Genomic DNA, 47,267 nt, shown 5'->3' with positions numbered 1-47,267 from the left:
GTGCCGGGGAACTCGCCGCCGAAGAGGAGGAACGAGGTCCAGGTGCCGATCAGGGGCAGTCCCTTGATCATGCCGTCGATGATGCGCAGACCGTTGCCGGAGAGCAGGTCGTCGGGGAGCGAGTAGCCGGTGAAGCCCTCCGCCATCGCCAGGATGAACAGCGCGAAGCCGATCACCCAGTTGAGCTCGCGCGGCTTGCGGAACGCGCCGGTGAAGAACACCCGCAGCATGTGCAGGCCGATCCCGGCGACGAACACCAGCGCCGCCCAGTGGTGCATCTGCCGCACGAGCAGCCCACCGCGGATGTCGAACGAGATCCGCAGGGCCGAGTCGAACGCGGCCGTCATCTCCATGCCGCGCATCGGGGCGTACGCACCGGTGTAGTGCGTGGGGACCATCGACGCCTGGAAGAAGAACGTGAGGAACGTGCCCGTGATGAACACCACGACGAACGCCCACAGGGCGATCTCGCCCAGCATGAACGACCAGTGGTCGGGGAACACCTTGCGCCCCAGCTCCTTCATCAGTCCAGAGATGCTGGTGCGCTCGTCGAGGTAGTTGGCGGCGGAACCGACGAAACGGCCTCCGAGGGGTCGTCGGGAGGTGTCGTGGTCTGCCTGGTCGCGAGTGCGCGTCGTGGCCATGGGGTCCTCTTCGGGTGGTCAGGTGAGCGGGAGCCGGGGAAGGAGAAGGGGGCGGGCGGGCGTCAGTGGTCGGCCCGGAGCTGGGCGGCCCGGCGGCGCAGGCCGCTCATGCGCCGCTCCAGGGCGCGCAGGCGTAGCCACGCGTCCACGTCGCGCGTCTCGAGCGCCGCGAGATCGCCCTCCGTCAGGGCATGCAGCCGGTCGACCGTCAGATCGTCGTAGCGCACCCCGTGGCGGTATCCGCGTGCGAACGCCCGCGAGATCCCGAGGATGACGAGGAGGATGATCACGCCGATGATGGATCCGAAGAGCGCGTCCACGGAGTCTCCCTTCGCTGTGTGCCGGAGGCACGTCGGCGGGAGAGCGCGTCGCCAAGAGGGTCGCGGTGTGCGGCGAAGCGGAGGCGGGGACGGTTCCACCGGCAAGAAGCGACACGAGACGACCTTCATGGTCAGTCTTGTCGCTTTGCGGGTACTGCGCCCTCGTCCGCAGGTCCGGAACTCGGACCTGCGGCCACCGTAGCAGAGGTCGTGGAGGCCCGGCCAACCCGGGTCGCGCGTGCACAGGTGCTGTTGCGGTTCCGCCGCTACCCTGGGAGTGTCCCCGGTCACCGGGGCGGCGGACGAGGGAGCAGTACCCGCACACGACGACTGACTCATGAGGGAGTCGTCATGTCCAGGGAGAGGCCGACCGGCGAGGAGCCGACCATGAGCCGACCGTCGATCAGGCAGCTGGTCACCCCCGTCGATGTGGTCCGCGTGGTGCTCGGCTGGGGTGCGTTCGGTGCGCTGCTGATCGCCCACCCGTTGCTCGCGCCGCCCGTGCCCGGTCCGCTGCTGGTGGTCGCGCTCGTCGGCATCGTCGCGGTGATCCTGGTGTGCGCGTTCGGCGTGGTGAAGCAGGCGGAGGCCCTCGCGCACCGGCTGGGCGACCCCTACGGCTCGCTCGTGCTCACCCTGTCGATCGTGCTGATCGAGGTGATCCTGATCTCCGCGGTCATGCTCGGTCCCGGCGAGCACGCCACGATCGCCCGCGACTCGGTGATGGCCGTGTCGATGATCATCTTGAACCTCGTGATCGGGCTCGCGCTGCTGCTGGGCGGGCTGCGTCACCGCGGGATGGCGCACAACCGCACCGGCACGTCGGCGTACCTGGCGATGCTGGTGGTGCTCGTGGCGCTCGGGATCGCCCTGCCCGGGCTCATCGGCGACGACGGCGCGTACACGGTGGGGCAGGAGATCCCGATCATCGTGCTGACGCTCGCGCTGTACGCGTTCTTCCTGTTCCGGCAGATGGGCGCGCAGGCGGAGGACTTCACGGAGGTCGACGAGCGACTGCGGACCGCGGCTCGTACGGAGGAGCCGCGCCCCGGCATCCGGGAGGTGCTCGCCGCGCATCGCACCGAGGTCGTGACGCGGCTGCTCCTGCTCGTGGTCACGGTGGTGCCGATCGTGCTGCTGTCGCACGACATGGCCGCGCTGCTCGACGACGGTCTCGCCAGGGTCGGGGCGCCCGTGGCCCTCGCGGGGCTCCTCATCGCGGGCATCGTGTTCCTGCCCGAGTCGATCACGGCCGTGCGGGCCGCCCTGAACGGTGAGGCGCAGCGCGTCACGAACCTCTGCCACGGCGCGCTCGTGTCGACCGTGGGGCTCACGATCCCCGCGGTGCTGGTGATCGGCATGCTCACGGGGCAGACGGTGGTGCTGGCCGAGTCGCCCGCGAACCTGCTGATGCTCGGCGTCACGCTGCTGCTGTCGGTCACGACCTTCTCCGCGAAGCGCGTGACGGCGATGCACGGCGCCGCACACCTCGCGACCTTCGCCGTGTACGTCCTCATCCTGTTCAGCTGACGGGGGGGTCGCGGCCGGAAAGAAGTGTGTAAGGAACTCCCCGGAGCGGCAAGGCGCGGTCGGCGGTCGACGGGGACGGCGGCGACACCCGAGATTGGAGGGACACACCCCTTCCTCCACACCCGGACGGTCCGCATGAAGACGAAGCTCCTTGTCACCCTCGCCGCGACGGCGCTGCTCGTGGGGGGATCGCTCGCCCCCGCCCACGCCGACGAGAGTCTCCACCAGGATGTCGTCTACGCGCTCGAGCACGTCCCCGGGGGCGTCGCCGTGGACGCGTACACCGCGGAGTGGCCCGATCTCGGCATGCAACTCACCGTCCCGTCGCCATACCAGCGGGCCGTGGGCAGCTGTGCGACCGGACAGTACTGCGCCTACTCGGAGCCGAACCGCGGCGGAACGCGGTTGAGCTTCAGCGTCTGCTCGATCGTCAGCACCGCCGGCCTCAGCACCGTGCGCTCGATCGCCAACGCCCGCTCCTCCGGGACCGTCCAGGCCCGCAATGCCGCGAGCACGGTGCTGGCGTCGGCGGGCGCGGGGGTCACGGCGAACGTCGTCGGGGCGGTCACGAACCTCCGTTGCCTGTTCTGATCGTGCCGCTACCCTGTTCACACCGGATCGCGGCGTGAGGGAGGGGCGCATGTTCCACTTCACGTTCACGCACCCGCTCGCGCTGGCGACCGCGGCGCCCGGTTCCGGCGATGCCGCCGGCTTCCTGCGCGTGGCACCCGGACGCGTTCGGCCCACGTCGCGCGCGGCAGAGCACGACGGCGCCGGCGCGAAGGCGGTGGTGTACCGACAGCTGTTCGACCAGTACTGGCCCCGCATCCACCGCCACCTGGAGTGCTTCATCGACGACGCGGAGGAGGTCGAAGAGCTCACCGCCGAGGTGTTCCTGATCGCCTGGCGCAAACTCGACCCCGCGAGCCCCATGGGGTTGCGGTGGTTCCTGCGCACCGCCGACAACAAGCTCCGTGATCGCAGTCGGCGTGCGCGCTCCCGCGCCAGTGCGATCGACGCGCTCACGCGCGGGCTCAGCAACCCGGCCGAGCCGCTCGACCCGATGGAGGCACTGGCGCTGCGGCGCGCCCTCCGCTCGCTGAGCGCCAGGGAACGGCAGGTCGTGGTGCTCACGTACTGGGATGAACTCAGCGCCGGCGAGGTGGCCGAGGCGCTGCACACCAGCCCCGGAGCCGTGTGGACGACCCTGACGCGGGCACGCACCAAGCTGCGCGTCCAGCTCGAGACGGGACCAGCGCGATGAACATCTCCGATACCGAGCTCGACCGCCTGTTCCGTGCGGCGAGCCCGGCCCCGCGAACGACGGGCGACGTCGGCCTCACCGCGGCCGAGATCGCGATCCGCGAGGGCATCATCCGCGGCGACTACCGCCCGCAGAGGCGCCGCCGCCGCCCGGCCCTGGTGTGGGCCGGAGTGGTCACGGCGACAGCGGCCGTCGCGGCTGCCACGGTCGTCGCGGTGTCGGTGCTGGTGCCCACGCAACCCGCGGTGGCGCTCACCCCGCCCGCCCTGCACTACACGGCAGCCGGTACCGCGGCGGAGGTGTTCGCCGACGCGGAGCGCACCCTGATGGTCGACGCCGCGGTCGCGCAGGCCCCGGTCGTGCACTCGGTGTCGTGGAACTGGAGCGTCGACCTGGCGGACGAGCACGTCGAGGTCGTGCCCCAGGAGATCACCCTGGAGTGGGGTCCCGGTCAGCCGACCGTCTCGACCATCGTCGCGGGGGAGCCGTACTGGCCCGACGGCGAGCGTCCGGATGGCATCGCCGCGAGCCCGTACGCGCCCGGCGAGCTCATCGACACCGTGGCCCTGTCACCGGAGGAGTTCGCTCTGCCGACCGCGGTCGCCGGACTCTCCGGAAGCTCGCGCGCCGAGCTCGACGCGGCCCTCGGTGCATTCGGGGCCACGTCGGCGTCGTCGTCCGGGGAGCTGCTGGCCGCGATCACCGGCTTGCTGCAGTACTGGACGCTGACGGACGCCCAGCACGCGGCGCTGCTGGAGCTGCTCGACGAGGCAGGGGGCGTGACCGTGCGGGGCGAGACGACCGACCGCCTGGGGCGCGACGTGATCGGCGTGCAGGTGTCCTCGGTGGTGCCCGAGCGGGTGGAGACCGCGTTCATCTCCGTCGAGTCGGGCCGGATCGTCGGTGTGGAGAGCGAGCTCGTGGCGCCGCTGGAGGGTCTGCCGGCCGGCGTGGTGTCGTACACGATGTGGGATGCCGCGCGCTGAGAGGCGGCCGTCGCGACCCTCCGGAGAAGCCGTGTAAGGAACACGGCACTCGTGCAAAAGGGCTTCCCGTGCACGCCCCGATCCGCGCGCACACTGAAAGCTCGCGGTAAGGACATCGGCGTCAGGGCGACGGCAACATCGAGAACAACTCGGGCCTCGTGTACGGCGTCACGTGGGATCCCGCGTCGGCGAAGTTCATCTGACCCCTCACCCCTGGAGCGTTCACCCGTGTCGAAACACCTTCGTCTCGGCGGCGCGATGCTGGTGGCGGCTGCGACTCTCGCAGCCGCCACCGGCTGCGTCTCCGACACCCCCGCCGCCGAACAGACGCCGACGGGCAGCGTGGAGAAGAACATCTCCGCGTGGACGCTGCCGCTGGACCCCTACGTCCTGACCGACAAGATGCTCAAGAAGGCCGCCTACGCGGGTGCGCTCGTGATCGCCGAATGCCTGGAGGAGAAGGGCACGCCGCTGCCGGTGCCGTACGTCGACTTCGACAGCGCCTACGAGGGCCGCGAGACCACGCGTTCCGCGCTGACCGAGGAGGTCGCGAGCACGTACGGATACCACCTCCCGCAGGAGGCGCTGCCCCTCGAGGTGCTGCCGTGGGAGGCGTATCGCACCGCCGACCTCGATGCGGCGACCGCCGCGGTGAGCGACGAGTGCTCGGCCGAGCTGCAGGGGCGGATCCCCGGGTACTCCTCCGACATGATGAACTTCTCCTCCATGTTCGTCGGGTCGGCGTTCGAGGGCGCCCTGGCCGACCCGGCCGTGAGGGAAGCGGCCGATCGGTGGAACGAGTGCATGGTGCCCCTCGGTGTGGAGGATCTTCCCGCCCTTCCGATCGACATGCCGTCCGACTCGGTGCGGCAACGGTTCACCACGAGCCCCCTCAGCGGAGACGACCCGAGCACGGGCGACATCACGCGTGAGGAGGTGCGGCTCGCGCTGGAGGATGTGGATTGCCGGGAGTCGTCGGGCTTCCAGCAGGCGTTCTACGACGCGCTGTGGGAGCGGGAGGCCGCGTCGTACGAGCAGAACGCGGAGGCCTTCGAGTCGCTGCGGGCGAAGGTCGCCACGGTGTCGGCGGAGATCGACGCGACGATCGCCGAGCTCGCGACGGCGGAGTGACGGCCGGATGGTGAAGGAGGCCGCCGTCCCCCGCCGGTCACGTCGCGTCGTCCTGATCACGGCGTCCGTGCTGGTTGCCGGTGCCCTGTTCGCCGGCGGATGGGCGGCGGCGCTCGTCTTCCGGTCTCCCGCGCAGATCGACGCGGCCGCTCAGCCCCCCGATCCCTCCCTCATCACCGCGACGGTGGTCCGCGGTCAGCTCGCCGATGTGATCAACGCCCAGGGCACCGTCGCCAACGTCGATGAGATCTCCACCGCGGTGCCGACGCCGGACGGCGGCGGGAGCGTGACGCTGTCTCCCGTCACACCGGGGCAGCAGGCCTCGGCGGGGACGCTGCTGCTGGAGGTGAACAACCAACCCCTGTTCGCGATGCCCGGGTCGTTCCCCTTCTTCCGCGACATGAAGACGGGCGACACGGGGCGCGACGTCCTCCAGCTGCAGAACGGCCTGATCGCGGCGGGCTATGCGCTCACGGCGGACGGTGCGTTCGGACGCGCGACCGCGGAGGCGGTGGCCGGACTGTTCCGGGCGAACGGCTACGCGGTGCCCCTGGTCGACCCGGCGGCGGATGCCACGGACGGCGATGCCGCTCCGGTGGTCCCGGCGACGCCGGCTCCTCCGTCCACGAAGGTGGTGTCGGCGCCCGCTGCCGCGTTTCTGGTGGTGCCGCAGCTTCCAGCCGCGGTGCTGGCGATCCCGGCGACCGGCGCGCTGCCCGAGAAGGCGGCCGTGGTGACGTCGTCCGGAGAGACCGTGGTCAAGGCGACGGTCGTCCCGGCGGTCGCCGCTCAACTCGAGGAGGGGATGTCGGCCACGATGCTCGCGGGCTCGACCACGGTCGCGCTCACGCTGCTGCGCATCGTCGAGGTCGAGAACGAGGACGGCGAGAGCTCGTTCGACGTGCTGTTCGCGTACACCGACGCGAGCCAGCGCCCGCAGCAGGCCGGAGCAGAGGGGCTCGTCAGCATCACGCGGGAGATCGTGGCGGAGGAGTCGCTGCTCGTGCCGTCCCGCGCCGTCCTGTCGCGCGGGGAGAGCCGCTACGTGCTCGTCGCGAGGGAGGGCGGGTTCGTCGAGGTCGCGGTCTCTGAGCGGGGGGCTCTGGGCGGCACGAGTGCGGTGACGGCGGTCGACGACGGCGAGCTCGACGCGGGCGACGAAGTGCGGGTGCAGTAGTGCCGACGCTGTCGCTCGACCGCGTCTCGCGGGTGTTCCCGACGACGCCGCCGGTCGTGGCGCTCGACGGGGTGGACGTCGTCTTCGCGCAGGGCGAGTACGTGGCCGTGGAGGGCGAGTCCGGCGGGGGGAAGTCGACGCTGCTGGGAATCGTCGGACTCCTGGACCGTCCGTCGTCCGGCCGCTACCTGATCGACGGGGACGATGTGGCGGGGCTCTCCGATCGTGCTGCTGCCGCGGCCCGATCGGACCTGCTCGGCTACATCTTCCAGAGCTTCCATCTGCTCGACCGGCGCACCGTGGTCGAGAACGTCGAGCTGCCGCTGCACTATCGGGCCGTGGACCGCGACGAGCGGCGTGGGCTCGCGCTGCGCGCGCTGCAGGATGTCGGGCTCGGGGAGTTCGCGCAGAGCCGTCCCGGCGTGCTGTCGGGCGGGCAGCGGCAGCGGGTGGCGATCGCGCGGGCGATGGCGGCGCGGACACCGATCCTCCTGGCGGACGAGCCGACGGGAAACCTGGACTCGGAGAACAGTGCCGCGATGCTCGAGCTGTTCGACGAGGTGCGGCGGTCGGGCACGACCCTGATCGTGGTGACGCATTCCGCTGTGGTCGCCGAGCGGGCGGACCGGCGGGTGCGGGTGGCGGACGGGCGGGTGGTGTCCGATGGGTCGCGGCGTGCACCCGTGGGGGAGGACGGCGCACGCCGCCACCCGCCCGTCAGCGGACCGCATCCCCCGGGCCGCGCCTCGACCGTGCGGTTCGGCGACCTCGTTCGCGACGCCTGGCGCAACGTGACGAGTCGCCCTGGTCGCACCCTGGCCCTGGTCGCCGCCCTCGCGGTCCCCCTGGCACTCGCACTGACGACACTGGGGCTGGCGTCGTCCGCGAGCGTGCAGGTGTCGAGCGATTTCGACACCGTCGCCGCACGGGAGGTCGCGGTGCAGGCGCCGGGCGACGGGGTGTCGCCCACGCTGACGACGTCGCTCGACGCTGCGGCGACCGAGCTCACGGAGTTGAACGGGGTCACCTCGGCCGCTGTCGTGGAAGACTCCGGCACCCACGCGGTGCGGGTGGGTGCGCCGCGGCCTGAGGTCGAGACGGGGGTGTTCGCGGCGGCCGGTGATCCGGTCGCCGCGCTGCGGCTCGAGGTCGACTGGGCGGAGGGGGCGGACGCCCTTGGTCCCGGCGAGGTGCTGGTGGGCACGCACCTCGCGGCGAACCTGGGCCTCGGCCCGGTCGAGCGGGCGCCCACCGTGAGCATCGACGGGGAGACGTTCGTGGTGGCCGGGGTCGTGTCGTCGTCGCCACGGCGCACGGATCTGCTGGGCAAGGCGATGATCCTCGCGGCGGCCGACGCGGCACCCCCCGTCGGCTCGGTGTCGGGCTACCTCGTGACGCGCGCGGGTGCTGCCGGCCAGGTCGCGGCGGAGGCCCCGGTGGCGTTGGATGCGTTCCGGCCGGAGCGCTTCGACGTGTCGCAGCCGCCGGCGCCGAGTGCGACCCGCGAGAAGGTGGAGGCCAGCGTCGGCATGAGTCTGGCGGTGCTCACGGCCGTGGCACTGGTCGGCGGCGTGCTGTCGATCGTGCTGGCGACGGTGAGCTCGGTCGCGGAGCGGCGCGCGGAGATCGGACTGCGGCGAGCGCTGGGGGCCAGACGGCTGCACGTGAGTGCGATGCTGGTGGCGGAGTCGATGCTGCTCGGCGTGCTCGACGGGCTGGTGGGGGTGGTCCTGGGGATGTCGGCGATCCTGGCCGTCACGCTGGCGCGGCAGTGGACGCCGGTGTTCGATGTGCGACTCGCGCTCCTCGCCCTGGGCGGCGGTGTCGCGATCGCCTGTCTGGGCGCGATCGCCGGGGCCGTGCGAGCCGGGGCGGTCCTTCCGAACGCGGCCCTGCGCTCGTGAGCGTGTGCCCGAGTCCGCGACGCTCTCAGTGTTGCGTTCGCGGGTGCGTCGCCCGCTGCATCACCCGCGCGCGCATCGAAGGCGGCGATCACCGCGATCATGTCCTGTCCGCCCAGCCCCGCCCGATTGGCCTCGTCGAACAGGTCGCGGCTCGCGTGGATGAGGGGGTGCGCGGTCCCGGCGGCGATGACGCCCACGGTGCGTGTGTCCATCCCCGCCTCCTCTCAGGTCAGCCGGTCGGCGCAGTGGACCATTCGTTGCGTTCCGCATGAAGAGTTCGCGCCGGCTAACGGCCCTTCACATAGTGGCCGAGCCGCCCTTCACGAACCAGGAAGAAGCCGAACGCCGTTCCCGTCAGCGTGCCCACGGAGAAGGAAAGCGCGATCTCCGCGGATCGGAGCGCCAGGCTGGGCAGCTCAGTGGGCGCGGTGATCGTCGCCGTAAGGAATCCCGCCATCCATGCCGCCGCGACAGCGGGCAGCGACCAGGCCACGCTCTCGATGAGGTGCTGAAGGTAGAGAGTTCCACGGCTCGCGCCAGCGTGCAGATTGGATGCGATCTCTACGCGACGGAACCAGACGGCCATGCCCGACAGCACGAAGCCGACCAGCGCCGCGAGATAGGGCGCGTACTGGGTGATTCGCGACTCGTACTCAGTGGACCCAGCGAACGTGAGACCGTACTTCGTGTTCAGCTGAGAGACGATGGGTTGCTCGCTGGCCGCGGCGCCAGCTGCCGCAGGCGTGACGGAGGTGAGAAGCAGCTGTCGGAGGTCAGACCGTTGCGGCCAGGACAGCACCCAGCACTCGTCGAATGCCCCATCGCTTGCGCTGGTCGGCGACAGCACCGCCCAGCCGAAGCCCGCGCGGCGACCGTCCGGCGGGTACGGGTAGGTGCCGCGGACAGGCGTGGGAGCGCCCGCCGTCAGAGGCAGAGCAGTCGACCCGAGATTCGAGGCGACATCCGTGCTGACATAGACTCCAGAGCCGCCGTCCTCCGCTCCAAGTACCCGTGCGAACGCAGGGGTCGTCGTATACAGGTCGAGCGGCTCGCCAGGTAGGGTTCCGGCTGTCACCTTGCCTTCCGGGCGCATCGCGCCGGCGGCGAGAACGTTCGGGGTGTCGGCGAGCGCATCGCAGGATGCTCCGTTGATACGTCCGGGGAGCGCCAGAGTCATCACGGCCGCGCCGGAGCCGCGATACTCGATCGCGTCGTCCACCGTCCGCGAGATGGTGAGGACGTCGGAGAGAACGGCGACGGTCAGGGCCAGAGTTGAGATAAAGAACAGCGCCCCGAGGCGGGACGTGCCTGAGGTGAGGTTGCGGATGATCTCCCGAAGCAGCGCGTGTGCTCTCATTCGGCGAAGGCCCTCGGCGAGTACTGGGCGAGGTCAAGGTTGATGTCGCAGGCATCCCGCGTCTCCTCATCGTGTGTTGCGACGATGACGATGGTGCGGGAGGACGCGACGTTCGAGAGGACAGCGTTTACGACATGGGCGGTTGCGCGATCCAGCTGCGCGGTCGGTTCATCGACGAGGAGAAGGTCCGGTGATGAGGCGGCCGCCCGCGCCAGCATCAGTCGTTGCGCCTCGCCACCCGAGAGGTGGCGAAACTGTCTGTCGCGGACATCGTGCAAGTTGAATCGCCCGAGGAGCTCGAGGGCGCTCTCATCCGCCTCATCGGCGCGCATGCCGGAAGCGATGAACGGGAACGCGACGTGGTCGATCGCGGTTCGTTTCGCCACGCCGTAGGGGTTCTGGAAGACCCAACTGGTCGAGTCCACGCCGTCCATGCTCACGTGGCCGGCCGCTGGCGCGGTCCACCCCGCGAGGATCGCCATCAGCGTGCTCTTCCCCGACCCGGATGCACCGGTCAGCGCGTAGATGTGCCCCGGCGTGAACGTGTACGACAGCCCCCGGAACAGCCACGCATCACGCGAGTACGCGTGTCCCAGGTCCGACACCTCTACCCGCATGTCGGCCGTTTGCCGGGTTGCGCATCGACCGAGGCGGGCGATTCGTCTGCCGAGAAGACGACGAAGGAGTTGCCGAATTCCGACCCGACCACCGTGACGACCAACGGATCGTTGTCGACGAACACGCAGGAGGAGCCCGTGGAATCCGTCATGACAGCAGTTGCGGGGATGGCCGCGACCTGAACAGGTGTCTGCAGAACCACCGTGCCTTTGAGGGTCAGCGACGTTGCCTCCGGGGATGCGCTTGCCGCTTCCCGGAAAGCATCGGTGTTGCGGACGGCGTCGCTGGTCACCTCGGGCGGCAGTTCGCCCGCATCGCCCAGCGCTACCGGCTCCGGGAGGAGATCCAGATACCGTGCGCCGGGAAGCCGGCCTTCGGGGAGCGACACCGCAGAGATGACGACCCCGGAGTCGACCGTGGCGAGTGAGCCGCCCGGCGCCACGGAGCCACTCAACTGCGCGTCGCATTTCTCCACCGTCACGGCGGGAGAGGGGAGCCAGACGACGAGGTCTCGTGTCAGAGCCCCGTCGAGCTCGACGCCGACGGTCTTCGCGAGCGTGGTCAGCGTTCTCATCTCGTCGCGCGAGAGTGCGGAGTCGACGTTGGCAGGTTGCCCCAGACGAACGAGTTCCTCTTCGAGCGCCCGCACGTCCTGTCCTTTGTCTCCGGGAACGAGATCCCGCCACAGGGGTACAGAGGTCGAGAGGCTGAGCAGGTTGACGCCATCGACCGCCACAGACGACGTTGCCGAGCTCAAGGTCGTCCCCCGGGTACACGCCCACGACGTCACGGTTCCGGGGCGGTTCACCGCGATACTCATCGGCGGCAAGATCTCCGCCGTGAGTTCGACGCTTCGCGGATCATCGAACTCCTGCATCGTCACGGCGATGGTGGAGAGTTCGTCCTCACCCTTCAATGTGCCCGGGGTGTTCGCGGTCAGAAGCGAATAGGCCAGGCCGATGCCGAGCGCCGCGCCCACGACGAGCGTGCACCCGACGATCGTCAAGCTCGAGGAGACGGAACCTCTCATTTGTTGAAGGAGAAGTCCGCGTTGCACGCTTCGAAGATCGCGAAGCCGTGTTCATCGGTGAAGGGGAACGCCAGGTTCGGGGCGTCCTCGAGGTACTGCTCCTCCGTGTAGGACGCGGGAACAGCCTTGTTGCGGATCAGGCACTCGGTGAGCAGCTGGGTCGCGGGAACGTTCTCCGGGTTGGACGTCTGGGAACGATAGAGGTACCCGACCCAGGCCTCGCCGCTTTCCTCTTCACACCCGCCCATTCTCTGATTGGCGATCTCGCCATCCATCCCACCAGCGTTCACCTCGTAGCTCCCGTTGGCCTTGTACTCCGTCAGGGAGATGCCGTTGTCGTCGAGGCACGTCTCAAGCGTTTTCAGTACCTGCGACCATTCCTGGTCCGTGATCTGCTCATCCTCGAGGATCGCCTTTACGTCGTCTGTCTTGCTCTTCTTCCACGCCTCTTGGTACTCGGCGGCGAAGTTTCCTTGAAAAGCCGGCACCCCTGCGGTGCTTTCCGCCTCGGTTGAACTCGATGAGTCGGGTGCCTCTCCCGCACTGCACCCTGTCATGAGCGCCATCAGCACGCTCGCCGTCATCACGAGCCGAAGCGAGCGGGACTTCATTCTCATCACATACCTCTTTACTGGGCGCCGGTCGTGGTTTCGGCTATGCGGTGGCCGCCGAACGGCCCCCGCAATACATCGCAGTCGCGAGGAGTCTCACACGACTACCTGACTGTTCGGATCGGACCGACGTGGATGTCGTCGGTCCGATCCTTGTGAGTTCAGCGAACACGACACGGTCGTGGCGGTGGGCTGAGAGACCGTGGCGGGCTGCGTCAGCTCAGTACGTGAACCAGTAGGCCTCGTTGCCGAACGCGGTTCCGGGCTGCCATGCGCGGGCCCAGATTCCGCCGTTCTGGTCTGAAGACCGAACGATGGAACCCGTGCTGTTCTTCACGCTCGACCGATGCTTCTTGGAGGCGTGGTAGTAGCTGCTGTCGTTGCCACGGTTCGACCCGTTCAGGTTCTCGTGCACGCCGTACCAGTGCTTGCCTCCGCCAGCAGCCGCTCCTTCCACCTTGGAGCTTGCGGCCCAGCCGTAGCCCAGGTCGTGGGCGCTCGCGGACACGGTTCCTCCGGCCACGATGCCGACTGCCAGCAGACCCGCCAGCAAGGATGCAGTGCGCTTCTTCATCGAAATAACCAATCTGTCATCACACACGGATGGCGATTTACCCCCCGGTCAGAGAACGGTCCCGCATGGCCACGCCGAAGTCTCGCGTAGCTCAGCTTCTCGCCTCGTGTGACGACTCTCCCAGGATTGGTGTCTTCCGCGGTCGGCACCGCTGGCCCCTTTTTGGGTGCTGCGACGAGTTCCTTACGAACCTTGTTGCACACCGGATCCATGTCGGTGGCGCCCGACAAGGCACGGTGAGCTCGCATAAACGTCGAAAGAGCCGGTCAAGAACAATGCCTGACCGGCTCTTTCACTCGCTGTGCGCGAGGGGGGACTTGAACTCTTGCCCCCGCGCTGACAGGCGCCCACGCTGTGAGGCAGGAACCCGCATGAAATCAACGTCTTCCGGGGTAGTGACAGCATGTGCCTACCCCTCGATACACGCAGGAACGTACTCGGTGCCCCATCGTTTGCCCCATGAGCACCACCCCCGCGTGGCGACGGTCCTCGTCGTCAGCAGGTATCACCCTTCAGAAACGCTTCAGTCTGAGAACGCGTCAGAGAAGTAGCCCAAGTTCGGGTTATCCAGAGTGCCGATCACGAGACCTCGATCGAGGAATCGATTGAACTCCTCACAGCTGGTCTCGGGGAGGAGCCCACAGGCGTGACACGCCGCAAGGTTGCAGGAGTCCGGCCCCTGCCCCTTCTCGCCTGCATCCATACACACCGGATCAGTCGAGCACCAGTGAGCGTCCGCCAGTGCAGAGGCAAAAACTTGCCGCACGTTGTCCGGGCGTGCCATGCGAACAAGTCCGCCCATCGTCCCTTCTGAGTCGCCCGCCGCTGTGTAGATCAGTACGCCGGCCATGTTCCGATCGGCCGAGTCAGAGACGTAGAGACGCTCCCGGAGCGAAGCCGAGCTGTAGCCGCAGGCGAAGATGAACTCGTTGATCAAAAGATGCGACAGCGTATGCAGCAGCACGAACCTTGGGCTAATCGTCCGCCCCTGCAACCCGCGCTGGCTTGCCACTGATCCGTAGTGATCGGTGATCCGTTGGGCGCGTGCCTGGACCTCCGCACGCCCCTCCCAGGCTGCAAGGCGTGCCCCGTCGAGCTCGAAGTAGATTCCTTCACCCTTGACCACATAGGCCGGCAGCCAATCCTGCGCCGGGGTCAAGCTGGCACGCCTGAGCATCGCCTTCCCCTCCGTCAGCTTCAGCTCGCCGTCGCGAACCCGCGTAAACCCCCGCAACGCGCGCGTCTCCCGAAGCACATCGATCGACCTCACGCGAGAGAGGTGGCTTGCTAGATCAGCGTGAAGACCCGGGTCGGATGCCGCGAGGAAGTCATCTTTCGGTGTCTCGCGAATCTTCACGTATTCCGGATGCCGCCAGATGTCGTCGCTCGTCAGGCTCTCCGCGTCGACCGGAGTCTCGGCTGGCTCCTCCCCGCTGCTCTCGCCGATGCCGAACTGATCTTGGTATGCCGCCAGTAACTCGTCGTCCGAAATGGGAGCGAAGAGTTCGGGCGGGACGTTTCGCTCCAGCAGCTTCCGTAGCTGCCCGCCCGACACCTCATCAAGACCCAACTGAAACACGTTGTTGAAGGTCGTGCTGACAGCAGGGTGTCGGAGCAGCTGATGGACCTCCTCGCTGACGGCTCCCTCGCGTCGAGGGAGATAGATCGAGGACTCCACCTTGGGGAAGTAGACGTTTCCAGCAGCGCGCAGGGCGCCTCGAATCGGTTGATCGCAAACACCGTCAAGCTGCGCTAACCAGGGCCGAGCCCCACCGCAGAGATAGGGCTGTTCTGGCGAAACGAGCTGATCGCTGAGATTGGTGTGCTCCTCGCCGTTCTTGTCGAATCGGGCCTCGGTGACCCCTCGAAGCGAGCGCTCCTGCTTGCAGGTATCGCAGGTTACGACCTGCCCTTCGAGCCCGCCGCCTCCGCGTGATACGAGGCGCAGCGTACCCGTACAAGATGGGTTGGCCGATCGATGCACCCACTTGTCAAAGGGAAAGTCATCCAGGTGCCCTCGGGCGCAGATCGCCACGAACGGAACCTGCGACATCTTCGGCTTGTACTTCTTGTCGGCATGCTCCTTGTCCTGGCACTCCACGAGCGTCTTCATCGTGAGCTTGCTGAGTTCCAGACGCTTGCAATAGATGCAGAACGACCATCGGGGGAAGCGCAACACGGGTACGGTAAGTCGGATGTTTCGCAAGTCGCTGCCCTGGCCTGACGGCCTATAGTCCGGTGGCAGTCGGAACTCGGAGACTTTGAGGCGAGACTCAAGCCGCCAGTCGTGTTCCTGGTACTCCTCCATCGCGAGAGCACTCTGATCGACTTCATACCAGTGGTCAAGACCCGCGGTGATGACGGAGGTCCCGTTTACGAGCACGCTCATGGCACCGACGCCGAACGGTGTCACCAGTTGCGCTCGGCGCATTGCTCCAGTGCTCATGCTGGCTCCTCCGCGGCCGTGTCCTCGAACAGGTACGCCTGACTGATCTCCAGGCGGCACTCGGCATCGACGTTCCGCATGCTTGTCGGCACATCCCAGATCGTCGCGCGACGGTCAAGATCAGGGAGTGTTCCTGCGAACCGCATGAGTCCTTGCAGCGGGTCACCGAAGGGAGCAGGGTTCGCATCCCACTCGGTTCGCTCCCACCCTCCCCACTGCCGGGCGCGATCGCGCGCAAAGCGATCGAGGACCGGAACCTCGTCCGGTTCCGCGATTTCTGCTCGCTCACGCAGCAGGCGAATGGCCTCGTCGTAGGCAGTCGAAGGGAACGGGTCAGGCCCAAGCGTCTCCGGCGAGGTCTGCCGGACATAGGCGACCGCCGCCGCGTGGAGTGCCCTGCGAAGAACGGGCATGGCGAATGGGGTGACGGAAGTCGGCTCCACCTGCGCGTAAAGCTGTTGATGGTAGGTGCGGAAACGCTCGTAGTGGCTGCGGTCACGCGGCTTCGCGGCCCCGTAGATGGTGATGACCAGTCCAGGGCTGACTTCCGGCTTTCGGCCGACCCGACCGCTCACCTGGATGTACTGCGCCGTGGTCTTCGGTTGCCCGACGATCGTCATCAGCGCGAGCCGATCGATGTCCACACCTACCTCGATGATGTTCGAGGCGAGACAGATATCGATAGCCTCTTGTCGCTCCTTCCCAGGGGCGTACCTCACCTGGAGCTGTTCGATCGCCTTTGGAATCTCGTCTGACCGCCGCCTCGAAGTGAGTTCCATCTGCCGGTGAGGCCACCGTGGCACGATCCCGTCCCGTCGGCGGAGCCCGGTGAGATAGTCGGGAATGTCAGCCTGGAGGAGCGAGACGGTATTCCCGAGTTCCCGGAGCGAGTTGAGGAAGTTGAGGTTGGTCCAGTAGCCGTCCCGGTCCTCTTCCGGGATGTCCACCGCGGCCTGGAGGGTTGCTGCGGCGACACGGACCTGGACCGTCTGTGTCGAGCCGAGCGACGCGCTCATCACACCGATGTAGCGCCGCCCTGGTTCCGGGGTTCCGTCGGCCGAAGTCGCGGGTTCAGCAAAGAAGGATCGCCCCTCCTCAAGACCGTGCGGCGGAAAGAGCGCGACGGTCTCCCTGCCGAAAAGCCCCTTGATCTGGTCCTCATATCGCCTGACCGTCGCCGTGGAGGCAATGATCTTGGGGAGCACAGGACTCGCGCCGCGGCGATCGGTACACAGTTCGTCGATCACGGGCTCGTAGATTCCGACCATTGAGCCGAGCGGGCCGGAGATCAAGTGCAGCTCGTCCTGAATGATCAAGCTGGGCGGAGACACCTTTCGCGCGCCACTCGCGTCAAGCCCGAAGAGATTCCTCGCCCTGGGGCGCCACGCCATCATCGCGAACTTGTCGACAGTCCCGATGACAATCGAGGGCCGAGCTTCATAGATATCGTCATCGACAACATGGACCGGCAGACCAGCACGGCGTGAATACTTGCACTCGCCGTCAATGCAGCGGAGCACGACCCTGCCCGCTGCTTCCTCGTACCCGATCGGTTCCTGTCCGCCGCCCTTCTTAGGCTGCGGGCCCATCTGTGCACCGCACCAGGGACACCTCAGCAGAAGGAAAAGGTTCTGCTCGTGAGGTCGTCTACGCAGAGCCCGCAAGTTGTCAAGTGCTTGCTTCCACGTATTCGGCGTTGAGCTGCCACCCAGCCAAATCCCGATTCCAAAGGGAGCAGCACCGAGGGTGTCAGAGTTCTGCTCCCGAATGTCTTCGAGCACGCAGACCAGCGATGCAGCACGGAGGAACTGCTGCGCCGTGAGGAGACGCAGGGTGTATCGCATGAGCGTGTCTGTTCCGGCGTCATCGGGGTTACGGAGCCGCCGGGAGAGCAAACTGACGGCGGCCGCGCCAAGGTACGCCTCTGTCTTGCCACCGCCAGTGGGGAAGAAGATCAGATCGACGTCGCTGCGAGTCTGGCGTTCTGGCTCTACGAGTTCGGGCAGTACTGCAAGTAGGAACGCAATCTGGAATGGACGCCAGTATCCCCGGCCAGTCGGCACGGTGAGCGCGGGGTGCGCTCCCTCGATTCTCCAGCGACCATCGCCGCTCTGCTTGGCCTCGCGCAGCTCGAATCCGGATCGGACCTGCTGGAGCAGCATCGCCTCGTTTGCCCAGCGAAACGCTCGCGCAGCTCGATCGTTCGCTGCCACGAGGCTCCAGCCTGTTCGCATCCGCGTCAGCGCCGCTCGTGCTCGACGCATGTGCTCACTCGCGGCGTCCTGATAGCGCGGAAGCAACTCGGGGATCTCGGCCTCCCGCCGATCGATCCACTTCTCATACTGACTGAGGACAAGCTCCACTTGGGCGGCGCCGTCCTCGCTACCACTTGCCAGGGCCGCCATACTGACAGCCACCGGCTGCCGCTTGCCATCGGCATCGAAGGCAGGATTCCCGTCGTCGTCAGACAGGTACACGTTCGGTGAGAGGCTGACGACCTCATATGCAGGCAGAGCTGCGGCCTGCACGAACGGCACAACTCCATCGGCGTTGACTGCCCCCCACTCGGCTGCACAGCCATGCCCGATCGCATAGGTGCGCTGGTTCCGGTAGAGGAGGTCAAGCGATCGCTCCTCCTCGTCCCGGTTGGGCAGCTCAACCTCCGGATAGGGGATGATTTCAGCGTTGCCGACAGTCGACACCTTGAAGCCAACCTGAAAGACTGCCGCAGACGGGCCGGAACCAGGAGCATCGTTGACGACTGCGACGGTCACGATCCTGAGAGCCGGGTCGTCAGCCCCGGGGACCGGACGACTGAACACTCGCACCGCAAGAGGGACAACGCCTTCGCCGCTCAGGAGCACGACGTCAACGACTTTGAGCCGATTCGTCTCCCGCAGAACCGTGCCACCCGAGATCGTGCCGACCGCCTCGAAGGGGCGCCTGACCCACCAATCGACTGGTTTGGCGACACCTGCGATGTGGACCGTCAGCTTCTCGTATCTTGCGCCGACCACCTCAACGGTGAGGGTTCCCGAGTCAGCCATGCGAGTCTCAAACGAGACGGCCATCGCCGACGGCTTGAACGTATTGGCATCCGTGAGATCGAAGTCATCCGAGTCAGCGATATCGTGACGGACGTGACCCTGGATCTCGACAGGCGGCCCTATCAGGTCGTCTTCGGAGAGCGCGATACCGGTGACTCCGTCGAGGGCGTCGGAAACCTCCTCGACGGCGCTTTCCACCGGCGAGCCGCCGACGGTAGCGCCCGCGAACAAGACTCCGACGCCGTAGCGTTTGAGCGGGGTGCCGCCTGTGAGAATCTCCTGGCCACTGTCCGCATCATGGAACTGGCCCCGGGAGGCCTCCTTCTTCTCGAAATGCACGACTCCGGCGTTAATCGTCAGCGGCTGCCCCCGCACGGGATCACCGTCGAGGGGCCCGAAGAGCTCGCGTCGTAGGGCCGCCTCAACGGTCTCACGGGATTCGATTCCGCTCATGCCTCGCCTCCAATCAGTCGCCGCAGCGTCTTCGTTTCTACCAGGGCGGTCAGGCGATCCGTCGCGCGTGTCAGCCCGACGTAGACGAGCGCATCGAAGTGCAGCCCACCCGAGTCGTCAAGGTCAGTGACAACGACAGCCGGCGCGTCCAGTCCCTTGAACGAGTGTATGGTGGCGTAGCGGAGCCGTCCCTTGATCGGCTTCGACCCGTCTGCGGGACTCAGCACTTGACGAAGCCAGGGGTCGGATGTGCTCGCAGCAACAGAACTATCGGCAAGCGGGCTGAGCACGACGATCTCTGTCAGATCGAAGCCTTCGTCACGCAGATCGCCTACGATCTTCCGCAGTATGGGGGCCTGGTCCTCGCCGCGGACGTACTTGATGATCGTCGGATCGATGCCGTCGTCGGTTCGGCGGAACTCTCTGAACCCCGGTGCCAAGTGACCGAGGAGATTGACCTGATACCCGATGCGGGGCAGGTTCCGGCAGTTCTCTGACAGCCGGAACGAGGCCAGATGTGGCGATCGGGCGCGAAGTATCTCGCGTGCACCCTCACTGCCATAGATCGCCTGCCGTTCAAAGTCGCCGAACATGAGAACGCGACCGTCGCGCAGCCCGCCCTTGACGACCAGATCAAGCAAGTCGAGGTACGTGTCGGTCGCGATGTCCTGAATCTCATCGACGATGAGGAAGTCTCCGACCTCCTCCGCACTCCGCTCAGCAAGGCCCTCAAGCGCCAGTTCGGGCAGCACTCGCTCCCAGAAGTCGCTATCGGCGTCTGCCGGCGGGCCGCTCATGCCGGCGAGTCGCAGCATCTCCTGGTGCAATGTGCCCACGCGGAGCCCCACGACATCCGAGAGTTTCTCGCGGAGGCTGTGCCCTAGCAGGCGGTTGAAGCATAGAAGCCTCCCCGCTCGTCCCTGAGCGGCTGCCCGCTGAGCCGACTCGGCGGCGAGGAAGGTCTTGCCAGTTCCGGCAGGGCCTGTAAACAAGACGCCTCTGTTGTCGGCGGCTGAGTCCAGTGCGCGGTACTGCTCCTCGACGAACTGTGCGAGCTGACCCTCTCGCGCTTGTCGGCGGTCCCCGGCAGTCATCACGACCTCGAACCGCGGGCGAAGCGTGGCAACGATCCGTTCAGCGGTGGCCTGGTCCGGGCCGAATCCACCGAAGCCGAAGTACTTGATCGTGGAGGCGAGGTGCTGCGCTCCCTCTCTCATGACTCGTTCGACCGCTTGAACTGCGCTCGGAAAGTCGCTCGAATCGAGCACCTGCCACGAGTGCCACTCCGGTGAGTCGGGCAGCGTCGCTCGCGCACGCACTCCCGTAAACCACACTGCGTGCAAGATCGGGACATCCTGCAGCTCGACCCGCTTACTCAGGAGATAGCCCCGGATACTGTGCATCGCCTCCTGCGCCTGCTGAAATGGTCCTCGCACGGTCGGAGAGTCCTGACCAAGGCGCCAGGCGCCATCTGAGCTACGCGCGACCGACAGGTGCGACTTCACCTCGATCACCAGCAGCCCGGCATCGGGCGCGACGATGACGAAGTCCGCCTCGCCTTCGACTTGTCGCTCATGCTGCGCGATCCCAAGTGAGTGCAGCACCGTCCAGTGCTCAGTCCCAACTGCATCCCGCAGCGCCGCGAAGACAGCCTTCTCCCCCGGAGGCGCGGAATCGGCGCAATAGGCCGGAATCATTCGAGCCATTGAGCACCCTCGTCGGCAAAGGGCACGCGAGCGTCGTGACGGGCGACCAGCTCCGTAAATGGCGCGATCGCAAGGACACGGGTAACGAACATGCCCCGAAAACCCGGCTCGGCAATATCGAGCGTCATGTGACCAACGCGGTCGAGCTCGTGAAGGTCCGCGACATCCGCCGCCGCTTCCAGCCGGTCACGCAACTCCCGAGTGGCTCGATGCACCTCATGTCTCAGCAATGAGGCGTGCCCAAAGTACGGCTGGACCGGTAACCCCAGCCACCCGAGGAGCCGCTCGAAGTCACCATCACTCTGCGGACGGATCACGTGAGGCGATGCCCAGGCACGGACCTGGCCGGCCGCGCGAACCCCGAGTGCACGCAAGGCGCGTTCAGAGTCGCGAATGCCGCTCGCCCCGAGTCGGTCAATCAGCGCAGACTTCCAGGACGCCTGCGACTCCTGGATTGCTGACGCGCGAGGGCCGATTCGCGTAAATGCTCGCGCATGGAGGGACTCGCGCTCAGCCTCACCTTCACGCAGAAGCAGATAGGTGCCCGGAGCGACCGCGGGCACCTCGGAATAGCCAACGCGCTCGCCAGGCGGCTGTGTCGGATCAAGCGCGCGGATGCGCTCACCATCGTCATCAAGCCAGATTGCGCGGTTCCCCGAAAGAAGGATCTTGCGCGCTTCCACCTCGTCCGCGTTAGGCGCACGGTCCTCACTCACCCGGCTCCCCCAGACCGGCTGCGGAAGGAGGTCCTCCTCCGGGATCGACTCGGTCTCCGACATCCCAGGCTCCATCGACGCGGGCCATGCATCGCCAACCTCGACGATGCGCGCGGCGACCTGGATACCGCCTTCGGCGTACTGTGCGATTGCCGACCTTGGGACGTTTCGATCGCCGAACCACGCCGGGAGGATGAACGTCACTTCCAGCGTGCGGGGCGCAGTGACTGCCGTCGGCTTGAAGAATCGCGGTGGACCCACGAAGTAGGCGATGTCCTCGGAAACATCGGCGAGCTCAAGATCGCCGAGCGTGAGAACACGTACCCCAAGCGAACCGAGCCACTCGCCCAGGGTTTCTCGCGATCGACTGCTCGCAGCCACGACAATTGCCGAGTCAACTCCGACCTCAGCCAGCGACTCAAGCAGTACGGCGCCCATGAGTGGGTCGCGGGCACAGAGTGCAGCCGCGGCGTCAGCGATCTCTCGCAGGAGCACGTCTTCGTTGACGGCTCCGATCAGCCGCCGAGCCTGACGACCCACCTCGCCCGCGGCAGCCGTGAGCTGAGCATTGCGCTCTATCGGCATCGGGTCGGTGATGAGGCGCCAGCGCAGTGCTTTCGCGGCACCGGCGAGATGGTCCCAGACGCCCGGCCCATCCCGCTGGATCAGTCGGAACAGGCCGCGGGTGGCCGAATCGAACCTTGCACCGAGTTCGTCCCGAACAGCAATGATCTCGACGCCATGCCGTACCAGCGAAGCGGAGGCCGCGTATCGCTGATCGAGTCCGATGATCCGCGACGTCATAGTGCCACCGTGAATCCGAGTGCCTCGACACCGGCAGGAGGAGCCCAACCGAGTTGTGTCGACAACGCGATCGGCTCTCCGCGCGAGTTTCTGAGCTGCATGACCTGTTCCGCTGCACTCTCGTCAGCAACGGATCGATCGAAGACGCACACGACGATCGGGCTTAGGACGTCATTGAGATATCTGATTGCACCCTGGCCGTCCAGAATCGTGAGGGATACGTCATCGGGAAGCGGAAGCTGGTCGGCAAAGCCCGAAGACGAATAGATGCGCGAGAACCAAGTTGCTGACTTCTCAGTCCTTGGGAGAAGCAGTGTTGCCAGCGCGTCGCCGTCAGGATCATCACCCCGCGCCAGGACGGCTTCGAGATCGTCACTGATCCAGCTCTTCGTTCCCACGATTGCGAGGTCCGCAGCCGGTGCCACGAGACGTCGCACCCAGTCGCGGTCGACTCCCGTCAAACGACCGATACTTCCGATCGTCGGTCGCAGCATCTTCTCCGCCGGATCACCCTCCGCCACGGGCGCAACGCCCTCCATGCGGTCAACAGCCCAGTGACCCGCCAAGGTGACCCGTGCCGGGGGTCGGGTCTCATCGAGCCCCTGGAACGGGCCTGAGATGACATGCGTTGCATTCACCGCACGGTAGTGCGCCCGTGGCAACGCTCCTCGAAGCACAGTCAGCGGGTCAATCGTTGTCTGTACAGGCGCCCGCCCAAGCGTCCATCCCGTGCCGACGAGTGCCGCTGCGTACTCGCGACTCGGAACCGAAATTGCAATGATCAACTGCCGACCGCTGAAATCATCAGCCCTCCGGGCAAGCCGCGTTCCGAGCGCGAGAATCGGGCCGATCCAAGCTGACTGCACCGGCTCGGAGTCAGGGTTTTCCGCAAGGCTGAGGAGCACGTTCGGTCCTGACCGACTGCCCGCCTCGCTCATAGCTTTTCCCCCGCTCGTCGCTCTCCACTGTAGGGATGATTACCGACACGCGACGAGCGAACGGGCTACGCCGCAGCCTCGTGATCGACGCTAGACACCGTGGCCAACGCAATGGCGGCAGCTGCGGCAAGCGAACGTGCCACAGGCGGCGGCACGGCGTTTGAGACCTGCTCCACCTGCTGCGAGAGAGTTCCTTCTAGCACGAAGGACGTCGGGAACCCCTGCAGGAGCATCGCCTCATAAATGCTGAGCCGACGCGCTCCGTCGGGATGAACATGAATCTCGCGATGTCCGTAGGCCACCGTGGGACTTGGCTTGTCCCACGACAGGCGTCGGAAACTCCTAGTGGGCGCGGGGCCAGCGGTCTCGCCCTTGAATCGCTTGGACCGGGGAGTCATTGTCCAATGGTTTGGATGTGTCGGGATGTCGTCGGCCGAGAGGTTTCGTGAGAAGAACGCTGGCTGAGGCAGGTGACCAATTGCGCCGTGCACCGTTAAGTCGACTTCCTCGCGAGAGATCGTCTTCGGCTTGAAAGCTCTAGCGGCTGCCTCGCTCTTGAACCCTGAGATGATCACGCGGTTCCGTGTCTGGGGCACGCCGTAGTCGAGGGCCGAGTGGTCGGCGACACCCGCCGTGAGTTCCAATTCCTTGAACCGAGCCAGGATGCCGCGGAAGGTCACCGAGTGCTTCGCATCGCGGATGCCCATGACGTTCTCGAAGAGCACGAACTGCACGTCGTAGCGCGTTTGCAACGCCTCAACGATTTCGAGGTAGAAGCTTGGCATCTGATTGCGAGGGTCATCAGCGTGAGAGTTCGGGTTCGCGCGCGAGAATCCCTGACACGGAGGCCCTCCGATGATTCCGATGGCCTCGCCATCCTTCAGTGCCTTCGCGATCTCGTCCAAGACGACGAGGCTGCCGGATGCCTCGTTCCGGATCGTGATGTCCGCCGCAACGGACATGGTCGCCGGGAAGTTGCGCTTATGCGTCTGCACCGCGGCCGCCATCCGATCGACCGCAAAGGCGATCTCGTAGCCCTCCAGATGGAAGCCGAGATCAAGTCCTCCAGCACCTGAGAAGAGGCTCACGATGCGGGGCAGAACCATCGGGCGCTCCTTCGGCTACGCAGGCACCCGACCGGGCCTTTCCAATCCAGCGTACCGCCAGAGGGGACTCAGCTAAGACCATTGCCGGCGTGTTGTGAGGCTCCTTCCGCTTGTTCCGGCTATTGCTTCTTCGCCCGCACGCCAGAGCGTGCCCGAACGGCGCAAGCGGGAAGGCGGAGCGCGAACTGGCGGAACGGCGTTGCGCCGTTCGAACCGTTCCGGCGAAGGTAGGGAGCGAGCAGCAGGAACGCAGTGGCGGCGTTCGATTCGCGCGTGCCGCCCTACTCCGACCGGTGGAACACGCCGAGGAACACCTCCGATCCGTTCCCCGAATCACCTTCCGCATGAAGACCTCGACGGACCCTCTCCCGGACGACGCCCCAAGAACTCCCTCCGCGACCTCATCTACCCTCCAAGGCCTCTCCGATACTCCCGACCTCCTCCTACCTCTCTATCCTTCCCTAGAGAATGAACGTATGCTACCGTGGTAGATACATATCCCGCGATACTAGAAATCACTGGTGGTGATCCTCATGCATGGCGGCGTGATTCTGTTCCGTGGAACCGGAGCCGATGCGCGCCGTTATGTCGAGGCCGACCGCTCTCGCGCGGATGACTATTACCTCGGCGCGGAGGGGTCCGTGGCGGAGTTCGCCGCGCTCGACGGCCACGGGAACGTGACAGCGACGTTGGGGCTCGACCCGGAGGCCTATGCCGCCTGGGTGGACTGGACGAGCCCGCTCACGGGTGAGTCGATGGGGAGGCCGCGTCTGCCGGGTGAGGGGCGGCGGGGGTCGCCGCGGTTCGCGGAGATGGTGGTGAACGCACCGAAGTCGCTCTCGATCGCCGCAGCTCTCCACCCGGAGGTCTCCGATGCTCTCGACCGGGCGCAGCAGGACGCCGTGGCGGAGATTCAGCGCTGGCTCTCACAGCACTCTGTCACTCGTGTGGGGCCGCGCGGCAAGCAGGAGGTCGTCCCCGTCCAGCAGTTGCACACAGTCGCGGTGTCGCACCGCACGTCGCGGGCGGGTGATCCGCACCGGCATATTCACTTTCAGTTCGGCACACGGGTGTGGGCCGCGGGGAGGTGGCGGGCGCTGGACACCGCGGCGCTGTTCCGACAGCAGGGCGCGATCCGCGCCCTTGGCACCGCCGTGGTCGCCGCGCACCCCGCGCTTGCGGAGGTACTGGATCGGCACGGACTCACCCTCGATCCGGTATCGGGTGAGGTGGTCGAGCTCGAGCGGTTCAACGGCGTGATGAGCAAGCGCGGCGAGCAAGTGCGCAAGCATCTTGAACGGCTCGAAGCGGAGTGGGAGGCCGCGCATCCCGGCGAGTCGATAGGCCCGGTTGTCTCGGCCCGGCTCGCGGCGAAGGCGTGGGCGTATGAGCGGCCCGCGAAGAAGCCCACCACTCTCCGTGAAGAACACGCCTGGGAGATCGAGCTACGGGAAGCCGGCTACGACCCCGCCACGTTGCGCCGACCCTTGCGCCGTGCGCCGGCATCACTAGACAACCTCTCCGTGCAGATGGTGGCGAATCGAGCGCTGGATCGCTGTGCGGCAGGTGGTTCGGCGTGGACGCGGCACGCGGTGCAGGAGCACGCGACCCGGATCATGACCGAGTACGGCGTGCAGGCAGCGCCCGCCGAGATACGCGATTTCGTGCACGTTGCAACATCGTTGGCGATGGAGGATTGCTTCTCGATCCTCCCGCCCGGCGCACCTGCGCCGGAGCATGTGGCGCACCTCACGAGCCTGCGCGTGATGCAGGCCGAGACAGAGTTGCGCGACCTCATCGCCGCACGGGTGCCGGAGCGGGAGCCGCAACACCCGGATGTGCGCTCCGCAGCACGAGCGCGGGGCCTGGATGCAGGACAGGAGCGTGCCGCCGCCGCGGTCGCCTCGACCGATCCGCTGGTGATCGTGGAAGGCGCAGCCGGAAGCGGTAAGACCACCATGCTCGGCGTTGCAATCGAGGTCGCGCAGGAACATGGGCGCGTGTCGCGGGTGGTTGCGCCGACGTTGCGCGCCGCGCAGGTCGTACACGATGAACTCGGTGTGCCCGCGACCAGTGTTGCGGCGCTCGTGCACGCGCACGGGTGGCGCTGGAACCGTGACGGCGTATGGACGCGCATCGCCCCCGGCAACATCGACCCCGAGACCGGGCACACCTATCGCGGCCCGTCCGAGGATGCGCGGTTGACGCGGGGTGAGCGGGTGATCGTGGACGAGGCGGGGATGCTCGACCAGGACACCGCGATCGCTCTCCTGGCGGTCTGTACTGAGGCGGGTGCGACGGTCGCGCTCGTCGGGGATCGCGCGCAGCTCGCCGCGGTCGGGCGCGGCGGGGTGTTCGACATGGCCGCACACATCCGGGGCCGCACGTTCGATATGGCCGAGGTGCATCGCTTCACCGACCCCGCATATGCCGAGGTCACGGTGCAGATGCGCGACGGACGTAACCCCGATGAGGTGTTCGATCAGCTCGCCTCTCTTGGTCTTGTCCGTATCCACGCGAGCAGCGACGACGCGAGAGAGCACATCGCTCAGCATCGACAAGATGGAGAGGCCGTCACGGTGACCTCGAATGATGAGGCCCGCACTATCAACGCGGGCATCCGCGATGAGCGGGTTGCGCGTGGCGAGGTCGACGACCAGCGCACCGTCTCCGGGAGCGACGACCTGCCGATCGGTGCCGGTGACTTGATCCAGACCCGCAAGAACAACACCGCGCTTGGGGTGGCGAACCGGCAGCAATGGATCGTGCAGCACGTCGAGCAGGACGGGTCGCTGAACGTGCGGGAGGCCCAGGACGGGCGGAAACGGAAGCGCACCGTGCGCCTCCCCGCCAAGTATGTGACCGAGCATGCGCATCTGTCGTATGCGGCGACCGCCTACGGGGTGCAGGGCGCGACCGTGGACGGGTCGCACACGATCCTCACCAACGCCACCAGCGCCGCGAGCGTCTACGTCGGCATGACCCGAGGCCGCGAGTCGAACATGCTGCACATCGTGGCCGAGCACCACGCCGACGCGAGGGCACAGTTCATCGAGGCAATGGAACGCGACCGCGCCGACCGCGGACTCACCGACGCCACCGAGCGGGCAACCGAGGCCGTGCGCGGACTCGTGGACGAGGGGCCGGTGCGTCTCGTGCAGACCGAACGAGCACGCCTCGCCCGGATCGTCCAACACGCAGAGCAGAGCGCATCCGTGTTCGAGGAGGCCTCCGCCCGATTCGCCGCGCAGAAAGACACCCACCGCGCAGAAACTCAGGCGATTAAGGAACTTGTCACCCACGCGACAGAGCGTGCGGAGCACACCCGCCACGCGGTCACCGCCGAAGTCGAGAAGCGGGCGCGCGCCGACGTGCAAGAACTCGCCCACGCACGGACACGCCTCCACGACGCCCGAGGAGAGGCGAGAGCGGCGAAGTTCGGGCGCAAGCGCACCACCGCCCGGAACAGCGACGCCGCCGCCGAATCTGTCGAGACGATCGAGCAGCGCATCACCCAGACCTGGGGCACAGCACCATCCCCCTGGCACTCCATCACAGAATGGGTGAACACGATCACGACGCAACAAGCCGACGCCCACCCGGAAGTGCGAGCGGCCGAACACGCCCTCAACGACGCCCAGACCGCGAAACGTCAGACGCGCGAGCGACAAAGCATCGAGCAGGATTACCTCACCGTCGAGGTATACGGGGCAGAGCAGGCACGGCAGATGCGCGGCACCTTCCGCACCCCCAACCCCACAGCCGACGCCGAACGCGCCAGGCAACGCGCCGCCCGCGCGCGGCAAATCATCAAGGAACTGGACGCACGCCCCGTCGCAGAAGCAGCCGAATGGCTCACCCAAAGGCGCGAGCAGCAGCGGATCGAGCGTGAAGAGCTCGAAGCCCGCCAGGAGGCGCTCGCGCGCCGGAACGCTGGGCCGACGAGAACTGGCCCAGATCAGCAGCGAGGACGACCAGGCCTCAGCCTGTGACCAGTCCTCTCAGGTAGCGACCGTGATCTTGCGGTTGTGTGCCGCGATCGTTGCGGGCATCACGATCGAAGGCAGAGCAGTCACGATCGGCACCCCGTACCCCAGCGTTGGGATGAGAGCCGCTGCGCCGATGAGAGCATGCCAACGCTGATGCTCCGCATGGCGATCGTGCCCGGCGGGGTTCGCGCGCACGGTCAGCGCGAACGACGCGATGAACAGCACCATGCCGACCGCGAGCACGGTCCACCCGAACAACTCCACCACCTGAGCACATTGTGCACTGCCGGGCATTCGGCGAGGGCGATAGGCAGCCCGCAATGATCAGTCCGATGCAGGTATCTGGCGTGGCGCGTCGGGTTCCTCGGCGGAGGTTCTGCCCGCGGTGACGAGACGGATGATGCCCACGCCGAGCGAAACGAGAACCCCGAGAGCCCCGCCTCCGACCAACGGGCTCCCGTTCCAGCCGAACGTAGCGATCGCGATGCCTACGTACAACAGCAGGACGGACAGTGTGATCCACACAACTATTCGCTCACCTTCACGGTAAACGGCCTGGGCGTTCATGTCGGTGACGACGAGCGGGTAGTTGAAGGTCTGAGGCCGAGCGGAGATCCACACCATCCCGAGCACGAGGGCAGCAAGAGGGACGACAAGCGTGAAGAGCATCCAGCGCGGACCCCACCCGTCCGCCTCACCGGTAAGCGAGAAGTGGGTGGGGATCGTCTCCGGCAGGGTCGGAAATCGGACGAGGAACAACACGGTCAGAACAATGGTCAAGACCACCGTGATCCGGCGCATCCATACCGTGATCGCTCCCGTCTCATACGTTCTCGAAGGACGTGCTTGGCTCATCGGGCGTTTTTCTCCTTGATCGCTTATGCGCTGGCGCTGTAGCGCTGGCGTGCGGCCTCGCCGCTGGTGCCGATCGCCTCACCGACCTCCCGCCACGACAGCCGCTTCTCGCGCGCGGCGCGTACGGCGTCCGCGAGTTCGCGTTCGGCGGTGTCGCGCCGCCAAGCGGCGAGCTTGACCGCCATCACGGGCGGGATCGGGGCGTCCTGGTCGCCGGGCTGGGGTTCGTAGTTCTCGAACGCGTCCGCGAACTCGTCGGCGCGGGCCTTGATGTCTTCGATAGAGCGTGGAGCCATGATGTTCACCTCAGATACTTGGGTCGTGCCGGACGCATCGCGTGCGCGATAGCGATCACACCGTGCCATTCGATGACACCGACTTCGACCAGGGTGCCGGTCTCATCGGGGCCGATGAACATCGTCATCGCATCGTCTTGCACGAAGTGCCGGACAGGGAAACGGAGCGCATGGAGCATCGCCGCATCCGAGACACCGTGCCGGTGGGCACTATCCAGGATGATCGGGTCTGATTCCATGCCACAAGTTTACTTGCCACAAGGTAACTTGCCAAGCGCGCGAACTCTGGGCGCCGACCTGATGGACAGGCGCTCTCGATTCCTTCCATAGTCCAGCCTTCTCGCGAGTGCATAGCGATCGTCGCTGGATGACAGTGTCCACTTGAAAAATCTGAGATTACGTTCTGACGTAAGATTCGGATATGGACAGGGCTGATGTTGACGCGCGGCTGGACGCGCTGGAGCAGGCGGTAGCGGAGTTGCAGGGGCAGTCCATTGGGGGCGAGGGCCTGCCGAACGTGGCGGCAGCGGCGGAGTCGGCGGCGGAGGCGTTGTGGGCATTGGAGGGGTTGAAGGCTCGCTCTCCGGAGGGCGGGGCAGTGCTCTACACCGGTGCTGTCGACCTCCCGACCGGTGGCGTGGTGCAGTGGCAGTACGGGCTGGCGGCATCGGCGGTCTGGGCGCAGGACTGGACGGACTTCGCGGGGGTGCTGGATGCGTTGGGGCATCCGGTTCGTCTGGCGATTCTGCACGCGGTGCTGCACGGGACGGTGACCGCATCTGGTTTGGTTGAGGAGTTGGAGAGCGGGACGAGTGGTCAGGTCTATCACCATCTGAAAGTGCTGACGACGACGGGGTGGCTGGCTTCTGCGGGTCGTGGCGTGTATGAGGTTCCGGCGGCTCGTGTGGTGCCGTTGCTGGCGGTCCTGGTCGCGGTGGGGACGCCGCGGTGAGGCCGTCCGTTACCGGATGGGCCAGTCAGCTTCTCAGCCTGCCGGGGGCGGTGTCGTTCCGCCGCTATCTGCCGACCGTGCTTGATGCGAACGGGCGTGAAGAACGGATGCGGACGCTGGATGATGATGCGCTCCGCGCCGAGGCGGCGACGCTCGGGCTGCGTACCGGGGAGAAGCGGCTACTGCGGGAGGAGACGGCTCGGTATCTCGCGGTGGCGCGGGAAGCGGCAACCCGGACCGTGGGGCTGCGCCCTTTCGATGAGCAGCTTCTGGGGTGTTGCGGGCTGTTGTCGGGTCATGCGGTGGAGATGGATACCGGTGAGGGCAAAACACTCGTCGGTGCTCTCGCTGCGGCGGGCTTCGCGCTCGCGGGCAGGCGAGCCCATGTGCTGTCCGTGAACGACTACCTCGCCGAGCGTGACGCTGCCTGGATGGGACCGTTCTTCGATCTGCTCGGTGTGAGCGTGGGATGGATCGGTCAGCACACTCCGCACGACGACCGCCGCAACGCGTACGCGTGTGATGTGGTTTATGCGCCGGTAAGCGAGGTCGGTTTCGACATGCTCCGCGACCGCTTCACCGTCACTCCGGGTGAGCGGGTCGCGCCGCTGTTCGATGCCGTGGTCGTCGATGAGGTCGATGCGGTGATGATCGATGAAGCGATGGTCCCGCTCGTGCTCGCCGGTTCCGCCGAGCATATGGCCGACGAGTTCGACCACGCCACCGCTCTCGTGGAGGCTCTCGTGCCGGAGGAGGACTTCACCATCGACGCGGACCAGGCCACGGTCAGCCTGACCGATGACGGGCTCGACCGGTTGGAGGCGAAGCTCGGCGGGATCAACCTTTACGACACCGAGCACCTGGGAATGTTTACCCGCATCAACCTCGCCCTCCACGCTCGAGTCCTGGTGCACCGCGACGTCGACTACCTCGTCACCGACGGGAAGATCAGCCTGATCAACACCACACGAGGGCGGGTCGCGCATCTGCAACGCTGGCCTGACGGCCTGCACGCGGCGCTCGAAGCGAAAGAACACCTCCCCGCATCCGCAGCCGGTGTGATCCTCGACCAGATCACCATCCAGGACCTCCTCCTCCAATACGAGACACGGGCGGGGATGAGTGGCACCGTGACCGCGGTCGCGGAAGAACTGCTTGAGTTCTACCGGCTCCCCGCAGGCAGAGTCGAACGCCACGAACCCAACCGGCGGATCGACGCGCCGGACACGATCGTGCTTACCGAGGACGAGAAGATTGCGGCCATCGTCCACGACGTGACGGCTCGACATCAGGCGGGGCAACCCGTACTCGTGGGAACGCAGAGCGTGTCCGAATCAGAAGCCCTCGCCGCCCGCCCTGACGCGGCAGGTGTCCCGGTTCGGGTGCTGAACGCGAAGAACGACGCGCAAGAAGCGGAGATCGTCGCCCGTGCGGGCGAGTACGGGGCGGTGACGATCTCGACGCAGATGTCCGGGCGCGGCACCGATATCAAGCTTGGAGGCCCCGATGGACGCGACAGAGAGCGTGTCGCCGGGACGGGCGGACTCGCTGTGATCGCGACCGGTAGGTATCCCTCCCGCCGCCTCGACGCGCAACTACGCGGCAGGTCCGGACGACAAGGCGATCCTGGCATCAGCCGCGCCTTCCTCAGCGTCGAAGACGACCTCATCCAACTCCACGCCACCGGCCGCATGCTCACTCGCATAGCTCGGGAACAGGACACCCTGCCAACCGCCACACGACAGAAGATCGCTGATCAGTGCCAGTCGATCGCGGAAGGACTGCGCACGGACCGGCACCGCGCGACCTGGGTCTACAACCGTGCCATCGCCGCACAACGAACAACCGTCCTCGCCCACCGTGAAGAGATCATCGACAGCACAGTCGCGGACGAGCGAGTGGAGGCCCTGATCGCTGAGCACTGGGAGCAACTCGTGTCCGCCTGTGGCCTGGACCCGGTGTCACAGACCACCAGGGCGGTCGCGCTGTTCTTCGTGGACGAGCAATGGGTGTTACACCTGACGACACTGCAAGAGATAAGGGACGGCATCCACCTCCGAGCCCTTGGTGGCGAGAAACCGGCCGACGAGTTCCACCGGCTCGCGCTCCGCGAGTTTCACGGATTCTTCGACCGCACCTACCAGCAGACCGCGGACTTCATCGCCGCGCTCAGCTCCGCGGACATTGGCCGCGACCTCACCGAACTAGGACTCAGACGGCCCTCCGCGACCTGGACATACATGGTCACCGACGACCCCTACGGAAACCCCGGAGACCGATTCATCCGCAGGATCGGCAAATTCGTCCGATCCAAAGTCCTCAACCTCGAATGAGCGGTGCGCATCGCGGATATCAGGATGTGCCGTCTGCGAACAGGGCGAGGAACTTCTCTCGCGGGATGACGATGCGGCGGCCGATCTTCACCGAGGGGATGGTGCCGTCCTCGATGCCGACCGTGATGGTGCGAGGATCGACGCCGAGGGCTTCGGCGGCCTCCTGACGGGTGATGACGAGGCTGCGACGGCGGCGGAGGTCGTCGATGTCGAGAGTGCTCTGCCGCATGTCGCACCATCCGTTCGTTGCCGCACGAGAGAAGAAGGGTGCAATCCACGGTAGAAGCCCAGGCTTGCATTGTCAAGTACCGCGCTGTATGTTCTCACTATGGAAACAGAGCGGGTGAGGGGCAATCCTCCGGGAATCACCAACACGCACGTCGCCGCGAACATCCGCGCCGCCCGTCAAGCGATTGGCATGGACCTGCGCACCATGTCCGACGCTCTCGGCGCCGCAGGCCGAAAGCTGTCGCCGTCGGGCATCAGCAAGCTGGAGAACGGTGATCGCCGCGTGGACGTGGACGACCTCACCGTGATCGCCTACCTGCTGCGCACCAGCCCCGCAGCCCTCCTGACACCCCCGGACGAGCAGACGACACTCACCGGCGTACCCGAGTCGTACCTGCCCGAGGAGATCGAGAAGTGGGCACGCGGGGAACTCACCCTCACGAGCGAGGGTTTGCTGGCCTACTGGCAGCAGGAATGGGTGCAGAACCTCAACCGCATCCAATACTTCGAGAGCGCGCTGCGCCACGGCAACCCGAACCAGGCCAGCCACGACTACACGCAGCGTCTCGCGGCGTTGAAGGAGCGCCAGCGGCTCATCCGAGAGCGTGGCGTGCAGATCGACCCGACCGGGCGCGTGTTCGACGCCGCCGACTACCTCGACCGCTTCGAGCCCACCGAGTAGCCCGGACACCGCGGAGAGGAGCCAGAATCATGGCATCACGAACTACGCCGTCAGAGCGCGGGGCCGATGACCCCGAGGCGTCGCAGCAGGCTAAGGCGCGTCGCCCGCGCACTCGGCGTCGTGGGCGCGGGTCGATCCAGTCATACCCGACCGCCGCGGGGAAGAAGTGGCGGTATCAGATCTGGGTGCCGGTGGACCCGGAGCAGCCCGACCTCGGCGAGAAGAAGTTCAGCCGGGGAGGGTTCGCCACCGTAGCGGACGCTGACGCCGCGTTGCAGGACGCGCTCAAGAAGCGCGACGAGCAGGAGAAGTTCGGCGGGAAGGTCCCCACGCTCGGCGCCTATGCAGATGCCTGGGTGGAAGGGCTGCACCTGGCCGATTCCACCATCGCCGGATACAAGAAGATCATCCGTAACCATCTCCGCCCGTAGCTCGGGCACTATCCGCTCGACAAGCTCACCCCCACCCGGATCGCCCGCCACTACCGCGAGCTGGAGCAGCACGGCCGCAAAGACGAGCAGGGCAAGGGCGGGCCACTGTCAGCCAACACCGTCCACAAGGCCCACGTTGTGCTCGGCGCGATCCTCGACGCCGCGATCGAGGACGGCCACCTCGCCACCAACCCCGCCAAGCGGAAGGCGGCGAAAGCGCCGACTGCGAGCCGGATGCGCGCCGAGAAGGCGGAGCTGGTGACCTGGACGGCCGATCAACTTGCCGCGTTCCTCGCGTGGGATCGCGACGAGAAGCAGGACGAGCTGTTCGCCCTGTGGTGGGTGATCGCGAACACAGGGATGCGGCGCAGCGAAGCCCTCGCGCTGAAGTGGGGCGACCTGAACGCGAAGACCTCGCAGGTGAGTATCCGCCGCGCGATCAACACCGAGGACTGGACGAAGACCAAGACCACCAAGACCGGCAACGCCCGCGTCATTGACATCGACGCCGCGACCCTCAAGGTGCTCACCGCCTATAAGGTGACCCGCGCGGAAGTATCGTTCGAGCTGGCCAGGGCCGACGCCTACATCTTCGGAGACGACGACGGCCAGCCCCGCTCACCCGACGCGATGACCAGCCGCTGGGATCGCCGCCTCAAGTGGGCCGCCAAGGTCAAGAGGTTCGAGCACCTGCCCCGCGTCACCCTCAAAGGACTCCGCCACACGCACGCGACGATCCTCATGGAACTCGGCGTGCCACCCAAGGTCGTGCAGGAACGCCTCGGCCACTCCACCATCACCACGACCATGAACATCTACAGCCACGTCACCCCGACGATGCAGAAGAACGCCGTCGACCAGTTCGCCAGCCGCCTCGCCGGAGCCTGAACCCCGCGATGGGGCGAACGACGGCGCTTGCCCCATATCTCGCCCCATGACAACGAAGTAGCCCCTCACCCTGGATATGAAATCCCTGGTGAGGGGCTACTTTCGTTCTGTGCGCGAGGGGGGACTTGAACCCCCACGTCCATACGGACACTGGCACCTGAAGCCAGCGCGTCTACCATTCCGCCACTCGCGCGAGTGTCTCGTTCCGAAGAACTCAACTTCCCGAGGATATCACGCGTTTTCGGTCGCGTTGCACACGCCCCGGGGGGCCGCGGCGGCGTTCCCCCAGGTCACCTGGCTACGATGTCCCTACCGGTCGGCATGCCAGAGGAGCCCAGTGGGACTACTTGACAGCTTTGAGAAGGGTCTCGAGCGCGCAGTGAACAGCGCGTTCGCGAAGACCTTCCGCAGCGGCATACAGCCGGTGGAGATCGCCTCGGCTCTGCGCCGCGAGGCCGACACGAAGGCCGCGGTCGTCAGCCGCGACCGCATCCTCACCCCCAACAACTACGTGGTGCGGTTGAGCCCCGACGACGCCGACCGCATGCGTGGTCTCGGCGGCGCCCTCACCGACGAGCTGCACGCACTGCTCACGACGCACGCGAAGTCCCAGGGCTACAGCTTCGCCGGGCCGCTATCGCTCACGCTCGAAGCCGACGAGAAGGTCGCGACGGGCACGGTGCGCGTCAACTCCGGCACGGTCGAGGGCCGCGTCGACTGGCAGGCCGTGGTCGACGTCGACGGCCGCCGCCACGCGCTCACCCGGGCTCGCACGGTGATCGGCCGAGGGTCCGACGCCGACATCACGATCGCCGACGCGGGCTCGAGCCGCAAGCACGCGGAGATCCTGTGGGACGGCGAGCGCGCCATGCTCCGCGACATGGGCTCCACGAACGGCACGAAGGTGAACGGCCAGAAGCTGCGCGAGGCCGCGCTGCCCTCCGACACCACGATCACGATCGGCCGCACCGACCTGGTGTTCCGCATCGTCCCCGTCGCCGCCCCCTCGCGCCCCCCGCGCCCGGGCGACGACGCGACCAGGGCGTTCGGAGCCTTCTGATGAGTGAACTCGTCCTGCTCCTGCTCCGCATCGGCTTCCTCGTCCTGCTGTGGTTCTTCGTGTTCGGTGTCGTGTACTCCCTGCGCGCCGACCTGTTCGGGGTCAAGGCGCGCAAGCTTCCCGCCGAGGCCGCCGCCGGCGCTCCGGTCGCCGCCGCGCCGGCCGCCCCCGCGAAGCCCTCCTCGTCGTCGCGCCCGTCGTCCGGCCCCGCGACCGTGGCGACCGCGAAGCGTCTGGTCATCACGTCGGGGCCGAAGGCGGGGCTGGAGCTTCCGCTCGGCGCCGACTCGATGACGATCGGCCGATCCAGCGAGTCCGCCCTCGTCATCCGCGACGACTACACCTCCAGCCACCACGCCCGCCTCCTCCTGCGCGGGGACACATGGGCGATCCAGGACCTCGACTCCACGAACGGCACCTTCGTCGCCGGGCAGCGCGTGACCGGGGGACCGGTCGCCCTCAGCCTCGGCACCCCCGTCAAGGTGGGCGCCACGACGTTCGAGCTGAGGGCCTGACGCCGGCATGGTCTTCGAGGGCTCGAGCGTCGCGATCTCCCACACCGGGAAGGTCCGCTCCAACAACCAGGACTCCGGGTACTCCGGGGCGAACCTGTTCGTCGTCGCCGACGGCATGGGCGGTCACGCCGGTGGAGACGTCGCCTCGAGCATCGCGATCCAGCGCCTGGAGCCCCTTGACCAGCCCTACTCCTCGACGGAGGATGCGCAGGCCGCGCTGCAGGCCGCAGCGACGACCGCCGCGGGCGACCTGATCCGTGCGGCGAAGGACCGACCGGAGCTCGCGGGCCTCGGCACCACGCTCAGCGCGATCATCATGGTCGACGAGTACGCGGTGATCGGGCACATCGGCGACTCGCGCATCTATCTCTACCGTGACGACGCGCTCACGCAGATCACGGCCGACCACACGTTCGTGCAGCGCCTGGTCGACTCCGGTCGCATCACGCCGGAGGAGGCCCGCTACCACCCTCGCCGCTCGGTGCTCATGCGGGTGCTCAGCGACATGGACTCCGACCCCGAGCTCGACATGTTCGTCATGCACACGCAGCCCGGCGACCGGTGGCTGCTGTGCTCCGACGGACTGTCCGGTGTGGTCGACGAGGCGCGGATCCTCAAGGCCATGCAGCTGGGGCTCGCCCCGGGTCGCACGGCCGACAACCTCCTCAAGCAGGCGCTCGACGGGGGCGCGCCCGACAACGTCACGATCGTGCTGGTCGACGTGGGCGGGCAGCATCCCATCCACTCGGGCACCGCGACGATCGTCGGCGCCGCCTCCAACCCGTCCGGTGTGTACGTGCCGCCGGTGCGCGCACCGCGCAGCAACTGGCTGCACCCGGTGCGTCAGGCCGCGAACGAGCCAAGCCACTTCGAGCCGGCGCCCGAGTACCTGGAGGAGCTGATCGAGGAGGACCGGCGCCGTGCCAAACGCCGCCGCCTCGGCTGGATCGCCGGAGTGCTCGTGGTGATCGCGATGCTGGCCTTCGCGGCCTTCGCCGCCTACAGCTGGACGCAGACGCGGTACTTCATCGGCGCCGACGACGACAGCGTGGTGATCTTCCAGGGCGTGCAGCAGAACATCGGCCCGATCACGCTGTCCACCCCGGTGGAGGACACCGACATCCTCCTCGCCGACCTACCGCCGTATCAGCGAGCCTCGGTCGAGCGCACGATCTCGGCCCGCTCGCTGTCCGACGCGATGGCTATCGTCGACCGGCTGCGCACGGGCGCCGAGGCGAACGTGATCGAGCAGACCCCGCTGCCCACGCCGGCGCCCACCCCGAGCGACACTCCGGCGGGGGGTGACGGATGAGCACCGACGTGCAGGCCGACACCACCGTCATCAAGGCCCTGCGGCGCCTGCGCATGCCGCAGACGCAGCGCAACCGGGAGTTCTGGCTGCTCCTGTTCGCGTGCGCCATCAGCGGCGCCGCGCTGACCCTCGTGCAGCTGGGCGCCCTGGGCGTGATCGACCCGATGATCCTGGCGATCGGCGGCGGTCTGGCCGTGCTGGCGTTCGCCCTGCACATCGTGCTGCGCTTCGTGGCGTCCGACGCCGACCCCTTCGTGCTGCCGATCGCGACCCTGCTGACCGGGCTGGGCGTGGCGATGATCTACCGGATCGACATCGCGTTCAAGAACACCGGGTGGGACGCCTACTCCACCAAGCAGCTGGCGTGGACGGCGATCTCGCTCGCCGGTGCCATCGCGGTCGTGATCCTGCTGCGCAACTATCGTGTGCTCTTCCGGTACACGTACATCTTCGGCCTCGCGGGCATCCTGCTCCTGCTGCTGCCGTTCGTCCCCGGGCTGCGCATCGCCGACGCGAACGCGCAGGTGTGGGTGTCGCTCGGCGGCATCTTCGCGTTCCAGCCGGGCGAGCTCGCGAAGATCTGCCTCGCGATCTTCTTCGCCGGCTACCTCGTGCGCACGCGCGAGAGCCTCACGTCGGTCGGCAAGCGCGTGCTCGGCATCACGTGGCCGCGCATGCGGGAGCTGGGCCCGGTGCTGGTCGTGTGGGCCATCTCGCTGGGGATCATCGTGTTCCAGCGCGACCTCGGCACGGGAACGCTGATCTTCGGCATGTTCGTCGCGATGCTGTACGTCGCCACCGGCAAGACCAGCTGGGTGCTGATCGGGCTGGGACTCGTGGTCGCCGGTGTCGCCGTCGCCACGCAGATCCTCAGCTACGTGCGCGGCCGCTTCATCAACTGGCTCTTCCTGTTCGACTCGTCGCAGGTCGACCCCGACGTGGCCGGATACCAGCCGATGCAGGGCCTCTTCGGTCTCGCCCGCGGCGGCCTCATCGGAACCGGATGGGGCCAGGGACGCCCCGAGATCACGCCGCTCGCGCACAGCGACTACATCATCACGAGCCTCGGGGAGGAGCTCGGGCTGATCGGGCTGTTCGCGATCCTGTGCCTGTACATGGTGTTCGTGAGCCGCGGTGTGCGGATCGGTCTCGCGGGTCAGGACGACTTCGGCAAGCTGCTGGCGACGGGACTGTCGTTCACGATCGCGCTGCAGGTGTTCATCATGGTCGGCGGTGTCACCCGACTGATCCCGCTGACGGGTCTGACCACGCCGTTCCTCGCGGCCGGCGGCTCCTCGCTCGTCGCGAACTGGCTCATCGTGGCGCTGCTGCTGCGCATCTCCGACGGCGTGCGCCGTCAGCCCCGGGTGGTGATCGGCTGACATGACCAGGGAACTCCGCCGCCTCAGCATCATCATGCTGTTCATGTTCATCGCGCTGTTCGCCGCGACCAGCTGGATCCAGGTCGTCGAGTCCGACAGCCTCGCGCAGAACCCCCACAACAAGCGCACCCGTCTGGACAGCTTCGAGATCCAGCGCGGCGCGATCATCGTCGACGGCGCGGCGATCGCGAGCTCGACGCCCAGCGACGACCAGTACCGCTTCCAGCGCGTGTACACCGATCCGGCGCTGTGGGAGACGGTCACGGGGTACTTCAACCCCGCGCTCGGCTCGACCACCGGCATCGAGAAGGCGATGAACGCCGACCTCTCCGGCACCGGCTCCAACGCGTTCTTCTCCGAGATCGAGCGCATCCTGTCGGGTCAGCCGCAGCGCGGGTACAGCGTCGAGCTGTCGCTGAACACGGCCGCGCAGCGGGCTGCCGCCGAGGCGCTCGACGGTCTGCAGGGCGCGGTCGTGGCGATGGACCCGAAGACCGGGCGCATCCTCGCGATGGTGTCGACCCCCGGCTTCGACACGAACCTGATGGCGACGCACGACGCGAACGCCGCGAACGCCACCTATGACCAGCTGGTCGCCGACCCGGGCAAGCCCCTGTCGAACCGCGCGATCGCCGGCGACCTGAACCCCCCGGGCTCCACGTTCAAACTCGTCACGGCGGCCGCGGCATACGCGAGCGGCAAATGGACGCCGGAGTCCACGCTGCCCAACCCCGCGCTGTACACCCTGCCCGGCTCGTCCAACCGCGTGTCCAACGCGTGGGGCGGCACGTGCGGTCCCGGTGCGACCGTGACGATCGCCGAGGCCATCCGCCTCAGCTGCAACATCCCGATGGCGGAGCTCGCCGTGGAGCTCGGCGACGACGCGATCCGGGAGATGGCGGAGAAGTTCGGCTTCAACCGGAGCTTCGACACGCCGCTCGCCTCGACCCCGTCCAGCTACCCGCGGGCGCTCGACGACGCGCAGACCGCGCTCAGCGGTTTCGGGCAGGGACAGGTCACCGCGACACCGCTGCAGATGGCGATGGTGTCGGCCGGCATCGCGAACGACGGCGTGGTCATGAACCCGCAGATGGTGGATGCCGTGATCGGCAACGACCTGTCGGTGATCAAGGCCTTCCAGAACAGCGAGTTCGGGCGGGCGATGGAAGCCGATGTGGCGAACGAGATCACCTCCGCCATGGTCGCCAGCGTCTCAAACGGCGCGGCCCAGGGTGCAAGAATAGACGGGGTCGACGTGGCCGGTAAGACGGGCACGGCAGAGAACGGAAACAGGCCGCATACGCTGTGGTTCACCGGGTTCGCCCCGGCGGACGACCCATCGGTCGCCGTGGCGGTCGTCGTCGAGAACGGCGGCGGGCAGGGACAATCAGGGAGCGGTGACACCATCGCCGCTCCGATCGCGAAGAAGGTCATAGAGGCGGTGCTGGGCAGATGAGGCCGACGCAGGGTGTGTCGTTCGGTGGTCGTTACGAGCTGCAGTCGCGGATCGCGATCGGTGGCATGGGCGAGGTCTGGGAGGCGACGGATCACGTCATCGGGCGTACCGTCGCGATCAAGATCCTCAAGGACGAGTACATGGGGGACCCGGGGTTCCTCGAGCGGTTCCGCGCGGAGGCACGGCACGCCGCCCTCGTCAACCACGAGGGCATCGCCAGCGTCTTCGACTACGGCGAGGAGAACGGCAGCGCCTACCTCGTCATGGAGCTCGTGCCGGGTGAGGCCCTCTCCACGATCCTCGAGCGCGACGGCGCGCTGAGCGCCGACAAGACGCTCGACATCGTGGCGCAGACGGCGTCCGCCCTGCAGGCCGCGCACGCCGCCGGCCTGGTGCACCGCGACATCAAGCCGGGCAACCTGCTGATCACGCCAGACGGCCGCGTCAAGATCACCGACTTCGGCATCGCTCGCATCGCCGACCAGGTGCCGCTGACGGCGACCGGTCAGGTGATGGGAACCGTGCAGTACCTGTCGCCCGAGCAGGCGTCCGGCCACCCCGCATCTCCCGCGACCGACACGTACTCGCTGGGCATCGTGGCGTACGAGTGCCTGGCCGGCAAGCGTCCGTTCACGGGCGAGTCGCAGGTGGCGATCGCGATGGCGCAGATCAACGAGCAGCCGCCGCCGCTGCCGCCGACCGTGCCGATCCCGGTGCAGAACCTCGTGATGGCGATGATCGCCAAGAAGCCCGCCGACCGCCCGTCCTCGGCGGCGACCGTCGCGCGGGCCGCACAGGCGCTGCGGCGCGGAGACCTGAACTCGGCGGCGATCGCTGTTCCGGCGATCGCGACGGGCGGGATCGCCGGCGACGACGACGCCACGCGCATGCTGACGGCATCGAACGACGGTGCCACGCGCATCCTCCCCACCACCGCGCAGCTGCCCACCGAGGAGGCCGTCGCGGAGGAGGAGAAGAAGAAGAAGAAGCGCAGCGCCTGGACCTGGCCGCTGATCGCCCTGATCGCCCTGCTGATCATCGTGCTCGTGGGCACGTTGTGGGCGATGTTCGGCAACCGGGGGGAAGATCCGAAGCCGTCCGACTCGCCGACCACCGCGCAGACCACGCCGCCCCCGTCGCCCTCCACGAGCCCGACGCCCGAGGTGACGCGCGTCGACGTGGCTGCGCTGAACCTCAACGGCATGGACTGCGCCACGGCGACCGCGACGCTGGCCGACGCGGGCTTCACGAACAACGTCACGTGCGCCGACGGCGACCCCGCCCCGAGCGACGCGGAGGTCGGTCAGGTGTACCGGGTTCAGCCCACCGGGAACGTCGAGACCACGACGCCGATCGCGTTGACCGTGTACGCCGCACGCACCCCGCTGCCCACGCCGACCGACACCCCGACGCTCACGGGCGACCCGGTCGCGGGCAGCACGGTCACGGTGGCCTGGGGCACCGGTTTCACGTGCCCGAGCGGCACCACCCTGTCGGGCTACGTCGTGTCGCTGCAGAACGGCTCGTTCGTCTCGGGCGGCCCGAACTTCCAGCCGACGCAGCGCAACACGCAGGTGAAGGTCGGCGACGCGGTGGGCCAGCAGCTCATCGTCACCTACCAGGCCATGTGCTCGGGCGGCGACCAGCGCACGTCGAACGCGTCGCCCCCGCTGTCGGTCACCATCACGGCCCCGGACGATGGCGAGGGTGACGGTGGTGGCGGCGCCGAAGGGTAGCCTGTAGTCCAGCTGTTTTGTAGTTTCAGGGGGGTCATCCGTGTCGACAGAGCCACAAGTCATCGCGGGCCGGTACCGCGTCGACGAGCTCATCGGGCACGGCGGAATGGCGAAGGTGTACCGCGGGTACGACCTGACCCTCGGTCGCGAGATCGCGATCAAGATCCTCGACCCCGAACTGGCCAGGGACACGAGCTTCCGCACGCGGTTCCGGCTGGAGGCGCAGGCGGCGTCGCGCATGTCCCACCCGTCGATCGTGCGGGTGTACGACGCGGGCGACCCGTCGACGAGCGACCCCTCGTCCGATGAGCCGCCGTACATCGTGATGGAGCTCGTCAAGGGCACCCTGCTGAAGAAGATCATCGCCGAGGGCCCGGTGCCCGTGGCCGACGCCGTCCGCTACGTCGACGGGATCCTCGAGGCGCTGGACTACTCGCACCGCGCGGGTGTGGTGCACCGCGACATCAAGCCCGGCAACGTGATGGTGACCGACAAGGGTCAGGTCAAGGTCATGGACTTCGGCATCGCCCGCGCGGTGTCCGACTCCTCCTCGACGGTCGCGGAGACCACGCAGATCATCGGCACCGCGGCGTACTTCTCGCCGGAGCAGGCCAAGGGCGAGCCGGTCGACGCCCGCGCCGACCTGTACTCCACCGGCGTGGTGCTGTACGAGCTGCTCACCGGGCGCCAGCCGTTCCGCGGCGAGTCTCCGGTCGCGGTGGCGTACCAGCACGTGAGCGAGACACCGATCCCTCCGTCCGAGGTGAACGAGGAGTCCCCGGCGGCGCTCGACCCGATCGTGCTGCGCGCGCTCGCGAAGGACCCGTACCAGCGCTTCCCCGACGCGGCGCACTTCCGCGCGGCCCTCGACTCGGCCGTGACCGGTGCCGCCCCGACGCGCAAGCAGATCGGCGCGCTCACCAGCGAGCTGTATGGCCCGAACCCGCGTCAGGCGCAGGAGACGGCGCGGTCGCTGCGGCAGCTCAGCAGCGACACCACCATGACCCGCACGCAGTCGGGCCCGCCGGTCGCGTGGATCTGGGCGGGCGTCGCGCTGCTGGCGGTGCTTCTGGCGTCGGTCCTGTTCTGGGTGGTCACGATCAGCATGCGACCGTCCGAGGTGCCCAGCACGTCGAGGGTCGTGCCCGACCTGACCAATGTGGCGTCGGAGCGTGCGCAGGACGACCTGGCCAAGCTCGACCTCTCGTCGAAGATCGTCATCGAGTCCAGCCCCGACATCGCCGAGGGCAACGTGATCCGCACGGATCCGGAGAGCGGGGTGTCGGTCGAGCAGGGGTCCACCGTCACGCTCTACGTGTCGTCCGGCGAGGAGACCGTGGTGGTGCCGAAGCTCGAGGGCATGTCCCTGGCCGCGGCCACCGAGGCGCTGGAGAATGCGGGGCTGCAGCTCGGCACGGTCACCCAGCGCAACGACAAGGGCCTCGCGGCGAACACCGTGATGACGGCCAGCGAGAAGGCCGACACCGAGGTGGCGCCGAACACGGTCGTGAACCTCGAGGTCGCCAGCGGCAAGGTCACCCTGTCGGATGTCGTGGGCTGGTCGGTCGATTCCGCATCGAAGGCGCTCACGGATCTCGGGCTCACCCCGGTGCCGATCGAGGAGAGCGACTGCCCCGCCACCGACCCGGCCACCGTGCACTCGATGTCGGTCGCTCCGGGCGACGTGCCGATCAACTCCTCGGTCGAGCTGCGCTACTGCACCGGTTCCTGACGCGCAGCCGTCCGACACCCGGGGTCAGCGCGTGAGCGGGTGCAGTCGTTCTGCTCGCGACACGGCGTCCGGGTCGCCGCACAGTCGCAGCCAGTTCGCCAGCAGACGGTAGCCGCCCTCGGTGAGCACGCTCTCCGGGTGGAACTGCACCCCGTGGAACGGGAGCGTGCGGTGTTCGAGCGCCATCACCGTGCCGTCCGCCGTCCGTGCGGTCACCGCGAGCTCGGCGGGCAGATCGCTCTCCGCGAGGGCGAGGGAGTGGTAGCGACCCGCCGCGAACGGCGAGGGGATGCCGTCGAACAGCGCCGAGCCGTCGTGCTCGACCGTCGACACCATGCCGTGCATGAGCTCCGGTGCGCCGGTCACGGGGGCACCCAGGGCCGCGCCGATCACCTGGTGACCCAGGCACACGCCGAGCGTGGGCACGGCGGAGCGGGCGGCGAGGCGGACCGCATCGAGCGAGACGCCGGCGTCGTCGGGCGAGCCCGGCCCCGGCGACAGGAGCAGCGCGTCGTGCGCGGTGAGCAGTCCCTCGACCCGCGCCGCATCGACCTCGTCCGCCTCGACGATCGTGGTGTCGGCACCGAGCTCGTGGAGATAGCCGATCAGCGTGTGCACGAAGCTGTCGTGGTTGTCCACGACGAGCACGCGGGTCATTCGACGTCGACCTCACCCGGGGAGATGAACGGGCTGATCCAGGGGAACACGTACCAGAACAGGGCGTAGAGCACGGCGGCGACCACGACCAGCAGGATGAGCACACGCAGCCACCAGGGACCGGGCAGCAGGCGCCAGAGTGCGGCGTACATGGGTGGTGTCTCCTGATCGTTCGTGGTCACACCGACGGAGCGGCGGGCGGGGGAGGCGGGTCGGTCAGTGCGGACGGCGGCCCTTCGGCGCGCGGCTGGAAGCTCTCGAACACGCCGTAGGCGACGATCCGCTCGGCGAGCGAGTACAGGGGGGAGCACGCCGTGAGGGTGATGTACTGCTCGCCGGTCTGCTGTGCGGGCATCTGCGGCACGTCGGCCAGCACGTCGGTCTGCGTGGGCGTGACGTACTCGAGCGTGCGGAAGCGGTACGTGTACCAGCCGTCGGGGGTCTCGACCACGATCGCGTCGTTCAGTTGCAGCTTGTCGAGCTGGTTGAACGGCTTGCCCCAGGTGGTGCGGTGGCCCGCGAGGGAGAAGTTGCCGACCTCGCCGGGCATCTTCGAGTCGGTGTAGACCCCGATGCCCTTCTGGTCGAGCGTCCTGGCACGGCTGGTCCCGCCGTAGATGCCGAAGTTGTACTCGGCGCCGAAGCGCGGGATGTGCATCTGCCCGAACCACGCCCCGTCGGCGGGGGCGGCGGGCACCGGCGCCTGGTACACCGTGGTGCCGTCGTCGGTCTCGACCTTCGGCGGCAGCGCGGGGGGATCGGCCGCCGCGAGCTGCTGCGAGATCGCCGCACCCTCGTCGTTCTTCTGGGCGGCGATGATGATGTCGCCGATCCACATCTGCCATGCGATGAAGAGGAGGACGAGGACCCCGGCGGTGAGCAGCAGTTCGCCGAGCACGCTCGCGAACGTGGCGCGCGACCGGGGCCGCTGCCGACGTCCGTGGCGCCCCCCAGGCACGGCGGATGCAGTCATGGCGTGATCTTATCCGTCGACACTGAACACGGGCTCGTGCGGAGGCACCCGTCTGTGACCGCCTCTCGTGGGCGCAGAGGTCTCCCGGGTACAATGACGGCATGGCACGTGACCGCAAGACCGAAGAACCCGTCGTCGAGCGCGCCGAGGGCGACGCCGCTCCCAACGCCGTCTGGTTCAAGCCGGTGATGATCGGCTTCATGCTTCTCGGTCTCGCGTGGATCCTCGTGTTCTACATCTCGGGGATGCAGTTCCCGATCCCGGGCCTCGACAACTGGAACCTCGCGATCGGTCTCGGCATCGCTCTCATCGGGTTCCTCATGACCACACGCTGGCGCTGACCAGCCCCTTCTCTTCCGGAGCCCCCTCGCCGCGCGAGGGGGCTTCGTCGTGCCGGCGGTGGTGTGCATCGGGCTCCTCGCGCTCGATTCGGATTTTCCGAGATTCTCCGGTAAAGTCTTGGAGGTTGACGGGGCTATAGCTCAGGCGGTTAGAGCGCTTCACTGATAATGAAGAGGTCCCAGGTTCAAGTCCTGGTAGCCCCACCATTCAATTCAAGAAATCCCTCACGGGGCCTTAGCTCAGTTGGTAGAGCGCCTGCTTTGCAAGCAGGATGTCAGGAGTTCGAATCTCCTAGGCTCCACCACCTCGGATCTCCTCTCTCCCGCGCACCGACCCCCTTCCGGTCGTGCTTCGGCATCGATCCTCACCACCGTCGCGTCTTGCTGCCGGTGTGCTCCGCCTCATCCAGGCCGCGCCCCGCCGGAGCCCGGTCGGAAGCCCCACGATGTGGGTGCGCCCGACCGAGCCCCGTCGCTCGCCCCCCCGGTCGAGCTATCCGATGTCCGTCGGGCGGCGGCGCGCTCCCCTCCGGACGACGACCAGCGTGACTCCGCCCAGGATCAGGGCGAGCGCGAGCAGTGCCGCGGCCGTCTGATCCCGACCACCCGTCGTCGGCAGTCGTGCGGGTTCCGGTGTCTCCGGATCCGTGGGCGTGCTCACCGTCGACGGGTCGCTCGTGATCGGATCATCGGTCCCCGTACGTCCCGTGGCGGTAGCGACGTTGGTCAGGTCGCCCCCGGTCGCTTCCGCCGCGGTCACGACATGGTCGGCCGTACAGAGAGCCTGCTCACCGGGCGCCAGCGGCACGAGCGGGCACGTGATGGCGTCGCCGCGCTCGTCCAGCATCGGGTCGTCGATGCCCAGATTCTCGATCGTGACGTTGCCCGTGTTCGCGACGGTGAAGGCGTAGTGGATCACTTCTCCCTCGTCGGCGGCGCGGTCCCGGTCGGCGTCGTCGATCACGGCCGTCTTCACGAGGGTCATCGACGGCACCTGATCAGTCGGCGTCACGACGGTGTCGGGTTCGGACGGGACGGGGTCGCCTCCGGGAGGCGTGCCGGTCGCGGTCGCGGAGTTCTCGACCCC

43 protein-coding genes, 3 tRNA genes and 1 riboswitch are annotated in these 47,267 nt (G+C 67.3%); of the genes, 23 read left to right on the top strand and 23 right to left on the bottom strand.

Annotation, left to right across the window (positions count from 1 at the left end; all coding sequences use genetic code 11):
• Together DW297_RS13650 and DW297_RS13645 are read right to left on the bottom strand one after the other, a co-directional pair.
• Nucleotides 1-644 (bottom strand): cytochrome b (locus DW297_RS13650; RefSeq protein ID WP_136033288.1); only part of this gene is annotated, 644 nt, incomplete at its 3' end.
• 62 nt (nt 645-706) lie between these two features.
• Nucleotides 707-964, bottom strand: a complete 258-nt coding sequence (locus DW297_RS13645) for a hypothetical protein (RefSeq protein WP_136033285.1) — start codon at nt 962-964, stop codon at nt 707-709.
• A gap of 127 nt (nt 965-1,091) precedes the next feature.
• Nucleotides 1,092-1,156, bottom strand: a riboswitch (guanidine-III (ykkC-III) riboswitch).
• 195 nt (nt 1,157-1,351) lie between these two features.
• Between DW297_RS13645 and DW297_RS13640 the strand changes: the two genes are divergently transcribed.
• From DW297_RS13640 to DW297_RS19275, 7 genes are all read left to right on the top strand, one after another.
• A complete protein-coding gene (locus DW297_RS13640) occupies nt 1,352-2,494 on the top strand; it encodes a calcium:proton antiporter (protein WP_136033284.1) in 1,143 nt (380 codons plus the stop codon).
• A 135-nt stretch (nt 2,495-2,629) separates the two neighbouring features.
• Nucleotides 2,630-3,085, top strand: coding sequence for a peptidase inhibitor family I36 protein (locus DW297_RS13635; protein WP_136033282.1), 456 nt, complete (start codon nt 2,630-2,632; stop codon nt 3,083-3,085).
• 49 nt (nt 3,086-3,134) lie between these two features.
• On the top strand, nt 3,135-3,758 hold the full coding sequence (locus tag DW297_RS13630) for an RNA polymerase sigma factor (protein WP_168442869.1): 624 nt from the start codon (nt 3,135-3,137) through the stop codon (nt 3,756-3,758).
• On the top strand, nt 3,755-4,744 hold the full coding sequence (locus DW297_RS13625; RefSeq protein WP_136033278.1) for a hypothetical protein: 990 nt from the start codon (nt 3,755-3,757) through the stop codon (nt 4,742-4,744). Before DW297_RS13630 ends, DW297_RS13625 begins: the two co-directional genes overlap by 4 nt.
• Nucleotides 4,745-4,972: 228 nt before the next feature.
• A complete protein-coding gene (locus DW297_RS18980) occupies nt 4,973-5,875 on the top strand; it encodes a hypothetical protein (protein ID WP_168387128.1) in 903 nt (300 codons plus the stop codon).
• A gap of 7 nt (nt 5,876-5,882) precedes the next feature.
• Entirely contained in the window at nt 5,883-7,052 is a 1,170-nt protein-coding gene (locus DW297_RS13620) for a peptidoglycan-binding domain-containing protein (RefSeq protein ID WP_168442868.1), read from the top strand.
• Nucleotides 7,052-8,956 carry an ABC transporter ATP-binding protein/permease gene (locus tag DW297_RS19275; protein ID WP_136033273.1) on the top strand — a complete coding sequence of 635 codons (1,905 nt, stop codon included), beginning with the start codon at nt 7,052-7,054 and terminating at the stop codon, nt 8,954-8,956. Before DW297_RS13620 ends, DW297_RS19275 begins: the two co-directional genes overlap by 1 nt.
• Nucleotides 8,957-9,242: 286 nt before the next feature.
• On the opposite strand, the gene DW297_RS13610 is transcribed toward DW297_RS19275, so the two are convergent.
• From DW297_RS13610 to DW297_RS13560, 11 genes are all read right to left on the bottom strand, one after another.
• Nucleotides 9,243-10,313, bottom strand: a complete 1,071-nt coding sequence (locus tag DW297_RS13610; protein ID WP_136033271.1) for a hypothetical protein — start codon at nt 10,311-10,313, stop codon at nt 9,243-9,245.
• Complete coding sequence (locus DW297_RS13605) at nt 10,310-10,930, bottom strand: ATP-binding cassette domain-containing protein (RefSeq protein ID WP_136033269.1); 621 nt, start codon at nt 10,928-10,930, stop codon at nt 10,310-10,312. The genes DW297_RS13610 and DW297_RS13605 overlap by 4 nt, the downstream gene beginning before the upstream one ends.
• Nucleotides 10,921-11,937 carry a hypothetical protein gene (locus tag DW297_RS13600; protein ID WP_136033267.1) on the bottom strand — a complete coding sequence of 339 codons (1,017 nt, stop codon included), beginning with the start codon at nt 11,935-11,937 and terminating at the stop codon, nt 10,921-10,923. Before DW297_RS13600 ends, DW297_RS13605 begins: the two co-directional genes overlap by 10 nt.
• A gap of 20 nt (nt 11,938-11,957) precedes the next feature.
• Nucleotides 11,958-12,578, bottom strand: a complete 621-nt coding sequence (locus tag DW297_RS13595; RefSeq protein WP_136033265.1) for a hypothetical protein — start codon at nt 12,576-12,578, stop codon at nt 11,958-11,960.
• 214 nt (nt 12,579-12,792) lie between these two features.
• Entirely contained in the window at nt 12,793-13,146 is a 354-nt protein-coding gene (locus DW297_RS13590) for a lactococcin 972 family bacteriocin (RefSeq protein WP_136033263.1), read from the bottom strand.
• 523 nt (nt 13,147-13,669) lie between these two features.
• Nucleotides 13,670-15,592 (bottom strand): DUF1998 domain-containing protein, encoded by a 1,923-nt coding sequence (gene drmB, locus DW297_RS13585; protein WP_136033261.1) that lies wholly within the window; start codon nt 15,590-15,592, stop codon nt 13,670-13,672.
• Nucleotides 15,589-19,092 carry a helicase-related protein gene (locus tag DW297_RS13580; RefSeq protein WP_136033259.1) on the bottom strand — a complete coding sequence of 1,168 codons (3,504 nt, stop codon included), beginning with the start codon at nt 19,090-19,092 and terminating at the stop codon, nt 15,589-15,591. The genes drmB and DW297_RS13580 overlap by 4 nt, the downstream gene beginning before the upstream one ends.
• Nucleotides 19,089-20,798, bottom strand: a complete 1,710-nt coding sequence (locus tag DW297_RS13575; RefSeq protein WP_240744627.1) for a nuclease-related domain-containing DEAD/DEAH box helicase — start codon at nt 20,796-20,798, stop codon at nt 19,089-19,091. Before DW297_RS13575 ends, DW297_RS13580 begins: the two co-directional genes overlap by 4 nt.
• Nucleotides 20,786-22,318 (bottom strand): hypothetical protein, encoded by a 1,533-nt coding sequence (locus DW297_RS13570; RefSeq protein ID WP_136033257.1) that lies wholly within the window; start codon nt 22,316-22,318, stop codon nt 20,786-20,788. Before DW297_RS13570 ends, DW297_RS13575 begins: the two co-directional genes overlap by 13 nt.
• Nucleotides 22,315-23,223, bottom strand: a complete 909-nt coding sequence (locus DW297_RS19270; RefSeq protein ID WP_240744626.1) for a hypothetical protein — start codon at nt 23,221-23,223, stop codon at nt 22,315-22,317. The genes DW297_RS13570 and DW297_RS19270 overlap by 4 nt, the downstream gene beginning before the upstream one ends.
• 98 nt (nt 23,224-23,321) lie before the next feature.
• Nucleotides 23,322-24,362, bottom strand: coding sequence for a DNA cytosine methyltransferase (locus tag DW297_RS13560; RefSeq protein WP_136033255.1), 1,041 nt, complete (start codon nt 24,360-24,362; stop codon nt 23,322-23,324).
• A gap of 521 nt (nt 24,363-24,883) precedes the next feature.
• On the opposite strand from DW297_RS13560, the gene mobF reads away from it, so the two are divergent.
• Nucleotides 24,884-28,354, top strand: coding sequence for a MobF family relaxase (gene mobF, locus DW297_RS13555; RefSeq protein WP_240744625.1), 3,471 nt, complete (start codon nt 24,884-24,886; stop codon nt 28,352-28,354).
• Between the two features lie 9 nt (nt 28,355-28,363).
• Here mobF and DW297_RS13550 read toward each other — a convergent pair whose 3' ends face one another.
• From DW297_RS13550 to DW297_RS13535, 4 genes are read right to left on the bottom strand one after another with little or no spacing between them, the layout of a single operon-like run.
• Nucleotides 28,364-28,618, bottom strand: a complete 255-nt coding sequence (locus DW297_RS13550) for a hypothetical protein (protein WP_136033253.1) — start codon at nt 28,616-28,618, stop codon at nt 28,364-28,366.
• 57 nt (nt 28,619-28,675) lie between these two features.
• Nucleotides 28,676-29,206, bottom strand: coding sequence for a DUF1648 domain-containing protein (locus DW297_RS13545; protein WP_136033251.1), 531 nt, complete (start codon nt 29,204-29,206; stop codon nt 28,676-28,678).
• Nucleotides 29,207-29,229: 23 nt separating this feature from the next.
• Complete coding sequence (locus DW297_RS13540; protein WP_136033248.1) at nt 29,230-29,502, bottom strand: hypothetical protein; 273 nt, start codon at nt 29,500-29,502, stop codon at nt 29,230-29,232.
• A gap of 5 nt (nt 29,503-29,507) precedes the next feature.
• Complete coding sequence (locus DW297_RS13535) at nt 29,508-29,741, bottom strand: hypothetical protein (protein ID WP_136033246.1); 234 nt, start codon at nt 29,739-29,741, stop codon at nt 29,508-29,510.
• 182 nt (nt 29,742-29,923) lie between these two features.
• Here DW297_RS13535 and DW297_RS13530 point away from each other — a divergent pair, with 182 nt between their 5' ends.
• Nucleotides 29,924-30,454 carry an ArsR/SmtB family transcription factor gene (locus DW297_RS13530; RefSeq protein WP_136033244.1) on the top strand — a complete coding sequence of 177 codons (531 nt, stop codon included), beginning with the start codon at nt 29,924-29,926 and terminating at the stop codon, nt 30,452-30,454.
• 50 nt (nt 30,455-30,504) lie between these two features.
• On the top strand, nt 30,505-32,787 hold the full coding sequence (gene secA2 / locus DW297_RS13525; RefSeq protein WP_168442867.1) for an accessory Sec system translocase SecA2: 2,283 nt from the start codon (nt 30,505-30,507) through the stop codon (nt 32,785-32,787).
• Between the two features lie 19 nt (nt 32,788-32,806).
• On the opposite strand, the gene DW297_RS13520 is transcribed toward secA2, so the two are convergent.
• Nucleotides 32,807-33,016 (bottom strand): helix-turn-helix domain-containing protein, encoded by a 210-nt coding sequence (locus DW297_RS13520; RefSeq protein WP_136033241.1) that lies wholly within the window; start codon nt 33,014-33,016, stop codon nt 32,807-32,809.
• 99 nt (nt 33,017-33,115) lie between these two features.
• Here DW297_RS13520 and DW297_RS13515 point away from each other — a divergent pair, with 99 nt between their 5' ends.
• The 3 genes from DW297_RS13515 to DW297_RS13505 all read left to right on the top strand — a co-directional run bounded on the left by DW297_RS13515 (nt 33,116) and on the right by DW297_RS13505 (nt 35,016).
• Complete coding sequence (locus DW297_RS13515; RefSeq protein WP_136033238.1) at nt 33,116-33,697, top strand: helix-turn-helix domain-containing protein; 582 nt, start codon at nt 33,116-33,118, stop codon at nt 33,695-33,697.
• Nucleotides 33,698-33,726: 29 nt separating this feature from the next.
• The gene (locus DW297_RS13510) at nt 33,727-34,128 is read left to right on the top strand and encodes a hypothetical protein (RefSeq protein WP_136033236.1); all 402 of its coding nucleotides are present in this window, start codon (nt 33,727-33,729) and stop codon (nt 34,126-34,128) included.
• Nucleotides 34,129-34,266: 138 nt separating this feature from the next.
• Nucleotides 34,267-35,016 carry a tyrosine-type recombinase/integrase gene (locus DW297_RS13505; protein WP_136033234.1) on the top strand — a complete coding sequence of 250 codons (750 nt, stop codon included), beginning with the start codon at nt 34,267-34,269 and terminating at the stop codon, nt 35,014-35,016.
• Nucleotides 35,017-35,126: 110 nt separating this feature from the next.
• Here the strand turns inward: DW297_RS13505 and DW297_RS13500 are convergent.
• Nucleotides 35,127-35,209, bottom strand: a tRNA-Leu gene (locus tag DW297_RS13500).
• 144 nt (nt 35,210-35,353) lie between these two features.
• Between DW297_RS13500 and DW297_RS18975 the strand changes: the two genes are divergently transcribed.
• Genes DW297_RS18975 through pknB form a run of 7 tightly spaced genes read left to right on the top strand, consistent with a single transcriptional unit; the run spans nt 35,354 to nt 44,209 of the window.
• Nucleotides 35,354-36,076 carry an FhaA domain-containing protein gene (locus tag DW297_RS18975; RefSeq protein ID WP_136035625.1) on the top strand — a complete coding sequence of 241 codons (723 nt, stop codon included), beginning with the start codon at nt 35,354-35,356 and terminating at the stop codon, nt 36,074-36,076.
• Nucleotides 36,076-36,591, top strand: a complete 516-nt coding sequence (locus DW297_RS13485; RefSeq protein ID WP_136033230.1) for an FHA domain-containing protein FhaB/FipA — start codon at nt 36,076-36,078, stop codon at nt 36,589-36,591. Before DW297_RS18975 ends, DW297_RS13485 begins: the two co-directional genes overlap by 1 nt.
• Nucleotides 36,592-36,598: 7 nt before the next feature.
• A complete protein-coding gene (locus DW297_RS13480) occupies nt 36,599-37,903 on the top strand; it encodes a PP2C family protein-serine/threonine phosphatase (RefSeq protein ID WP_136033227.1) in 1,305 nt (434 codons plus the stop codon).
• A complete protein-coding gene (locus DW297_RS13475; RefSeq protein WP_136033224.1) occupies nt 37,900-39,285 on the top strand; it encodes an FtsW/RodA/SpoVE family cell cycle protein in 1,386 nt (461 codons plus the stop codon). The genes DW297_RS13480 and DW297_RS13475 overlap by 4 nt, the downstream gene beginning before the upstream one ends.
• Before the next feature lies 1 nt (nt 39,286).
• The gene (locus DW297_RS13470; RefSeq protein ID WP_136033222.1) at nt 39,287-40,741 is read left to right on the top strand and encodes a peptidoglycan D,D-transpeptidase FtsI family protein; all 1,455 of its coding nucleotides are present in this window, start codon (nt 39,287-39,289) and stop codon (nt 40,739-40,741) included.
• Complete coding sequence (locus DW297_RS13465; protein ID WP_136033220.1) at nt 40,738-42,477, top strand: serine/threonine-protein kinase; 1,740 nt, start codon at nt 40,738-40,740, stop codon at nt 42,475-42,477. Before DW297_RS13470 ends, DW297_RS13465 begins: the two co-directional genes overlap by 4 nt.
• 40 nt (nt 42,478-42,517) lie before the next feature.
• Nucleotides 42,518-44,209 carry a Stk1 family PASTA domain-containing Ser/Thr kinase gene (pknB, locus tag DW297_RS13460; protein WP_136033218.1) on the top strand — a complete coding sequence of 564 codons (1,692 nt, stop codon included), beginning with the start codon at nt 42,518-42,520 and terminating at the stop codon, nt 44,207-44,209.
• A 24-nt stretch (nt 44,210-44,233) separates the two neighbouring features.
• On the opposite strand, the gene DW297_RS13455 is transcribed toward pknB, so the two are convergent.
• From DW297_RS13455 to DW297_RS13450, 3 genes are read right to left on the bottom strand one after another with little or no spacing between them, the layout of a single operon-like run.
• Nucleotides 44,234-44,866, bottom strand: a complete 633-nt coding sequence (locus DW297_RS13455) for an anthranilate synthase component II (protein ID WP_136033216.1) — start codon at nt 44,864-44,866, stop codon at nt 44,234-44,236.
• Nucleotides 44,863-45,018 carry a hypothetical protein gene (locus tag DW297_RS18970; protein ID WP_168387293.1) on the bottom strand — a complete coding sequence of 52 codons (156 nt, stop codon included), beginning with the start codon at nt 45,016-45,018 and terminating at the stop codon, nt 44,863-44,865. Before DW297_RS18970 ends, DW297_RS13455 begins: the two co-directional genes overlap by 4 nt.
• Before the next feature lie 26 nt (nt 45,019-45,044).
• Nucleotides 45,045-45,839 carry a class E sortase gene (locus tag DW297_RS13450; protein WP_136033214.1) on the bottom strand — a complete coding sequence of 265 codons (795 nt, stop codon included), beginning with the start codon at nt 45,837-45,839 and terminating at the stop codon, nt 45,045-45,047.
• A gap of 101 nt (nt 45,840-45,940) precedes the next feature.
• Here DW297_RS13450 and DW297_RS13445 point away from each other — a divergent pair, with 101 nt between their 5' ends.
• The 3 genes from DW297_RS13445 to DW297_RS13435 all read left to right on the top strand — a co-directional run bounded on the left by DW297_RS13445 (nt 45,941) and on the right by DW297_RS13435 (nt 46,485).
• A complete protein-coding gene (locus DW297_RS13445) occupies nt 45,941-46,180 on the top strand; it encodes a cell division protein CrgA (protein ID WP_136033213.1) in 240 nt (79 codons plus the stop codon).
• A 130-nt stretch (nt 46,181-46,310) separates the two neighbouring features.
• Nucleotides 46,311-46,387: transfer RNA gene (locus DW297_RS13440), tRNA-Ile, on the top strand.
• A 22-nt stretch (nt 46,388-46,409) separates the two neighbouring features.
• Nucleotides 46,410-46,485: transfer RNA gene (locus tag DW297_RS13435), tRNA-Ala, on the top strand.
• 188 nt (nt 46,486-46,673) lie between these two features.
• Here DW297_RS13435 and DW297_RS13430 read toward each other — a convergent pair.
• Nucleotides 46,674-47,267: DUF7507 domain-containing protein (locus DW297_RS13430; RefSeq protein ID WP_136033211.1), on the bottom strand; the 594-nt coding region annotated here is incomplete at its 5' end.

The sequence above is a fragment of the Microbacterium sp. PF5 genome, from assembly GCF_004794315.1.
In the GTDB taxonomy this organism is placed as follows: Bacteria; Actinomycetota; Actinomycetes; order Actinomycetales; family Microbacteriaceae; genus Microbacterium; species Microbacterium sufflavum.
This window is presented reverse-complemented; position numbering and strand designations above follow the sequence as displayed.

Bases quoted from the DNA above. Each gene is read 5' to 3' on its own strand.
- DW297_RS13470 (WP_136033222.1), top strand. From the start codon at position 39,287: ATGACCAGGGAACTCCGCCGCCTCAGCATCATCATGCTGTTCATGTTC.
- DW297_RS13485 (WP_136033230.1), top strand. From the start codon at position 36,076: ATGAGTGAACTCGTCCTGCTCCTGCTCCGCATCGGCTTCCTCGTCCTG.
- DW297_RS13590 (WP_136033263.1), bottom strand. From the start codon at position 13,146: ATGAAGAAGCGCACTGCATCCTTGCTGGCGGGTCTGCTGGCAGTCGGC.
- DW297_RS13445 (WP_136033213.1), top strand. From the start codon at position 45,941: ATGGCACGTGACCGCAAGACCGAAGAACCCGTCGTCGAGCGCGCCGAG.
- DW297_RS13595 (WP_136033265.1), bottom strand. From the start codon at position 12,578: ATGAGAATGAAGTCCCGCTCGCTTCGGCTCGTGATGACGGCGAGCGTG.
- DW297_RS13635 (WP_136033282.1), top strand. From the start codon at position 2,630: ATGAAGACGAAGCTCCTTGTCACCCTCGCCGCGACGGCGCTGCTCGTG.
- DW297_RS13630 (WP_168442869.1), top strand. From the start codon at position 3,135: ATGTTCCACTTCACGTTCACGCACCCGCTCGCGCTGGCGACCGCGGCG.
- DW297_RS13640 (WP_136033284.1), top strand. From the start codon at position 1,352: ATGAGCCGACCGTCGATCAGGCAGCTGGTCACCCCCGTCGATGTGGTC.
- DW297_RS13610 (WP_136033271.1), bottom strand. From the start codon at position 10,313: ATGAGAGCACACGCGCTGCTTCGGGAGATCATCCGCAACCTCACCTCA.
- DW297_RS13530 (WP_136033244.1), top strand. From the start codon at position 29,924: ATGGACAGGGCTGATGTTGACGCGCGGCTGGACGCGCTGGAGCAGGCG.
- DW297_RS13480 (WP_136033227.1), top strand. From the start codon at position 36,599: ATGGTCTTCGAGGGCTCGAGCGTCGCGATCTCCCACACCGGGAAGGTC.
- DW297_RS13515 (WP_136033238.1), top strand. From the start codon at position 33,116: ATGGAAACAGAGCGGGTGAGGGGCAATCCTCCGGGAATCACCAACACG.
- DW297_RS13540 (WP_136033248.1), bottom strand. From the start codon at position 29,502: ATGGCTCCACGCTCTATCGAAGACATCAAGGCCCGCGCCGACGAGTTC.
- DW297_RS13455 (WP_136033216.1), bottom strand. From the start codon at position 44,866: ATGACCCGCGTGCTCGTCGTGGACAACCACGACAGCTTCGTGCACACG.
- drmB (WP_136033261.1), bottom strand. From the start codon at position 15,592: ATGAGCACTGGAGCAATGCGCCGAGCGCAACTGGTGACACCGTTCGGC.
- DW297_RS18970 (WP_168387293.1), bottom strand. From the start codon at position 45,018: ATGTACGCCGCACTCTGGCGCCTGCTGCCCGGTCCCTGGTGGCTGCGT.
- DW297_RS13475 (WP_136033224.1), top strand. From the start codon at position 37,900: ATGAGCACCGACGTGCAGGCCGACACCACCGTCATCAAGGCCCTGCGG.
- DW297_RS13580 (WP_136033259.1), bottom strand. From the start codon at position 19,092: ATGAGCGGAATCGAATCCCGTGAGACCGTTGAGGCGGCCCTACGACGC.
- DW297_RS13620 (WP_168442868.1), top strand. From the start codon at position 5,883: ATGGTGAAGGAGGCCGCCGTCCCCCGCCGGTCACGTCGCGTCGTCCTG.
- DW297_RS13450 (WP_136033214.1), bottom strand. From the start codon at position 45,839: ATGACTGCATCCGCCGTGCCTGGGGGGCGCCACGGACGTCGGCAGCGG.
- DW297_RS13560 (WP_136033255.1), bottom strand. From the start codon at position 24,362: ATGGTTCTGCCCCGCATCGTGAGCCTCTTCTCAGGTGCTGGAGGACTT.
- DW297_RS13510 (WP_136033236.1), top strand. From the start codon at position 33,727: ATGGCATCACGAACTACGCCGTCAGAGCGCGGGGCCGATGACCCCGAG.
- DW297_RS13535 (WP_136033246.1), bottom strand. From the start codon at position 29,741: ATGGAATCAGACCCGATCATCCTGGATAGTGCCCACCGGCACGGTGTC.
- DW297_RS13520 (WP_136033241.1), bottom strand. From the start codon at position 33,016: ATGCGGCAGAGCACTCTCGACATCGACGACCTCCGCCGCCGTCGCAGC.
- DW297_RS13570 (WP_136033257.1), bottom strand. From the start codon at position 22,318: ATGACGTCGCGGATCATCGGACTCGATCAGCGATACGCGGCCTCCGCT.
- DW297_RS13605 (WP_136033269.1), bottom strand. From the start codon at position 10,930: ATGCGGGTAGAGGTGTCGGACCTGGGACACGCGTACTCGCGTGATGCG.
- DW297_RS13465 (WP_136033220.1), top strand. From the start codon at position 40,738: ATGAGGCCGACGCAGGGTGTGTCGTTCGGTGGTCGTTACGAGCTGCAG.
- DW297_RS13545 (WP_136033251.1), bottom strand. From the start codon at position 29,206: ATGAGCCAAGCACGTCCTTCGAGAACGTATGAGACGGGAGCGATCACG.
- DW297_RS13575 (WP_240744627.1), bottom strand. From the start codon at position 20,798: ATGGCTCGAATGATTCCGGCCTATTGCGCCGATTCCGCGCCTCCGGGG.
- DW297_RS13625 (WP_136033278.1), top strand. From the start codon at position 3,755: ATGAACATCTCCGATACCGAGCTCGACCGCCTGTTCCGTGCGGCGAGC.